A 57,405-nucleotide genomic window follows, 5' to 3' on the forward strand; every position below is an offset into this window, starting at 1 on the left:
CCTGCCAATAGCTGATGTCCGCCGCAACCGCGACCCAGGCATTGCCAATGGCGTAAAGCACCACGATCCCGCCAAAGGCGATGGAAAGTGCTGCATTGATCACGTTCAAACGGTTCCAGAACTTCTCGATCAGAAGGCCGATGACAAAGGCCGAAATGGCCCAGCCAAAAATGAACCCGCCCGTGACACCCATCATCACGCCAAAACCACCACGTCCACCGGACAGAAGCGGCAAGCCGACAGCAACCAGAAGAAGGAACAAAATGATTGAAAGCCCGCCACGACGCGCACCCAAAATGGCCCCGGCCAGCATCGGACCGAGCGACTGTGCCGTAACCGGAACACCGGTCACCGGAAGGGTAATTGGCGGAAACAGCCCAAGAACGGCGGTCAGGGCTGCAAACAGGGCGACATAGACAATATCTTTGGTCTTCATGTAACGGTTTCCCATTCCCGTTATAAGGCAGAACTGCAATCAACCCCTTGCGCAGAACTGCCTCTCGTTAACCGGTCCGCCCGACCGGCTCAACGCGCTATGGGATAACCGCAAATATGCGCCGCGCCAAGCAAAATGACAGCGGATACTGCGTAGCTCATTTAAGAGAAACGCAATATCCAATAGTTTTCAAAACCTTAGACTTCATCGTCTTCGACAAAGGTTTTAAGCCGCATCAGGGCAGATTCCCAACGTCCCGCCACCTGATCAAGGTAGGCGCGCGCTTCGGCCAGTTGTTCCGGGCAAAAAGCATATTGGCTTTCACGCCCGACCCGATGGTTTTGAACAAGCCCTGCGGCCTCAAGCACGCGCAAGTGTTTGGTCACGGCCTGACGGGTCATGTCGGCATCATTCGACAACACCGAGATCGAGCGCGGCTTGCCATCCGCCAGACGATCGAAGATCGCCAGCCGTGTCGGATCGCCCAATGCGGCAAACATGGCGGAAAAGTCACTGCCATGTTTGCCATTGTCTGGATTTTTTTCAGGTTTCTGCATGTTTCTTGATATTTTCCAACTGGAGCTCCCAGCCGTTTGTATTGGCCCGCAGCGCATCAGCAATGCGATGGGGTGGCAGATTATCAAATCCGGTTTCCCGCACCTTTACCGATGTCGTGCCGGACGCTTCTTCAAGCCAGAACTCGACAAGGGTTTCAGGTTCCCCACTGTAATCGACTTCGGGGTCAACCGCATAGGGATGCCATGTATAGGCAAAATAGGCGGGTTCCTCCATCGCCTTGATCGTCGAGTTCCACGGCACATGGGTGAACCCTTCGATGGTTATCATGCCCCTGGATACCTCGCCCACCGCAAACGGGGTTTCGATATTAATCCCAAACCACGTACCGAACTCCTGATGATCTGTCAGCGCCTTCCAGACACGGGAACGGGATGCTTTGATCTCAATCGACTTCTCAATTGTATTTGACATAATGCAACCTCCTAGTTGCATTTAACTTGCCAGAAGATTTTTCTAAATGCAACTAAAAAGTTGCATATTTAAATTTGGGCCTTAAACACAATCGCCCGGCTGTTGCCAGCCGGGCGATGCGTGCTCCCGTCATCCTTGGGTCAAGGCCACGTTAATGATGTAACTGGCCCTGCCCGTGCAGCTATCCTTATATCCCCATATCAGGATGCTGCGGATTGGCGGAGCCCCCCTGTCTCGATGATGAAGTTTTTCACGTCCTCAAGGCCATCCATCGCCTTGAGATTGGTGAACAGGAACGGACGATCACCACGCATTTTCTTGGCATCACGATCCATCACGCCCAGATCAGCCCCTACCAGCGGGGCCAGATCGGTTTTGTTGATCACAAGCAGGTCCGAACGGGTAATGCCCGGTCCGCCTTTACGCGGGATTTTATCGCCTGCCGAAACATCAATGACGTAAATCGTGATGTCGGCCAGCTCTGGCGAGAACGTAGCTGACAGGTTGTCACCACCCGATTCAATAAAGATCGCCTCAAGCCCGGCATGCTTGGCGGCCATGTCTTCGACCGCTGCCAGATTGATCGACGCATCCTCGCGAATGGCCGTATGCGGGCAGCCACCGGTTTCAACACCGGCGATGCGGTCTGCGGCCAGTGCGCCCGAACGGGTCATGAATTCGGCGTCTTCGCGGGTATAGATGTCATTTGTGATCGCAGCGATGTTGAAATCATCGCGCATCGCCTTGCACAGGCGCTCCAGAAGGGCGGTTTTACCCGACCCGACCGGGCCACCAATTCCGATACGAAGGGGAGAGCTCATGATCTAAATAGCCTCGTATATTGGGTTTCGTGTTTCATCGACGTCCAGTCGACCATCGGTGCCGCGGCACCAAGATCGGCAAGGTCTGTCTGCATGGCGTAATCGACTGCAACCGTCACCGCGCCATCAAGCGACGACAGTGATCGCACACCGTCGGTCTGACCGAGCGGCACCAGACGCACCGCACTGGACACAAGGTTTGCCGCCATCGCATGCAAATAAGCAGTCAGCGCATCACGGAGCGGCACATCAGACCGGGCCGCAGCAATGCCCACCGCCACCGGATAGGATGGCAAACGATCATCTTCGCGCATGACATTGGCCCAGCGGGTAATGACATCATCGCCCCAGACCTTTTGCATGGTCGAGACAAAGGCACGTCCCTGTGCGGTTGCCTCCAGCGCCATCTCGGACGTGCCGCGCCAGCAATCGGCCTCAACCCCGATGTCAAACAGGGCCGCTTCATCACCTGCGCGCGCCGCCCGCCATGCAGCACAAAACAGCACCGCATCAATGCGCCCAGCCCCGAATTCCAGAACCCCTTCAACCCAGTTGATCAGGCTGTCAGCCGATGTCACCCGCCCGTCTTCGACCGCATATTCAACGCCGTGTGAATAGGTATAGGCACCGACCGGGAATGACGGGCTCAGCCACGTCATCAGCCGCATCAGGCCTGCGGGATTAAGGGTCAGGTCATCCGTGGTCATGCGAATGTCCATGTTGATGGCTATGACCGTGTTCGTGGTCATGGTCATCATGGTCAAAATGATCGTGACCATGGCTGTGACCATGAGCACCACCAAGCCCGTGATAGGCCCCGTTCAGCGGATCGAATGGGGCGATTTCATTTTCCACCACACCGCCAAGGCCCGTGATCATGTCGCGCATGACATGGTCATCAATGATGCGCAAACGCCCGTCATTCAAAACCTGAACCGGGGTATGCCGGTTGCCGATATGCCAGGCCAGTTTGGCAGTCGCAATCGGTCCGGCCGCGGTGATGGTCAGAACCGGCTCCTCGGCTGCACGGACAACGATTACCCCGCCATCGACAAGGCGCAAGCGATCCCCATCCGCCAAACGCACCGCATGTGGCAGGTCAAGCAGGAACGGTTCCCCCGCATCATCATGCAGGCGAATACGGCGGCGATGCCGGTCGGAAAAGGCCAGCGTGACCGTACCGCGCACTTCGGACGTGTCGGCACGGTCAACCGGAATATGTTCAATGGCGTGACGCATGGTCTTGTCTGCCACCGATCAGAACAGGAAGTAACGTTGCGCCATCGGCACAACATCCACCGGCTGACAGGTCAGAAGTTCACCATCTGCCGTCACCTGATAGGTTTCCGGATCAACTTCCATCGCCGGAAGCGCATCGTTCAGCTTCATGTCCTTCTTGCCGATATTACGTGTGTTCGAAACAGCCAGAAGCTCTTTTGACAGGCCGAATTCGGCGGCAATACCCGCATCAATGCCCGCTTGCGATACGAACGAGAAGCTCGATTTCGCAATCGCATTGCCATAGGCACCAAACATCGGACGGTAATGGACCGGTTGCGGTGTCGGGATCGATGCATTCGGATCCCCCATGGCTGCGGCCACGATCATACCCGCCTTTACGACCAGGTCGGGCTTGGTGCCAAAGAACATCGGTTTCCAGACGACCAAATCGGCGATCTTGCCCACTTCGATGGAGCCGACATGCGCACCAATCCCCTGCGCAATCGCCGGGTTGATGGTGTATTTCGCAACGTAACGCTTGGCACGGAAGTTATCATTGCCAGAACCCGCATCCTCGGCCAGCGCACCGCGCTGCTTTTTCATCTTGTCGGCGGTCTGCCAGGTGCGGGTAATGACTTCACCAACACGCCCCATGGCCTGACTGTCTGACGAGATGATCGAAAACGCGCCAAGATCATGCAGGATATCCTCGGCCGCGATGGTTTCACGGCGGATACGGCTTTCGGCAAAGGCGACGTCTTCGGGGATTTTCGGATCAAGGTGATGGCAGACCATCAGCATGTCCAGATGCTCGTCAATCGTATTGACCGTGAACGGACGCGTCGGGTTGGTCGAGCTTGGCAAGACGTTGGCTTCGCCGCATAGCTTGATGATATCGGGCGCATGCCCACCGCCGGCACCTTCGGTGTGGAAAGTGTGAATGGTCCGGCCCTTGAACGATGCACGGGTGTGCTCGACAAAGCCGCTTTCATTCAATGTATCGGTATGGATCATGACCTGTACATCAAGGTCATCAGCTACCGACAGGCAGGTATCAATCGCAGCCGGGGTCGTCCCCCAGTCTTCATGCAGTTTCAGGCCACAGGCACCTGCCTTGACCTGTTCTTCAAGCGATCCGGGCAGGGTCGCGTTGCCCTTGCCAAAGAAGCCGATATTCATCGGAATGCCATCAGCTGCCTGCAGCATCCGGGCGATATGCCAGGGGCCTGGCGTACAGGTTGTGGCGTTCGTCCCCGCAGCCGGGCCGGTACCACCGCCCAGCATGCTGGTAACGCCGGAATAAAGCGCGTCTTCAACCTGCTGCGGGCAAATCCAGTGAATGTGGGCATCAATCCCGCCAGCGGTGATGATATTGCCCTCACCGGCGATGACTTCGGTGCCCGGCCCGATAATGATATCCACACCGGGCTGCACATCTGGGTTTCCGGCCTTGCCGATCCCGGCGATGCGGCCATCGCGAACGCCAATGTCGGCCTTGATGATACCGGTATAATCAAGGATCAGCGCATTGGTGATCACGGTATCAACCGCGCCATTGGCGCGCGTTGCCTGTGACTGACCCATGCCATCACGGATCACCTTGCCACCACCGAATTTGACTTCCTCGCCAAGGGTGGTGAAGTCTTTTTCGACCTCGATGATCAGGTCGGTATCAGCCAGTCGCACCTTGTCCCCGACGGTCGGGCCAAACATGGCCGCATAGGACGGACGATCAATTTCGTAAGCCATTTATTCCATCCCCCCGCTTAAAGCTTGCCGTTGATTTTGGCGTTAAAGCCATAGACCGTGCCTGTACCGGCATATTTCACCAGATTGACGTCGCGCGACTGGCCCGGCTCGAAACGAACAGCGGTACCGGCCGGGATATCAAGGCGAAAGCCACGTGCGGCTTCGCGGTCAAAATCAAGACCCGGATTGGTTTCATAGAAATGATAATGCGACCCCACCTGCACCGGGCGATCCCCGGTATTGGCAACGGTGATGGTTTTGGTTTCACGCCCCTCGTTCAGGATGAGGCTGCCTTCCTTGGTAATGATTTCACCTGGAATCATAACGCGCTCCTCTTTCCTTAACGGATTGGTTCGTGAACGGTCACAAGCTTCGTCCCGTCGGGGAAGGTCGCTTCGACCTGAATTTCGTGGATCATTTCGGCAATGCCATCCATCACCTGATCGCGCGTGATCACGGTTGCCCCGTCGCGCATCAGATCGGCAACAGATTTGCCATCGCGCGCCCCTTCAACGACATAGTCGGTGATGATCGCGATCGCTTCGGGATGGTTCAGCTTCACCCCCCGTGCAAGGCGATTGCGCGCCACCATGGCGGCGACCGAAACCAGCAGTTTGTCCTTTTCGCGTGGCGTCAGATTCATGCCTGCCTACTCCTTGGCTTCATCAATTAAATCTCCCACAAACGCGGTAAGCGTGCGGGAAGCCCCCTTGTTTGATGGCGGAATGTTTTCCACCACGCGCCGTAAACCCGGCGCAATTTCATCGGATCGCGTGCCATGAAACGCGCTATCACAATCCCATTCATCGCGGTCGCAGCACATAGCACATCGCGCGCTTCAAGCCCCTCGCATGCCTGCGCCAGACAATCACGCGCCGCTTCAAGATTTTGTTCCGCGCCGTGGCCAACCAGAATGGCGGTCGCATTGGCACGTGCGCCGTCAAAGGCCGCTTCGTGATCAAGCATGCGCAACACATCACCTTCGAGATGCAGCGCATCGCGCCAGATCGGACGCCCGTCAATCGAGACATCCCATGCATCACGCGCAAGCCCGGTTTTGAAAACCTCACCCCGGGCAAGGCGGCCAAACACCATCATCTCACCGGCCATGACCATGCCGGTGCCAGATGCACGCAAGGTCGTTTTGCGCTTCAGGCGGGCCTGATCAAACAGGATGCTTTCATGGGGCAGCCATTCAAGCCAACCACCATCGGCCACATCCAGATCAACCGACATCTCGCAATCCGGTCCGACCGACCGGTAGATCTTTTCTGCCGCCTGGGCAGTAAACAGGGCGGATGCCCCTTCTTCGACCTTGCCGGCAAAGGCCAGCTTGTCGCCGCCAACCATCCCGCCCGACGTTGTCACCAGAACAGCCGTCGTCAGATCCCCGGCCACCGGGCGCGGGAACAGGATTTTCATCGGGTCACGGTAATAAAGATGATCGAGGGCTGCATGCCCGCCCTGATGCGCCGCACCCTTGCCCAGACGGAACGTCACCTCGGCCCGACCATCGGTGATGATGCGGGCGGGCGTTGCTGGCGTTTCCATCTCCGCATTCGGATTTGCGGATGTTATGGGTTCAAGTTTGCGAAGCTGCACAAAGACACCTGATTAATGCGGCCCACTTACGGAGCCTTGTTACCAAGGGGCTTCACAGCAAGATGCGGGCCAACCGCCGACACCCTGGCTACACTGGGGTTCTGGCGGCTCTTGGCCCGGTTGGCGGCGCAGCATCTGCGCAATTTTTTGGCAAATGCTGATCAAACAGTCAGATAGGCGCGGACTTTTTCACGATCGAGCGTTTCCTTTGCGCCCGAAAGAACAACCTCGCCACGTTCAAGCACGACAATCTCGTCGGCCAGCTCGTGGGCGAATTCAAAGTATTGCTCGACGAGCAGGATCGCCATATCACCACGGTCGGCCAGCTGTTTGATGACACGCTGAATGTCCTTGATGATGGATGGCTGAATGCCCTCGGTCGGTTCATCAAGCACCAGCAATCGCGGACGCGTTACAAGCGCACGCCCGATGGCCAACTGCTGTTGCTGCCCACCCGAAAGGTCGCCACCGCGACGTCCCAGCATGTCACGCAGTACCGGGAACAGCTCGAAAACCTCGTCAGGGATATGGCGCAGCGCACGCGGGAGTGCGGCAAAGCCTGTTTCAAGGTTTTCCTTCACGGTCAGAAGCGGAAAAATCTCGCGCCCTTGCGGGACAATCGCGATCCCGTTGGCCGAACGCCGATAAGACGGATCGCGCGAGATATCCTTGCCTTCCCATTTGATATTGCCATCTGCAATCGGATGCTGACCAACCACGGCCCGCATCAGTGATGTTTTGCCAACCCCGTTACGGCCCAGAACCGCGGTCACCTTGCCGGTTTCAGCACTCAGCGACACCTTGCGCAACGCATGGGACGCGCCATAGAACAGATCAATATTGCTAACATCAAGCATGACAGTTTTCCCCTAGCGCCCCAGATAGACTTCAATGACCCGCGGGTCTTTCTGCACGTGATCAAGGCGCCCTTCGGCAAGAACCGATCCTTCGTGCAGAACGGTCACCTTGCAATCAAGGTCGCGGACGAATTCCATGTCATGCTCAACCACGACAACCGAATATTCCTTGGAAATCGACCGTAAAAGTTTTGCCGTTTCCTCGGTCTCGGAATCAGTCATCCCGGCAACCGGTTCATCCACCAGAAGAAGTTCGGGCTCCTGCATCAACAGCATGCCGATTTCCAGCCATTGTTTCTGGCCGTGCGAAAGATTGGCGGCCATTTCATCACGCTTGTCTTCCAGCATGATGGTGACCAGCGTCTTTTCGATCTTGATCTTTTCCGCTGCGCTCAGGCGATGGAACAAGGCCTGAAACACACCGCGCCCGCCCGAACACGCCAAAAGCAGGTTGTCGAACACCGTATGGCTCTCAAACACCGTCGGCTTCTGGAACTTGCGCCCGATGCCCAGATTGGCGATCTCGGCCTCGTCCAGCTTGGTCAGATCAATCTCGCTTTTAAAAAGTACATCACCGGTATCAGGCCGGGTTTTGCCGGTGATGATATCCATCATCGTAGTCTTGCCGGCCCCGTTCGGGCCGATGATGGCGCGCAGCTCACCCGGCTCGACATAGAATGACAGGTTATTAAGCGCGCGGAACCCGTCAAAGGTTACCGACACCCCGTCAACATACAGGATGGTTTCCGATCTGGCGGATTTGACCTGTTCCTCGTCCGAGGCATTCACTTGAATGGCTGCTTCGCTCATGCCTTGCCTCCTTCATTTGCGCGGCGTTTGCGCCAGGCCGTGATGATGGATTGCCGGTCGGGCGATCCGAATGCCGGGATGGCACCGATCACGCCTTTTGGCAGGAACAGGGTTACCGCAATGAACAACCCGCCGAGGAAGAACAACCAGAAGTCCGGCATCGCCCCGGTAAAGAAGGTCTTGGCATAGTTGACGATAAACGCGCCCAGCACCGCCCCATACAGCGTGCCACGCCCGCCAACCGCAACCCAGATGACGATTTCAATCGAAAGGGCCGGGGCAAATTCGCCCGGGTTGATGATCCCGACTTGCGGCACATAAAGCGCACCGGCAATACCAGCCATCACGGCTGAAACGGTAAAGACGAACAGCTTGTAATACTCAACCCGGTATCCCGTGAAGCGCACCCGGCTTTCGGCATCACGAATGGCAATCAACACCTTGCCCAGACGCGACTGCGTAATGCCGCGCGCCACGACATAACAAATGCCCAGGAACACACAGGATGCGACAAACAAGCCAGCCCGCGTGCCATCCGATTGCAACGAATAGCCCAGCAGATCCTTGAAATCGGTCAGGCCGTTATTGCCACCAAAGCCCATATCGTTGCGGAAGAAGGCCAGCAGCAACGCATAGGTCATGGCCTGCGTTATGATCGAAAGATACACACCCGTCACGCGTGAGCGGAAGGCAAGGAAACCAAACACAAAGGCCAGAAGCCCCGGCACAAACATCGCCATGACGATGGCGAACCAGAACATGTCAAAGCCATACCAGTACCATGGCAATTCCTGCCAATTCAGGAAGACCATGAAGTCCGGCAGGACCGGATCGCCATAAACGCCGCGATCCCCGATCTGGCGCATCAGATACATGCCCATGGCATAACCACCGAGCGCGAAGAACGCGCCGTGGCCCAGCGACAAAATCCCGCAGAAACCCCAGATCAGATCGACGCTCAAGGCAAGCAAAGCATAGCAAAGATACTTGCCCAGCAAACTGACCATCCAGGTCGGCACATGAAAGGCGGAGCTTTCCGGCAGCAACAAGTTGCTCATCGGCACCAGAATGGCAGCCGCGATCAGAATGCCCAAAAGGATCATTCCACCACGGTCGTTCAGCAACCAGCCGATGACCGGCGTCATTTGATATTTTTGGCGGTAATCGGTCATGGATCAGGCCTCCACCGCGCGACCTTTAAGGGCAAACAGTCCCTTGGGTCGTTTCTGGATAAACAGGATCAGCGCAATCAGGACAAAGATCTTGGCCAGAACCGCACCTGCGACCGGCTCAAGGAACTTGTTCACAATCCCAAGGCTGAACGCGCCCAGTACCGTGCCCCAAAGGTTCCCGACCCCGCCGAACACGACGACCATGAAACTGTCGATAATATAGGTCTGACCAAGGTTCGGGCTGACGTTTGAAATCTGGCTGAGTGCCACACCGGCGATGCCTGCAATCCCAGAGCCCAGACCAAATGTCAGCGCGTCGACATAGCCGGTGCGAATGCCAACCGACCCGGCCATGCGACGGTTTTGCGTGACAGCGCGCATCTGCAAACCAAACGCGGTATAGCGCAGCACAGCGGCAATGCCCGCAACAACGATGATGCTAAACAAAATGATCCAAAGCCGGTTATAGGTCAGCACCAGACCGGTCGAAAATTCAATCGCCCCACTCATGAAATCAGGTGCGGTAACCTGTTGGTTGGTCGCCCCGAAGATGGTCCGGATTGCTTGCTGCAAGACAAGGCTGACACCCCATGTCGCAAGCAGAGTTTCAAGCGGGCGACCATACAGGAAACGGATCACGGACCGTTCGATCACAACCCCGACCGCACCGGCGACAAGAAACGCCGCAGGTACTGAAATCGCCAGCGACCAGGCCGACCCGGATGGCAAAAATGATCCCAGCGCCTGCTGCACCATAAAGGTGGTATAGGCGCCAATCATGATCATCTCGCCATGGGCCATGTTGATGACCCCCATCACCCCAAAGGTAATGGCAAGACCAACAGCGGCGAGCAGCAGGACCGAACCCAGACTGATTCCGCGATAAACATCACCCACCGTCTGCCAGGTCGACAGGCGGCCTTCGACGGATTCAAGCGCATCATTGGCCGCGGCAATGACTTCGGGCTCAAAGCCGCCGGCCTCGGCACTGGCAACGAACTGATAAAGCACCGCACGGATTTGCGGGGTGGTTTCGCTTGAAAGAACCTCGATCGCAGCCAGGCGTTCTTCGGTGGTTTCACCTGCCGCCAGCGCCATGGTCGCACGCGCCAGTTCCATACGGGCCAGAAGCGTTTCATCTTCTTCGCGATCAATCGCGCGCAAAAGCAACGGCAGCATCGCCGGATCACGGGCATCCATGATCTGTTCCACCGCATTGGTCCGCGTCGTCAGATCCGGGCTAAACAGGTTCAGCGTCGCCAAGGCATCACGCAGCACACCGCGCAGACGGTTATTGACCTTGATCTTGGAAATTTCCTTTGATCCGCTTTCGCCGATCTCTTCACCGCTGACGATGTCGATATGGGTATAAACCTTGCCCTGTTTGCGGGTGATCACGACATGTTCGTCACTTTCGCGGACATAAAGGTCGCCTTCGAGCATCGCACGCAGGATCGGCGCAACACGGGGATCCCCGTCTGCTGCCATTTCCTCGATCACTTCGATTTTCTGGGTCGAACTTTTGGCATCAAGCCTTTCGGCAACGTTGCGAAGCTCTTCATCGCTATAGGCCATCGCCATATCGGGAACAGCCATGAAAAAGATCAAAAGACAGGCCAGAACGGCACCAAGTCGACTGCCGGATTTCCGGGCCTGTTGAAGGCAGTGCGGAGAACGGCGCAGCATCGAAAACATGTCATTGCGCATGATCACCAAACCTTTGAATACAAAACGGAAAAGGAAATAAAGAATTGTTGGGCATAGCCCCGCAGAAAGGCCGCCCCAAAGTGAACAGGCCGGTCGCACAGCTGCAACCGGCCCATCCAAAACCAATTAGTACATCGGTTTTTCACAGTTGCCGCAGACCCACGGATAGGTCCAGTCGGCGGTCAGCTTTGCGCTTTCCGGCAGGAAGTCCGACCATGCATCGCCAACGACGGTGCCTTCGGTTTCCCAAACGATGTCGAACTGGCCATTATCCTGAACCTCGCCGATCAGAACCGGCTTGGACAGGTGGTGGTTGGTGTTCATGACAGCAGTGCCACCGGTCAGGTTGGCAACTTCCTGGCCATACATTGCCTGACGAACAGCATCGACATCGGTTGTGCCAGCCTGCTCAACAGCCTGTTTCCACATGTTGAAGCCGATATAGGTTGCTTCCATCGGGTCGTTGGTTACGCGCGACTCATCACCGATGAAGGCGTGCCATTTTTCGATGAAGGCAGCATTGGCATCAGACTCGACCGACTGGAAATAGTTCCAGGCAGCAAGGTGACCAACCAGCGGCGCGGTATCGATACCGGCCAGCTCTTCTTCACCAACCGAGAAGGCAACAACCGGAATGTCTTCGGCTTTGATGCCCTGGTTTGCCAGTTCCTTGTAGAACGGAACGTTGGCGTCACCGTTAATGGTCGAAACCACGGCGGTTTTCTTGCCAGCAGATGCGAATGCTTTCACGTCAGCAACAATCGACTGCCAGTCGGAATGACCGAACGGGGTGTAGTTCTCCATGATGTCTTCATCGGAGATACCCTTGCCGTTCAGATAAGAACGCAGGATCTTGTTGGTGGTACGCGGATACACATAGTCGGTACCCAGAAGAACGATACGCTCGGCAGAGCCGCCATCTTCGCTCATCAGGTAATCAACAGCCGGAATGGCCTGCTGGTTCGGAGCTGCACCGGTATAGAACACGTTGCGCGAGCTTTCCTCGCCTTCGTACTGGACCGGATAGAACAGCATGCTGTTGAGTTCTTCGAAGACCGGCAGAACCGATTTACGCGAAACCGACGTCCAGCAACCGAACACAACATCAACCTGTTCCTGTTCGATCAGCTCACGGGCTTTTTCGGCAAACAGCGGCCAGTCAGAAGCCGGGTCAACGACCACTGCTTCAACTTCCTTGCCAAGCAGGCCACCATTCTTGTTCAGATCGTCAACCAGCATCAGGACAGTGTCCTTCAGCGTGGTTTCGGAAATCGCCATCGTCCCGGAAAGAGAGTGCAGCACGCCAACCTTGATGGTCTCTGCTGCCTGTGCGGCTGACATTGCCATCGCAGACACTGCCATGGCCCCGGCGCCGATAAGCGCCTGAAGCTTCTTATTCATTTATAGCCTCCACTGAGTTTTTATTGCACCGCCACCTCACTTGCTAAAACCGTGCCAGACTCAGAGGCCAAATCGAATAAAATCACGAATCGAGGGATTTCCACGCAATAAGCGATCATTCTACAGCTTGTTTTGGGAAAATATTTGCGCAAACCGCGTTTTGTATGACTATTTTTCAATCAATGATCACATTTTGATTATTTTTTGATCACATTGACGCCGCTGTATTCACAGCTTATCTCAGGGGCGGAAGTTTCGCCTTTACTGAGCTTATTGCACCACAATCTGCCCTGTGCTGGCGGCTTCCTGCCCCGTCGGGAAACCGGCGGGGCGCACCACTTCAGAACACCGGCTCGGACCGGATCATTCCGCTGCGATCAAACCTGATGTTGGTGAAATTGACCCGATCACCGTCCGAATTTGATCGCGCAACCAGATCAAACCAACATCCTTGTCTGTCCACACAGCCCAATTCATTGTGACCGGCGGGAACGAGACCTCAATCGGCATCGGCCCATAGGACAACCCGAACAGCGATGCATATTGTGTCGCAATTCGATTGGGTACTGTTGCAATCACCGCACTATTACGCGCCGCCGCCAGAAGCGGCATGAAGTCCGGCGCTGCCAGTACAACATCAAGCTCGATCCCCATACCCTGAAGTGCCACCCCGACACATCCTGCGACATTTTCCGTTTGCGACAAAACGGCATGACGCGAGGCCAGATACGCTTCGCGCGACAACGGGACGGTCAGATCAAGAATATCGGGATTAAAGCAACACGCGACTTCCGAATTAAAAAGCACCTCGCCGAAATTGCTTGATTTCAGCTGGCTCTTGCAGCCAATCGCAACATCGATTTCGCCACCATTGATCATGTGATCAACCGTTTCCGCGGTAATCGTTCGGCTCAGAATCTTGAGCCCCGGCGCCTCATGCTGAAGATGCCGCAAAAGGACCGGCAACAGGATCATGTCCATCTCGCCGGTGACACCCAGCCGGAAAACACGCTCGGCGGTTTTCGGATCGAAACAATCCGTGGCCTGAATGGCGTTTTGTGCCTGCGAAAGTGCCGTACGCACCGGCCCGGCCAACGCCCGCGCCTTGGCAGTTGGCTGCATCTTTTGCCCGACGCGAACAAACAGGTCATCTGCCATCAACATGCGCAACGTATTAAGATTGTGACTCATCGCAGACTGCCCGATCCGCAGTTTCTCTGCGGCCTTGGTCACGCTCATCTCCTGCATCATTGCGTCAAACGCAATCATCAGGTTGAGGTCAAAAGACCGTAAATTGAAATGATCAATATTATCCATGACTGGTATCGATTTGATTACTGACTTCGTGCACTATAGCCTTTCCCCATCAGCTGACAACCCGCCGGTTCACACCGGCATGATTTGAGGGAAAAGAAAATGTTATCACGTCGCGATTTGCTAAAAAGCACGCTTGCCGCAGGCGCCGTGGGTGCCGTTGGCAGCACGGTCTTTGTTCCGCTTGCCGCCAAGGCCAAAGCCCCCCTGGCCGGAACGCAGGCCCCTGGCTATTACCGGGTGATGGTCGGTGATGTCGAAGTCACTGCCCTTTCGGACGGTGCTGCGCAATTCCCCATCGCTGACCTTTATGTCAACACCACCCCGGAACAGGCGCGCCTGGCCCTTGCCAATGCCTTTCAGGGAACCCCGACCTATCTTTCGGTGAATGCCTATTTGCTGAATTTTGGTGATCGTCTTGTCCTGCTTGATGCAGGCACCAGCGATCTGATGGGGCCGGCACTGGGTAAACTTCCCGCCAACATCGTTGCCTCGGGTTATCATCCCGATCAGATTGATGATGTGGTGATCACGCATATTCACCCCGACCACACCGGCGGCCTGACACTGGCTGGCGCAAAGGTCTTCCCCAACGCCACGGTGCATGTCCCCGAAGCCGACAAGGCCTTCTGGCTGAGTGCCGAAAACAAGGCAAATGCCCCCGAAGACACCAAAGGCTTCTTTGATCAGGCCGTGGCTTCAATCAAGCCATACGAAGACAGCAACACGCTTCAAACCTATGCGCCGGACGAGGCAGCCATCGCAGGCAAGATCAACTCGACCTTCCGCCCCGGCCACACGCCCGGTCACAGTGCACTTTGGATCGAAAGCAACGGCGAGAAGTTTGTCTATTGGGGTGACATCACCCATGGCGATGTTGTCCAGTTTGACGATCCGAACGTCGCCATTGTGTTTGATGGCGATACCGAACTGGCGATCAAGTCGCGTGAAGCCGCCTTTGCCGAAGCAGTACAGGAAAAATACCTTGTTGCTGGCTGCCATGTCGCCTTCCCGGGCCTTGGTCACGTGCGGGAAGACGCCACCATGTATGACTGGGTGCCAATGAACTATCGCGCTGACGTCTAAGACCGGGAATGTGATCCCCCATCCCCACCGGTTTACCGACGACCCGTCAACGCAAAAGGGCGGTCGCATGATGCGGCCGCCCTTTCCTGTTGTTCCCTGCGCAACTTGCCTATTCAGGCATGCCCGCGCGGATCCACTGACCAAGCTGGGCGCGCTCTTCGTCCGTCATTTCCGTTAAATTGCCAAGCGGCATCGCCCGCCCGATGACGGCCTGCGCCAGGATGCGCTGTGCGCTGGCTTCGATCTGGGCCAAATCATCAAACATCACGCCTGCCGGGGCTTCGTCAAAACCCTCATCACTTGGATTGGCGGAATGGCACGTCGTGCATCGCGTCTGGACAATCGCCAGTGCATGATCAGCGGTAATGATGTCTTCATCGGCCAGCTTGACTGCATCGGGGTCATAGCTTGCAAACATCGCCAGCACCGCCATACCGACACCTGCGGCCGGAAGTTGCCAGACAATCGCCTTGCCGGTGCCACCGGCATTGCGCGTATTGAAGAAATGCCGCACCAGACCGCCGATGATCAGGATCAGCCCGACAATCAGCCACGACTGGTCATGTGAAAACAGCATCGAATAGTGGTTGCTGATCATCATCAGCAATACCGGAAGCGTCAGGTAGTTATTGTGCGTTGAACGCTGCTTGGCCTGAAGACCCAGTTTCGGGTCGGGCTTTTCGCCGGCCATCAGACTGGCCACGACCTTTTTCTGGTTCGGAATGATGATGCGAAACACGTTGGCGGCCATGATCGTGCCAATCATCGCACCCACATGGATAAACGCACCGCGCCCACTGAACACATGGGTAAACAGATAGCTTGCGGCCATGATCAGGATGAAAAGCGCAACCGCCAGCGTATCGGTGCGTTTGCCAATCGCACTTTTGCAGATGATGTCATAGATCACCCACCCGGCAAACAGGCTGCCAAGCCCGATCAGGATCGCGTCCATCTTGGTAAGCGCCAGCACGCTTGGGTCGATCAGATAGCTTTCGGCACTCCAGTAATACATGGTGACCAGAAGCGCAAAGCCGGTAATCCAGGTGAAATAGGCCTCGTATTTGAACCAGTGCAGTTCGGGCGGCATGGAACTGGGGGCGACCATCCATTTGTTCACATGATAAAAACCACCACCATGGACCATCCAGGCTTCGCCATAGACGCCCTCATCCATGCCCGGACGCTTGCGCAGGGACAAATCCAGCCACACGAAATAGAACGAAGACCCGATCCAGGCGATGCCCGTAATCAAATGCGCCCAGCGCAGGATCAGATTGATCCAGTCCTGAAACAGAATATCCACGGTGTTTGAAACCTCCGTCTCGCCCATGCGCGGTTTCCGGCGCGCTGGCAGCCCTGCCTTAAATGATGCCCCGGGCCGCGTGAATGGCTCTGATGGCAGCATTTTGCCCGGGTCTAATTCAGTCGATCTGTAACACAGTCCCCCGACCGCCTCTATTATTTAGGGGTTGAGCATAATCGAAATGACTTTCAAAATAATCTTTAAAATGGCAGAGTGTGGCCGCTAATCTGCACATATAATGTTTTAAAAAGACCTCAGACATCAGGAGCTTCCCGCGCCATGTCCGACTTTGAGGACATCCAGATTTTTGTCCGTGTTGCCGAACTTGGCAACCTTTCTGCTGCCGGGCGTGAATTGCGCCATTCGGCGGCAGTGGTATCCAACCGGATCGCCCGCCTTGAAGAACGTCTGGGTGTGCGTTTGCTCAATCGCACAACACGCCGGGTCAATCTGACGACGGAAGGCGATGTTTATTACCGGCACTGCCTGCGCATTCTCACAGAAATGCAGGAAGCTGAAAACGCCATCGCCAACCAGAAAAACACCACGCGCGGTCCTGTTACGCTGACCTGCCCGGTGGCGTTTGGCAACAAATACGTCGCCCCGATCATTCCGAAATTTGTTGAACAGAACCCGGATGTGCAAATCCGCCTGCATCTGTCTGATCGGTTGCTGGATCTGTTGCAAGACAAGGTCGATCTTGCAATCCGCATTGCAGAGCTCAAGGAAAGCTCGCTGATTGTCCGCAAACTGGCCACCAACAAGCGCATGCTGGTCGCAAGCCCGGATTATCTTGAAAAGAACGGCACACCCAAGGCGCCCGCAGATCTTTTGAACCACAATTGCCTTCTGCTGCGCTTTCCGGGATCACAGCAATATCAATGGACACTGCAAGGACCGAATGATGAACCACCGGTCACCCTGGCCGTCGCCGGTTCCATGGATTCAGATAACAGCGAAGTCCTGACCCGCTGGTGCCTTGATGGGCACGGCATTTCGCTGAAATCGAACTGGGAAGTCGACGAATATCTGCGCAACGGACGCCTTGTACGCGTCCTGCCGGATTATCAGCCCCCCTCACATGCGGTCTATACGCTCTATCCCGAAAACCGGTATCTGCCGACCCGTGTCCGCGCCTTTGTCGATTTTCTGGTGGCAGAATTTGGCGGTACGCCACCCTGGGAACGCTAAACAAAAAACGCCCCGAACAGATGCCGGGGCGTTTCTTGTCGTTCGCTATAACTGACTTAGCTTTTGGCAAGCTCCAGGTACCCGCTCAGAACCGCGGCGACATTGTGCCCGATCACGTCATGGGCATAACCGCCTTCCATCGTGAACACGGTTTTAAGACCCAGCCGCCCGATCATCTGACCGATGCGGTTGAAATCATCGGTCTGAAGCTTGAAGTCGCAAATCGGTTCGGCTTCATGGGCATCGACACCAAGCGCCACCACAAGCGCATCGGCCTGCCAAGTCAGGAGTTTCTGCATGGCCTTGGCAAAGCCAGCCCCCCAGGCGCCAAAATCACTCCCGCCCGGAAGCGGAACATTCAGGTTCGCCCCCTGTCCATCGTTGCGTCCGGTTTCATTGGCATAGCCCATGAAGAACGGGAACTGATGGGTCGGGTCGGCATGGATCGATATCGTCAGAACGTCCCCGCGCTCATAGAATATATCCTGTGCGCCATTGCCATGATGATAGTCGATATCAAGGATCGCGACCTTTTTCGCGCCCTTGGCAATCATGTGCTGGGCGGCGATGGCGGCATTGTTCAAGAAGCAATAACCACCGTATCGGTTGGCATGGGCATGATGCCCCGGTGGTCGCGTCAACGCAAAGGAGGACTCATTATCGCTCCAGGCGGCCTCGGCGGCCGAGATCACGGTCTGCGCGCCCCAATAGGCGGCCTTCCAGGTGCCTTGCGTAATCGGCGTGTCCGATGAAATGGCATATTGTCCAAGACGCGCGCTGATATGTTCGGGCTTGCCACCGGAAAAACCGGCAGTGGGCCAGACATAGGGAAAGGCATCGCCGCTATTTCCGGCTTTGGTCCAGCCATCCCACGCGGTTTCAAGAAAATCGAGATAATCCGGATCATGGATCGCGCGGATCGGGTCCATGCCGTGATCCTTGGGATCAAACAGCTGTGCCTTGATCGCGTGCGCGACGGCATCACGAATGATCGGAATACGCCGGGCGTTTTCAAAACACGGCACCATGCGCCCGTGATGCATTTCGCCGGCCCCGTCATGGGCATCGTGACGCGAATTGAAGAAAACCCGCATGGCACCGCTCTCCTGACTGAAAATCTGTCCTGGGCGCTATCATGACGCCCAAGACGACGTGTTGCACGCAGAAAGCGGCTATTTCTTGGCGGTATAAAGCAGCTTCTCAATCGTCTTAAGGAAACCACCCAGTTGATTGCGCAGGTTTTCCGACTGATCAGCAAGACGGCCAGCCATATCGCGCGTGGTATCAGCAGCCTCTCCGGTACGTCCGGCCATGTCCGATACCACGGTAATGTTATCGGTGACTTCCTGCGCGCCGCCTGATGCCTGTTCAACATTGCGCGTAATGTTGCTTGAAAGGTTCGCCTGGGTTTCAACATTGCCCGAAATCGTGTCCGACCGTGCCGCCAGATCATCAATCACCCCGGCAATTTCACGGATCGAGCCGACCGACTGTTCAATCGCAGTCTGGATATCCTGCACCTTTTCCTCGATGCTTTCGGTCGCCTTACTGGTCTGGTTGGCCAGCCCCTTGACCTCGTTGGCAACCACCGCAAAGCCTTTGCCTGCCTCACCGGCACGGGCGGCCTCGATGGTGGCATTCAATGCCAGAAGGTTGGTCTGGGCGGCAATGTCACGAATAAAGCTGACAACTTCGACAATCTCGCCGGCTGCGGCTTCAAGCTGTCCGATACGACCATCGGTTTCCTGCGCAAGGCCATTGGCGCGGTGTGCAATCTCCACCGACTCACGGGCCTGATCGGACACATTGCGGATCGATTCATTCAGCTCTTCCGAGGCGCTTGAAAGTTCGCTCACATTGGCTGCGGTCTGGCGCGCTGCGGCGGCAACATTGGTTGAACGCGAACTGGTCTCATGGGCGATGGAATTGGCGTCCCCCGATGCTTCGGCAAGGGCCGTTGCCGCATTGGCAATTTCATCGACCGCGGCAAAGGAACCGCTTTTGAATTCTTCAAGAACATCGGCAAAGCCCGAAAGCTTCTGTTCGATCGAGGCACTGGCAGCGTTAATGCGCTTGGCCGAAGACAGATAGTCGCCAACCAGCCCGGTCTCGACAATGCGACGATAATAACGGTTCTCCGAAACCGCCCCCATGGATGCCGCACTTTCACGCAGGAACGCATCATTGCGGTCGATCAGACGGTTGATCGCAATGAACAGTTCACGCATGTCCGAGTGACTATCGACATTGGTAATGCGGGCTTCGTAATCACCATCGGCTGCGGCCAGAACCACATCCAGTGCCTTTTTGATACCTGATTTTGAACCACCAAACAGCGACATTAGAACCTCGAACCTTCGATTTCGGGGGCGCGGGAACACCCCGATGATACTTTTAAAGACTTTGAATAAACTCGTCGTACGACAGGCCCGTGTCAGACAGTTTCTGCATCAGGACTTCGGATGCGGCGTTCATTCCGTCCTTCCGATTGGGCGTGCTTTCTTCAATCTTGCGAAGCTCCTCATACAGAGGAATGATCTTTTCGCTGATGATCTTAGGATCCGGCACGCGTCGATTGGAATGATATCCAACCACATTGTGCGCAGCGTCAAAACTTGGCGTGATGTGGGCATAAACCCAGTAATGATCGCCATTGCTTGCCATATTCACGACATAGGCGAAGATTTCCTTCCCCGCCGAAATTCGGTCCCACAACAGCTTGAAAATGCAGCGCGGCATATCCGGATGCCGGATGAGTGAATGTGGCTGACCAAGGACTTCTTTTTCCGAATAGTCGGAAAGGCGCAAAAACACCTCGTTGGCATAGGTGATCCGCCCTTTGAGATCGGTTTTGCTTACGATCAATTCTTCCGGTTTGAAATGGCGTTCCCGTCCGGATGGAAGAATACCTGAAGGCTTGTCGCTCACCCTAAGACCTCGTTTCTTTTTTTAACCATGCCCGCATTTCTGAGATTCAGGCGAAATTTATTAGTCAATTATCATGTAAAAATGCGTCTGCGAAGAAAAAATGTTATCGTTTCATACGCTTCTTTCTCAAGGACTAACATACATATCTGGAATTATTATTTGATAAAATATTGTCCGCACAAACACTATTCAACCCTTGCTTGTTGATAAATGCGGATACGGACGGGACTGATTTTCGGGCAAATATTACATCTGTTGCTGACAGATGAATTAAGCACCTTTGTAACGAATTCATGTATCATCAACCAAAGCGCGAACCGTCAGGGTAAGAAGCGATGACGCAAGATCTCCGGAATTTTCCATATCGTGTCGTCATTCACGAAAAGCATTCTGCGCAAGCGGTGCTGGACTGGCTCGACACCAATGTCATGAGCAAGAACTGGACGATGGGGATTCGCAACATCGAAATCCCGCGTGCCGGTCAACCCGACCCGATTGTCGATATGGTGATCTATTTCAATCGCCGGGGTGACATGGAACGCTTTCGCGACAAATGGGCTGGCAAAGCACGCGAACACAAGGTCAAGCTACGGAGCTGGCGGGCCGCCCTTTATGCGCTGCTTCACCCGCGCACCGAAATGGTCGCCTATGAAAAGGTCGAAGACGCCAAGCCGAAATAATCCGCCCACACAAAAGCCCGGTACTTATCTGTTGGCATATTGCCCGCTGCTGTAATGAAAAAAGCCCCGTGCAACTCAATGCACGGGGCTTCGTCATTCAGCCGATCCAAACGGATCGGAAAGCTGACTTATTTCGGCAGTTCAGCGTCGATACCCTGAACGTACCAGTCCATGCCCAGCAGCATGCCATCATCAGCAACTTCGCCTTCTGCAATGCGCAGCTCGCCAGCCTGATCATAGATCGGGCCGGTGAACGGGTGGAATTCACCCGAAGAAATCTTGGCAGCGGTTTCTTCTGCCAGTGCTTTCACGTCGTCAGGCATGTTGGTGTACGGTGCCATTTCGACCATACCCGAATCAATGCCACCCCAGGTGTCCTGCGACTCCCAGGTGCCATCAGCAACAGCCTTGGCACGGGCAACATAGTAGCTGTCCCAGTTATCAACGATCGCGGTCAGCTGTGCTTTCGGGGCGAACTTGATCATGTCAGATGCCTGACCGAAACCAAGAACACCACGGTTTTCAGCAACCTGAAGCGGTGCCGGGCTGTCGGTGTGCTGAACCATGATGTCTGCACCCTGGTCAATCAGCGCCTTGGCTGCATCGCCTTCTTTGCCCGGATCATACCAGGTGTTGGCCCAGACGACTTTGACTTCAACGTCCGGGTTAACCGACCATGCACCCATCATGAAGGAGTTGATGCCACGCACAACTTCCGGGATCGGGAAGGAACCGACATAACCGACAACGTTGGATTTGGTCATTTTACCGGCGATCACACCAGCAACATAACGGCCTTCATAGAAACGGGCCGCATAGGTCGACAGGTTGTCTGCGCGCTTGTAACCGGTTGCGTGTTCGAATTTGACATCCGGGAACTGCTTGGCAACTTTTTCGGTCGGGTTCATGTAACCGAACGAAGTGGTGAAGATCAGGTCATGGCCGGTCTGAGCCATCTGACGGATCACGCGCTCTGCGTCGGCACCTTCCGGCACGCTTTCGACATAGCTGGTGGTCGCAGCATCGCCGAGTTCGGCTTCAATCGCCTGACGGCCGATGTCATGGCGATAGGACCAACCATGGTCACCAATCGGGCCGACATAGACAAAACCGACTTTAACGTCTTCGGCCTGGGCTGCACCCATGCCGGTTGCGAGGGCACCAACAGCCGCAACGGCGGCAAGTGTGCGCTTCACGAGGCTTGCATTCATAATTTCAGTCTCCCTGTTAGACACTCAATCAGGATTTATACGTTATTCCTGATCGCAATCAATGACGCGTTCCTGCACGAACCAAATCTCAGACAAACCGGACAAGCCTCGGCCCGGCTTGTGTGAGGTTTGGCAAGTGCAGTCTTCCTCCCGTCGGGCCGGAACATCATTTGGCGTGTTCCGGTCCCGCACACAAAGCCACCAAACGCTATTGGGCGGCTCTGAACGCCTGCCCGATACAGGCTGGCGCATTCAGTCTGATTTTCGCACGGTCGCTTGAAATAATCACCAGCACGATCACAGTCGCCAGATACGGCAGCATCGACATGAACTGGCTGGGCACATGAATGCCAGCCCCCTGTGCATGAAGCTGCATTACCGAAATCAGGCCAAACATATAGGCCCCGGCAACCAGACGTCCCGGACGCCAGGTGGCAAACACCACCAGCGCCAATGCGATCCAGCCACGACCGGCGGTCATGTTTTCCGCCCACATCGGCGTATAGGACAGCGACAAATACGCACCACCAAGACCTGCCATCGCACCACCAAACATGGTGGCAAGGTAACGGATCTTGATCACGGAATAGCCAATCGCATGCGCCGAATGATGGGAATCGCCAACTGCCTTAAGAACAAGACCGGCACGCGATTTCGCTAGGAACCACCCGACACCGATTACAACAGCAATCGAAAGGTAAACCAGAAAATCCTGCCCGAACAGGATCGGACCAATAATCGGAATGGCGCTGATGCCCGGGATGGCAAGGGCGGGCAGCGGATCAATCGCAAAGCCGACAAACCCCGACCCGACAAGGGCTGAAAATCCAACCCCAAAGATCGTAAGTGCAAGCCCCGTCGCCACCTGATTGGCCATCAGGGTGAGTGTGAGAAACGCAAAGATCAGCGACATCATGGCGCCGGCCAGAACGGCGGCCAAAATCCCGACAGTGGCCGACCCGGTTGACGCGGTTACGGCAAAACCGGCAATCGCACCCACCAGCATCATGCCTTCGACACCAAGGTTGAGAACACCGGATTTCTCGGTAATCAGTTCACCTGTTGCCGCCAGCAAAAGCGGCGTTGATGCGGTAATCACCGTCAGAACAAATGGGACAATCCATTCCATTATGCGGTTCTCCCTTTTGCCGCGATAGAGCCGAAACGAATGCGGTATTTGGTCAAAACATCACAGGCCAGCAGGAAGAACAGCAAGATCCCCTGGAACAGCCCGGTCACAGCATTGGGCAGGCCCAATGTAATCTGCGCCAGTTCCCCGCCCAAATAGGTCAGCGCCATGATCAAACCGCCAAACAGGATACCCACAGGATGCAAGCGCCCCAAAAAGGCAACAATGATCGCGGTAAAGCCATAGCCCGGCGAGATGGATGGCTGAAGCTGCCCGATGGGTCCTGCCACCTCAAACAAACCGGCCAGACCGGCAAGCGCACCGCCCAAAAGCAGGGTAAACCAGACCATGCGTTTCTGACGGAACCCGACATGGCGGGCAGCCTGCGGGGCCTTGCCCACAACGCGCAGCTGGAACCCGATCACCGATTTCGACAGCAACAACCAACCGGCAATCACCACCAGAACCGCAACGGCGGTGCCAAGGTGCACACGCGATCCTTCAAAGATGATCGGAAGCAAACCGGCATCCGGGAACGGGCGTGATTCCGGGAAGTTGAACCCTTCCGGGTTCCGCCACGGTCCATGCACAAGAAAGCTTAAAAACAGCGTTGCGACATAGGTCAGCATCAGGCTGGTCAGGATTTCATTGGCATTAAAGCGCGTGCGCAACAGTGCCGGGATCGCCCCCCAGAATGCACCGCCCAGCGCACCAAGCACAAACATGGCCGGCATCAGAAGGATGCTTTCGCTGTCATGGAAATACAGCGCCAGTCCACCGCCAAAGATCGCCCCCATGGTCAGCTGGCCTTCGGCCCCGATGTTCCAGACATTGGCCCTAAAGCCCATGGCAAGACCAACCCCGATAATGACAAGCGGGGTCGCCTTCACAAACAGCTCGGAAATGCCATAGCTGTTATTGATCGGCAGAATGAAAAACGTATAAAGCGCATCAAACGGGTTTTTGCCCATAAAGGCAAAGATGATCCCGCCGACGACAAGCGTCATAAGGATTGCCAGAACCGGCGACAGATAAACCATCGCCTGGGAATGCTGGCGACGGGGTTCAAGCCTGACCAACGCGACCTCCCTCTACTTGCGTGTCGTTCGCCGGGGTCGCGTTGCCTTCAAGATCATGAAGCCCCCCCATCAACAGACCAATTTCCTCAATGCTGACATCGGCCATCGGACGCGGTTTGGACATTTTGCCCTCCGCCATCACGACAACAGAGTCACAAATGGCGAAAATCTCGTCGAGATCCTGCGATATCACCAAAACCGCCGTGCCCTTGGCTGCCAGATCCAGCAATGCCTGATGAATGGCACTGGCCGCCCCGGCATCCACACCCCAGGTCGGCTGTGAAATCACCAGAACGCCCGGGTCCTGCAAAATCTCGCGCCCGACGATGAATTTCTGAAGGTTACCACCCGAAAGCGACCCGGCCTCTGCCCCTGACCCCGTGGTGCGCACATCAAATGTCTTGATGATGTTGTCGGCAAAGGATTTGGTCGGCACTTCGCGGATCAGCCCCTTGGCCGCCAGCGCCATCCGGCGAAAGGCCGTCAAGAACCCGTTTTCCGACAGGCTCATATCGGGCACCGCCCCATGGCCGTTACGTTCTTCGGGCACAAACGTCGCACCCAGACGACGACGGCGACGCGGCCCGAAATGCGCAACTGATGTGCCATCAATCTTGATGCTGTCCGGGGCGGCTTCCTGTTCGGTTTCACCGGCAAGGGCGCGGAACAGTTCGTTCTGCCCGTTCCCGGCAACCCCGGCAACGCCCATGATCTCGCCACCGCGCACCTCAAGGTTAATGCCCTTAAGATCGGTGCCAAACTGTTCGTCACTGGCAAGTGACAGATCGGCAACAGCAAGCCGCACATCACCAAACGTGCGCGCTTCGCCCCGGTCCGGTGCGGTCAGTTTCTGGCCGATCATCATTTCAGCCATTGATTTCGCGGTCTCTTCGCGCGGATCACAGCCCGCAACAACCTTGCCACCGCGCAGCACTGTCGCCTTCTGGCACAGCGCCTTCACTTCGTGCAGCTTGTGGCTGATATACAGGATCGCGCAGCCTTCATCGGCCAGACGACGCAGTGTCTCAAACAGCTTTTCGACTTCCTGCGGGGTCAGGACCGAGGTCGGCTCGTCCAGGATCAGAAGTTTCGGGTTCTGCAACAGACAACGCACAATCTCGATGCGCTGACGTTCACCAACCGACAGCGTATAAACATGGCGATCCGGATCCAGCGGCAGGCCATAGGTCTTTTCGACCTCAAGCACCTGCTTTCGCAGCGCATCCATATCGCGCACGTCATTCATCGCCAGTGCAATGTTTTCAAGCACCGTCATGGTTTCAAACAACGAGAAATGCTGGAACACCAGACCGATCCCCATTTCGCGGGCATCGTGCGGGCTGTGGATCGTGACCGGCTTGCCTTCCCAGATCAGCTCACCTTCATCGGCCTGCAAAACACCATAGATGATTTTCACAAGCGTACTTTTGCCCGCACCGTTTTCACCCAGCAGCGCGTGGATTTCACCCGGCTCAATACGGAAACTGATATCGTCATTGGCCAGACAGCCGGGAAAGGCCTTGGTCACACCGCGCACTTCCAACTGCGCAGGGCCTGCCCCCTTCATGGCTTCTGTCCCGGTTTCACCGGTCGTTGACGTCACTGTTGCCACCCCCATTTAGCGATATGTCTTGCACCCGACACGCGGTTTTACCGCATAACGCACTGCAATCAAACGGTCTCAATAAGCAATCTTGTCGGTTTTGAGATCCCAGGCGGTAAACACTTCGCGCGCCTCGGGCAAATCGACATGAATAATCGGCAAGGAACGATCCTCGATCGGCTTTGCCACCTCATCATACAGGAACTGATCATCAAAACCGATGGCAGCGGCATCCTCGCGGCCATTGGCGTAATAGATCTTGTCAAGACGGGCCCAATAGATCGCCGACAGGCACATCGGGCAAGGTTCGCAACTGGTATAGATTTCACAACCCGACAGATCGAATGTTCCCAGCTTCTCACAGGCTGCGCGAATTGCGCTGACCTCGGCATGGGCGGTCGGGTCGTTTTTGGATGTGACGTTGTTCCACCCTTCGGCAATCACTTCGCCATTGCGAACAATGATTGCCCCGAACGGACCACCGCATCCCTCATCCATCTTTTGCCGCGACAAATCCACGGCATGGCGCATATGGCCCTTGGCATCACACACAGCCAAACTCTCCTCTACGAAACCTCCGGTCCGGTTTTCCGAACCGCCTGATCAGGCCGTCATTGTGCGGCCCTTTATCATTAATGCTGCCCTCAAAGAAGGCTTTAGGGTCAGGACCTACTAATTTGGTTCGAATGGTCACTCAGATTTGTGCGGATACGCGAAGCAAAACCGCAGGAAGATATTTATCTTTCAAGGTTCTGCGACAAAGTAGTCCGTGCAAATCTGAGTGATCCGAAGGACAGAGCTTATAGTTGCAAACTCCTGCGTCAAATCCCTTGAACGGGATGCCGACCCGTTCAGCGGTATCTTCCTTGTATTTCACAAATATAAGCTCTGCCATTCCAATCAAATTAGTAGGTCCTGACCCTAGCCGTTGCCCAACCCGTCTGATGCGGATTTTGGCATTTGCGTATTCGCCATCTGCGCTTCGCGCACTGACAACAATTGTGCGGCAACCGATGCCGCAATGACCACCGGCTGTTTGCCGGTAATGCCTTGAATTCCAATCGGAGTAGTCAAACGGCCGATCTCGACCGGGCTCAACCCCCGGTCTTCAAGCCGTCGGATAAAGCGTGCACGCTTGGTTTGGCTGCCAATCATGCCAACAAAACCAAGATCATCGCGTCCCAAAGCCGCCCGGCAGATCTCGAAATCAAGCGCATGGTTATGCGTCAGGATCAAAACATGCGCCCCGGCGGGAATATCCGCGACCTCCGCCTCGGGCTTATCACTTTGACAAACCTGAACATTTTCACCTTCAACATCCGCCAGAAAGTCTTCGCGCGAATCGATCAGGTGGATATCAAACGGAAGCGGCGCCAACGCCTGCACAACCGCCTTGCCAACATGCCCTGCACCAAAAACCCAAAGCGGTGTGCGCGCGTCATCAAGGCGCAAACAAAGCATTTCCAACCCGTTTAGCGACACAACCCCGCCACGCGCGGCGCCAAAACTGCCCGATAACATCTTGGCATGCGTACCACTGACCCGCGTGATGTCGCTGCAATCGGTCGGAACCGTCACCCACGTGCCATCGGCACGGTTCGGTGCGGTCTCGATTTCTTGCAAAACCGTGCGCAATGTTTCTTTGGCAACGCCACCCAACAGATGAAACCCAACCTCGACCGATCCACCACAACATTGCCCAAGACCGGGACCAAGCGGGAACCGGGCGATCTCGGCAACGGCCATCTTGTCGGCCCCATCATGGAAGCCTGCACGCACGCGTCGCGTCACCTGATGCTCAAGGTTGCCGCCACCAATCGTGCCCGAAATCGCATCCGGCGTAATCAGCATAAAGGCGCCGACTTCCCGCGGCGTCGATCCACGAATGGCCGCGACGCTGACCAGCACCACCGGACCGGGTTCGGACAACAGCCTGATATGATCGCGACGCGACAGGGTCATGACTTATTCCCCCGCCATCGATTGTGCTGAATGAACCTTTTCGATCATCCGCTTGGCGCAATCGGCCACGGCATGCAAAACCGCCTCGGGCGTTGCCGGGGTATCAAGGGCCGGGACAACCTTGTGATCGGTCACCGATGCCACCGCATCAGCAATTGCCCGATGCACGGAAATTGCCAGCATCAAGGGCGGCTCACCCACTGCCTTCGACCGGTGAATGGTTTTTTCAACGTTTCGTCCGGACGACCACAGTTCCATGCGGAAATCTTCCGGTCGATCCGAACATGCCGGGATTTTATAGGTCGACGGCGCATGGGTGCGCAGGCTGCCTTTATCATCCCACCAGAGTTCCTCGGACGTCAGCCAGCCCATCCCCTGAATGAAGCCACCTTCAATCTGGCCAAGGTCGATCGCCGGGTTCAACGACCGTCCGACATCATGAATGATATCAACCCGCGTCACCTTGTATTCGCCGGTCAATGTGTCGATCAAAACTTCGGAACACGCCATGCCATAGGCAAAGTAATAAAACGGCCGACCCGATGCGCTTTCGCGGTCATAATGGATTTTCGGTGTGGCGTAATAGCCCGTGGCCGACAGCGACACACGCGCCAGATATGCCTGCTTGATCAGATCAGCAAAAGCCAGCTCATCCTTGTCGCCAACAATGACCTTACCCGGCACAAAGCGCACGGTACTTTCCGCTACACCATATTTCTCAGCGGCAAAGGCAATCAGTCGGTTCTTGATCGTCATCGCCGCATCGCGTGCGGCCATGCCGTTCATGTCCGCCCCGCTTGATGCTGCGGTTGCCGATGTGTTGGGGACCTTGCCGGTATTGGTGGGCGTGATCTTGATCTGATCCAAGTCGATCTGGAATTCCTCGGCCACGACCTGGGCAACCTTGATAAACAGGCCCTGCCCCATTTCCGTTCCGCCATGGTTCAGATGAACCGAGCCATCCTGATAAACATGGATCAGCGCGCCCGCCTGATTGAGGAAGGTCGTGGTAAAGGAAATCCCGAACTTCACGGGCGTCAGGGAAAGGCCCTTTTTCAAAACCGGGCTTTCGGCATTGAACGCCGTAATCTCTTCGCGGCGCTTGCGATAGTCGCTGGCTTTCAGGATATCGTCGGTCAGTTCCGGCAGAACGTTATCTTCGACCACCATATGGTATGGCGTCGTATTGCGATCCTTGGTGTCGTAATAGTTGGCAATACGAACATCCATCGGATCACGCCCGACGGTCATGGCGATCTCATCAATGATGCGTTCAATCGCGACCATGCCCTGCGGCCCGCCAAAACCACGAAACGCCGTGTTGGACACAAGATTGGTTTTGCAGCGGTACGACCGGATTTCGACATCGCCAAGGTAATAGGCGTTGTCGGTATGGAACATCGCCCGATCAGCAATCGCCGCCGACAGATCAGCCGAAAAACCGCAATTGGCGGCATACTGGATATCCAGCCCGCAAATCCGCCCGTCATCATCAAAGCCGACATCATAATCGACAATGAAATCATGGCGTTTGCCGGTCATGACCATGTCGTCATCGCGATCAAGACGGAACTTGGCCGGACGTCCGGTTTTGGTCGCAACAATGGCGGCCAGTGCCGCCCATTGCATGGCCTGTGTTTCCTTGCCGCCAAACCCGCCGCCCATGCGGCGCACTTCGACCGTAACCGCATTGGCCGGACGGCCCAGCACATTGGCAATATTGTGCTGCACCTCGGACGGATGCTGGGTGGAGCAATGCAGCAACACATCGCCATCCTCGCCCGGAATGGCAAAACTGATCTGCCCTTCAAGGTAAAAATGATCCTGCCCGCCAATGTCCATCCGCCCGGCATGACGATGCTTGGCGCGCGCCAAAGCCGCCTTGGCATCGCCCTGCTTCATCACATGTGGCGGTGCGACAAAAAGCTGCTTTTCCAGGGCCTCAGCAACATCCAGAACCGCGGGCAGTTCTTCATATTCGATCTCGGCCAGCTGAGCTGCCGCGCGCGCCTGTGCCCGGGTTTCCGCCGCGACACAAAAGACCGGCTGGCCATAAAACTGCACGATGCCATCGGGCAAAACCGGCTCATCATCGGTGTGGGCTGGCGAAACGTCATTCTGACCTGGAATATCATCGGCGGTCAGAACACATACCACGCCCGGTGCAGTGCGGACCTTGGACAAGTCCAGCTTGCTAATCTTGCCATGCGCGATGGTCGCCGCACCCGGTGCCAGATGCAGGGTGCCAAACGGTTCATTGATATCATCAATATAGACCGCCTCGCCCGCCACATGTTTGGGGCCGCTATCATGTTTTGAGCTGGATCGAACACCGCCACTCAATCCCGCAGTCGGTGCCACAACCTCGTCCATATCGGTTTTCATAACCTGATCAGACATGGGCCGCCTCCTTGCCAACAAGGCGGGTGGCAATGTCCGGCGCACTGGTTTCGATAAACAGCTTGGTCAAAAGGTTCTGCGCCACCAGCATGCGGTATTCCTTGGATGCCCGCATGTCGGTCATCGGGGAAAACTCGCTGGCCAGGGCCAGTTGCGCGGCATTGAGATTGGCTTCATCCCAATCCTTGCCGATCAGGGCCGCTTCGCATTTCTTGGCCCGCATTGGCGTCCCGGCCATACCGCCAAAGGCCGCCCGGAATTCCGAAACCTTGCCGTTATCATCGACCTTGATCGCAAAGGCCCCCAGAACAGCCGTGATATCCTGATCAAAGCGTTTGGAGATTTTATAAGCCTTGAACACCAATCCGCTTTGCGGTTTGGGCACAATCACGCTTTCGACAAACTCGCCCGGATGACGGTCCTGCTTGCCATAGGTGATAAAGAATTCTTCCAGCGGCACTTCGCGGCGCACATCGCCCATGCGCAGCACAACCTTCGCCCCCAGCGCAATCAGGGCCGGCGGCGTATCGCCAATCGGCGATCCGTTGGCAATATTGCCCCCGACGGTTCCGGCATTACGGATTTGCCGCGACCCGATCCGTCGCACAAGCTCACCAACATCGGATGCGACCCGGCCCAACGCATCATGCGCGCGGCTATAAGTCACACCAGCCCCGATCACCAATGCATCATCGGCCTCGGTCACCGACTTCAGATCATCGACATCGCCAATATAGATGATCGGGTCCAACCGCTTGAGCATCTTGGTCACCCAAAGCCCGACATCCGTGCCCCCGGCCAGAACGGTGGCATCGGGATGGGCAACCAGAAGGGCGGCCAATTCATCAGACGTACGCGGTGCGAAATAACGCCCGGCCGGATGTTCAAGCGCAAGCGTGCCTTCACCCTCGACCATCGCAGTCAAATTGGTGGCAATATCGGCCCGGCGTTTTTGTTCGGCACTGTCATTGGCAGCAACACCACCGGCCTTGCGCGCGGCCTCGATGATCGGGCCATAGCCGGTGCAACGACACAGGTTGCCCGCCAGCGCATCATTGATCGCGCCCCGGTCATCCTCTCCGCCATCCAGCCACAGCTGATACAGGCTCATGACAAAGCCCGGCGTACAGAAACCACATTGCGACCCATGGGTCTCAACCATCGCCTGCTGTACGGGATGCAGGCTGCCGTCCGTGGTTTTGAGATGCTCGACCGTCAGAAGCTGCTTGCCATCAAGGGTCGGCACAAACTGGATGCAGGCATTAACCGTGCGATACGCCATTCCGCCCTTGCCATCCGGCTCGCCCAGCACAACCGTACAGGCGCCGCAATCGCCCTCGGCACAGCCTTCCTTGGTGCCTGATTTGCGTTCAGTCAGGCGCAAGTATTCAAGCACGGTCATCTGCGGATCAACATCGCGCAGGCTGCGTTCCTCGTCGCCCAGCAGGAAACGGATATCAGAACGGAAGGATGTGGTCGCACTTGCCATGTCTGTTCTCAGCTTCCGCGATAGGTGGAATAGCCAAACGGCGACAGCAACAGCGGCACATGATAATGCGCCTGCCCATCAGAAATGCCAAAGCGGATCACGACCTGATCCAGGAATTTGGGATCGGGAAGCTCCGTACCGCTGGCATCGAAATAATCACCTGCATGGAAAACAAGCTGATACTGACCCGGCTTGAAAGAGGCACCTTCGAGCATCGGACTATCGGTACGGCCATCAACATTGGTCACAGCTTCGGCAACCATGTCGTCATGGCCATTGCCAAAGCGGTGCAGCTCAATGCGGATTCCGGCCGCCGGGCAGCCTTTTGCCGTATCCAGTACATGGGTGGTCAGTCGTCCCATGCCGGGCCTCCTCTCTCTCGTTCTAGGGTCAGGACCGATTAATTTGGTTTGAATGGTTAAACAGATTTGTGCGGATACGCGGAGCAAAACCGCAGGAAGATACGAATCTTTCAAGGTTTCGCGACAAAGTAGCCCGTGCAAATCCGTTTAATCCGAAGGACAGACGTTATATTTGCAAACTCCAGCGTCAAACCCCTTGGCCGGGATGCCAACCCGCCCCGCGAGCTTTTCCTTGGATTTCACAAATATAACGTCTGCCATTCCAATCAAATTAATTGGTCCTGACCCTCATTTTATGAGCGGTCGCTTCTCCCGATGGTCGGCATTCTGTTTGTGCTTTTGTGCCGAACCATTTTTTAAGCGATGTAAAAAGGGTCGCATTAGGACCCACCCTCGGGAAAGAGGGGATAAAGTGAAACTATATCAATAATTCTTTGAAAAAAGAACAGTCCCATTTCAGGCACTATGAACGGAAACACAGGCAAAATGCCTTGAAAGACCGCGAAAAACGTGGCTCCAGCCTGCTCCCGTCCAGGAACATTATCAAAACAGCCTTGATAGTGCGGCACGTCTTCGGCCCCGGCATATGCAGGTTTCTTTCTTGCTGCGCTGCGGCCGATGGTTAATGCTACACCAAACAGGCCCGACAACAAAGCCGGGCATACGGGATCAACCCCACAGAATTCAGGAGAAGGTTTGCATGAACGACCAGAAATATGCGCGTGATTTGATTGGTTACGGTGAAAACCCGCCCAAGGCCAACTGGCCGAACAAGGCGCGCGTTGCTGTTCAGTTCGTGCTGAATTACGAGGAAGGCGGCGAAAACTGCATCCTGCACGGGGATCGCGCGTCCGAGGCTTTTCTGTCGGAAATCATCGGGGCGGACATGCGCGAAGGTGTCCGCCATATGAGCATGGAGTCGATTTATGAATATGGCTCGCGCGTCGGCGTCTGGCGCATTCTGAACCTGTTCCGTGAACGCCAGATCCCGATCACCATCTTTGCCGTCGCCATGGCGCTTGCCCGCCATCCCAGGGTCGGTGAAGTCGCCATGAAGGACGGACACGAAATCTGCTCGCACGGTTATCGCTGGATCGATTACCAATACATGCCCGAAGATCAGGAACGCGAACATCTTCACAAGGCGATCGAGATCATCAAGAACGTCACCGGCGAACGTCCGCTGGGTTGGTATACCGGCCGCACCAGCCCCAATACCCGGCGTCTGGTGGCTGAAGAAGGCGGCTTTCTCTATGACGCCGACGATTACAGCGACGAACTCCCGTTCTGGAGCACCCAGACCGAAACCCCGCACCTCATCGTGCCCTACACCCTTGATGCCAACGACATGCGCTTTGCCGCCATGCAGGGCTTCAATTCCGGCGAACAATATTTCCAGTATCTCAAGGACAGCTTCGACACCCTTTACGAAGAAGGAACCGAAACCCCGCGCATGATGTCGATCGGCCTGCATTGCCGTCTGGTCGGGCGTCCGGGCCGCTTCGCAGCCCTCAAGCGCTTCGTCGATTATGTCCAAGGCCACGACAATGTCTGGTTTGCCCGGCGCATTGATATCGCCCGCCACTGGCGCGAACATCACCCGCATGGCGGCTAAGGCCGATCAAAAAACACAAGGTCGATATGACAGAAACCACCAAATCCCTGTTTGAAACCCGCCCGCCCAGCACGCTAGCGCAAAGCGCGTTCGTATCCCTGTATGGCTGGGTTTACGAACATTCTCCGTGGGTTGCCCATCAGCTTTATGAACGCGGCATCACCAAAAACCTCGATAACCCTGCTTCGCTTGCCGATGCCATGGCGGCCATCGTCAATGGGGCGGTTGATGATGACAAACTGTCACTTCTGCGCGCCCATCCCGATCTGGCTGGCAAGCTTGCGCTGGCCGATCTGACCGCGTCGTCGCAAAGCGAACAAAAGGGTGCCGGGCTTGATCAATGCACACCCGACGAACTTGCACGCTTTACCGAGCTTAATGAGCTCTATAAACATAAGTTCGGTTTTCCGTTCATCTTTGCGGTCAAGGGGTTCCATCGCACCGACATTCTCGATGCGTTTGAACGGCGTGTAAAAAACGACGCGGAAACCGAATTCAACGAGGCGATCGAACAGGTCCACCGCATTGCCAAATTGCGGCTCGAAGCGCTGTAGGAACACACACAGCATCAGAACCTGTGATAACCATATAACAAACGATAAATTCAGGATAAGACCACCATGAACCATCAGGAAAACACCGAAATGCCGGAATTTGCACGGCGGTTTGTTAATCTTGCCGACGAACGTCTGGGCGCAGAGGCAATCTTTGCGACCGATGATTTCTTCGCGGACAAACAGCGTATGCTGCAAACCGCTGAGGCGGTGTTTTATCCTGACCGTTATGACGATCACGGCAAATGGATGGATGGCTGGGAAAGCCGCCGCAAACGTGTTGAAGGCCACGATTACTGTGTTGTGCGTCTGGCAACATCGGGCCGCATTTACGGTGTCGATATCGATACCAGTCATTTCACCGGCAACTTCCCGCCAGCCGGGTCCCTTGAAGGCTGCTATTGCCCGGATGGCGATCCGACCGACGATACCAAATGGCATGAAATCGTTGCCCCCATGGGCCTTCGCGCCAGCGCGCACCACTATGCCGATGTGACGTCGAATGCGATCTATACCCATGTCCGCCTGCACATCTATCCCGATGGCGGCGTTGCACGTCTGCGCGTCTATGGTCGCCCGAACCGCGACTGGACGGAAATGGCCGCCAAGGGCGAACAGGTCGATCTGGCGGCGATGATCAATGGCGGTGTCGTTGTTGGCTGGTCGGATGCCCATTACGGCAACCCGAATGCCATTCTCGCCCCCGGGCGCGGGGTTAATATGGGCGATGGCTGGGAAACCCGTCGCCGTCGCGAACCGGGCAATGAATGGCTGATTGTCGAACTTGGCACCCCCGGCGAGATCGAAAAAATCATCGTCGATACCTGCCACTTCAAGGGCAACTACCCTGACCGTGTCTCGATTCAGGGCGCCTATGTTGATGGCGAAAAGGACAAGTCGCTCACGGCACGTTCGATGTTCTGGTCGACCATCCTGCCGGAAAGCAAGATGCAGGCGGACCATATCCATGAATTTGATGCATCCGCACTTACCGTCAATGGTCCGGTCACCCATCTTCGCGTGAACTCGATCCCCGACGGCGGCATCAGCCGTTTGCGCATCCTTGGCAAACCGACGACGTAACGGGGCAGGATGATGCAACTTCCCATCGAATACCTGACGCCAGAGGCCTTCGCCCCCTTTGGCGAAGTCATCTCGACCGACACCGCGCGCGATACCTACAAGATCAATCAGGGAACCACCACAAGGTTTCATGATATCTCGCGCGTAGATGTCGGGGACGAAGGTGGCGCGCCGATCATCAGCATCTTTCGTGGCACACCGCGGCCCAAGCCGATTGAAATCAAGATGATGGAACGCCACCCGCTGGGATCGCAGGCCTTCATCCCGCTTGCGGGCCAAAAGTTCCTGATTGTCGTCGCGTCGGGCACCGAAACGCCAAAACCCGAAGACCTGCGCGCGTTTCTAAGTGATGGCACACAGGGCGTGACCTACGCCAAAAACGTCTGGCATCACCCATTGCTCGTGCTTGAAGAAGACAGCGATTTTCTGATCGTGGATCGCACAGGGCCGGGCAACAACCTCAATGAAGTCGAACTGCCATTGGTCGATGGCGAGGTCATCACCCTTGATTGGGCGTAACGAAATAAAGTGACGAAATAACAAAGGCCGGGATTTCCCCCGGCCTTTTTCTTTCCCTATTGAGAACAGCGATCACTGAGCCGGGGACGGGGCAGCATTCACGCCACCATTCAGATCCAACGCCAGCATGCGTTTCTGAATGGTCTGTGACAGGACCGGACCGGCACCAGCCTGCAATGCCCTTTGATAGGCTGCGCGCGCCATTTCGGTCTTGCCCATCGCCAGCGCGTTGTCGGCGAAATGCGCAATATGCTCGGCCGTGGGCATCGCCTTGTTCACGCGGACAAAAACGTCTTCGGCCTCCTGATAGCGCCCCTGGCGATAAAGGATCAAGCCATAGGTATCAAGCGTACCGGGATCATCCGGGGCAACCTGCAAGGCCTGCTTGGCAAGGCGCTCGGCCTCCTGCAAGTTTTCACCGCGCACTGCATAGTGATAGGCCAGCCAGTTGGCCGCCCCCATATTGCCTTGACCTGCCGCCTGATAGGCCTCCGCCGTCATGGTATCGCGATAGGACGAAATCACGCTTTCAATGGATGACTGATCAAGGCCATCGACCCAGGTCAACCCGACCCGAACCGCCTTGCACCCTTGCGCATTGGCCTGCTGGCACATGGCAACCGCTTCTTCAACCGCCCCCATCACCGTGGCGTTTGGCCCGGCGGCGTATTCCTTGCCCGCCGCATCACGCGCCATGGCCTTGAAATCAATCATCGCCCGATAACGGTCATCGACCTTCTGTTCAGTGGGTGCAGCGAACATATCCTGCGCTTCCCACTTTGATCCTGTATTCCCGCAGGCCGCAAGGCCAAGCATCAGGCCAGCAGCCACGACGAAACGCGTTGATTTGAAATGAAACGGGCGGCGGTCAAACAAGGTTGTCATTCCCATACTGGTGCACAAAGCCAGACGCCATCATAGCGCATTTGGGTAATTGCGGGGTTAACATCCTGCGACCAAAAGAAAAAGCCGCCGGGATCATTGATCCGCGGCGGCTTTAACACGCTGGCGTTAAACGCCAATATCAGGGCAACACTGCCAGCACTTAGGCGCGGCGTTCTGCGATCATCTTTTTGATTTCGGTGATCGCAAGCGCCGGGTTCAGGCCTTTCGGGCAGGTGTTGGTACAGTTCATGATCGTGTGGCAACGATACAGGCGGAACGGATCTTCGAGTGCATCGAGACGTTCACCGGTATATTCGTCACGCGAGTCTGCCAACCAGCGATATGCCTGCAGCAGAACAGCCGGGCCGAGGTAACGGTCGGAGTTCCACCAATAGGACGGGCACGCGGTCGAGCAGGAGAAGCACAGAATGCATTCCCACAGACCATCAAGCTTCGCACGTTCTTCACGCGACTGCAGACGTTCGCCATCCGGCGGGGTCGGGCTGTCTGCCTTAAGCCACGGCTCGATGGATGCGAGCTGTGCATAGGGCTGGGACAGATCCGGCACCAGATCCTTGACGACTGGCATATGCGGCAGCGGATAGATCTTGACTTCGCCCTTGATGTCATCAATCGGCTTGAGGCACGCAAGCGTGTTACGGCCATCGATGTTCATCGCGCACGAACCGCAAATGCCTTCACGGCAGGAACGACGGAACGTCAGGGTCGCGTCGATCTCGTTCTTGATCTTGATCAGCGCATCGAGAACCATCGGCCCGCATTTGTCCAGATCGATGTCATAGGTGTCGGTACGCGGGTTATCGCCACTGTCCGGGTCAAAACGATAAATCTTGAACGCACGGACATTCTTCGCGTCAGCCGGCGCAGAGAACGTCTTGCCCTCTTTGACGACCGAATTGGCGGGAAGATTGAATTCTACCATCTCTCAAATCCTCTCTTGCCGCGCCTTAATAGACGCGCTCTTTCGGCTCGATATACGACACTTCATCGGTGAGCGTGAAGTTGTTGACCGGACGATAGGTCAGATCAACGCCATAGCCCTTGTCGGTGTCGACGGTCGCAATCGTGTGCTTCATCCAGGTTTCGTCATCACGCTTCGGGAAATCTTCGTGGGCATGTGCACCACGCGATTCATGACGCGCTTCTGCCGAATTCATGGTCGCGGCGGCACAGGTCATCAGGTTCTCAAGCTCGAGAGTCTCGACCAGGTCCGAGTTCCAGATGAGGGATCGATCCGAAACACCGACGTCGGGAAGCGTCTTGGCGGTTTCAGAAAGCTTGTCCTTGCCTTCCTTGAGGATTTCCGAGGTCCGGAACACACCGCAGTTCGACTGCATGACACGCTGCATTTCCAGACGGATATCCGCGGTCGGACGCGAACCTTTTGCCCAGCGCAGGCGATCAAAGCGTTCAACCGCTTCTTCACCGTCGGTTGCCTTGAGCTCCTTGAAGGAAGCCTTGGCATCAACGACTTCTGCGGCGTGCAGACCACATGCACGGCCAAACACAACAAGGTCGAGCAGCGAGTTCGTACCCAGACGGTTTGCACCATGGACCGAAACGCAGGCTGCTTCACCAGCCGCCATCAGGCCCGGAACGATTGCGTTCGGGTCTTTGGCGGTCGGACGCAGAACCTCGCCCTTATAGTTGGTCGGGATACCGCCCATGTTGTAATGGACCGTCGGCAGGACCGGGATCGGTTCCTTGGTCGCATCAACACCGGCAAAGATTTTCGCGGTTTCGGTAATGCCCGGCAGACGTTCCCACAGCACTTCAGAACCGAGATGTTCAAGATGCAGGTGGATGTATTCGCCGTGTTCGCCAACACCACGACCATCGCGGATTTCCTGTGCCATACCACGCGACACAACGTCACGCGATGCAAGGTCCTTAACGGTCGGCGCATAACGTTCCATGAAACGTTCGCCTTCGGAGTTGGTCAGATACCCACCTTCACCACGGGCACCCTCGGTAATCAGGCAACCTGAACCGTAAATGCCGGTCGGGTGGAACTGAACGAATTCCATATCCTGCAGGCCAAGACCCGCACGGGCCACCATGCCATGACCGTCACCGGTACAGGTATGCGCCGAGGTGCAGCTAAAGAACGCACGGCCATAACCACCAGACGCCAGAATAACCATCTTGGCATTGAAACGGTGCAGTTCACCGGTATCCAGATCCCAGGCCACCAGACCTTTGCACGAACCGTCTTCGTCCATGATCAGATCAAGGGCGATATATTCGACAAAGAACTCGGCTTTATTTTTCAGGCACTGCTGATAAAGGGTATGCAGCATGGCGTGACCGGTACGGTCAGCGGCTGCACAGGCACGTTCAACCGGCGCCTTGCCGTGGTCACGGGTGTGGCCACCAAACGGACGCTGATAGATTTTGCCATCTTCGGTCCGCGAGAACGGCATACCGTAATGTTCAAGTTCATGAACCGCCGGAACGGCGTTACGGCACATATATTCGATTGCGTCCTGGTCACCCAGCCAGTCCGAACCCTTGACGGTGTCATACATATGCCACTGCCAGTGATCCTCGGACATGTTGCCAAGCGACGCACCGATACCGCCCTGGGCAGCAACGGTGTGCGAACGGGTCGGGAAGACCTTGGTAATACATGCGGTTTTCAGGCCGGCTTCAACCGTACCCAGTGTCGCGCGCAAACCCGCGCCACCCGCACCCATAACAACGACGTCGTAGTTATGGTCGATAATTTTATAAGATTCACTCATTGGCTCAGGCTCCGGCAAAAACGATACGCAGGACTGAAATGATCGCGGCGACAGACAGGAAGGCTGCCACAGCCTTGATCAGCATCAGCGAGATCATTTCTGCTTTACGGTTGTGCACATAGTCTTCGATCACGACCTGCAGGCCATGCGTGAAGTGCACGGCAACGCTGACGATCAACAGGATCATCATGGTCGAATGGAAGTACGAGCCCAGCCAGGCTTGGACGGCATCGTAATCTGCCGTATGCCCGGCAAGAATCGAAACAATGAACCAGATGCCGAGCGGAAGGTTTGCAGCAGCCGTCACGCGCTGGGTCCACCAGTGCGAAGAGCCACTTTTGGCAGAACCGAGACCGCGGACACGGCCCAGATCGGATTGCATCTTCATGACAAGTTGTCCCCTCTTGCCCGGCCTTAAGCCAGACCGATGATCCAGGTGAGAATGGTCAGCACAACTGCCGCGCCAAGGACGATCGGGTTGCCTTTGGCAGCACCCTCATTCGTCAGGCCGCGACCGGTATCCCAGACAAGGTGACGGATACCGTTGCAAGCGTGGTAATAAAACGCCGCTGTCCAACCGAACAGCAGCAGCAGACCAAACCACGAGGTGAAAAATCCGTGATAGCCTTCAAAAGCATCACGACCGGCGCCGGCACCAATCAGCCAGGACGCCAAAAATACGAAACCAATGGCAAGGCCGACACCCATCGCACGGAATGTGATGGACATCTTTGCCGTCATCGGAAGCCGGTACACCTGCAAGTGCGGAGACAGCGGCCGATTGGCTTTGCTCATAGCGGAAATGCCTCTTCTCAAAGTAGCTGGCGGGAAAGCAGGGTTTATTTACCCATGCAGCGGGTTTGAGTCAATCTGAACCCCTTTTTAAACCAAAGATTTCAGCGACAAAAACGTCTCAACTGCCTCCGTTAAACTACGTAGGTTGACCTCTCAGACACCGTAAACACCCTGCGGGATGGGTGCTGCGAAAGACACGGGTCATTCACTTACGGCGTAACGTGCTTTTAGCAATCGCACAATTAGACCTTCTTACGCAAGGAAACTGCCAGCGGATCGGGTCTTATTTATTGCAAACACATATGAATGCGTCCCTACCCGATCAAGATCGGGGCCGAGCGCGCGGCGAAATTACCTTGGCGCAGCCAAACGAAAAGTTAAGCCGCCCCGTGATTTACCGCGGTTCAGCGCGGGATCAGCACCGTGTAGTCGAAATCAAGCAGCACATCAGACTGATATTTGCCATCCGCGTCCTTCAGCGGGAAGTCACTGGCCTGACGATCGCGCACCGCAACAAGACGCAGGCGAAGTGCCCCCAGATCACGTCGACCGGGCACTTCAAACTTGCCCAGAACCTCGGACCACGCAAAAATCGTATCCCCGGCAAAGGCCGGGTTGGCGTGCGTCCCGGCATTGATCGCGGCAATCCGGAACGCATTTCCAAGCCCGTTAAATGACAGCGCCCGGCACAGCGAAATGATATGCCCGCCATAAATCAACCGCTTGCCAAATCGCCCGCCATTGGCAGCGACCTGATCGAAATGGACCTTGGCCGTGTTTTGATAAAGCCGGGTTGCGATCTGATGTTCGGCTTCTTCAAGGGTCATGCCGTCGACATGATCAATCTTCTCGCCGACATAATAGTCATCCCAGCAATGGGGTGATCCCGCCAGCTGGGTTGAATAGCCTGAAACATCCAGCCCGACCGGGATTTGAAAGGCCTCGGGCGCGACCACACCGGGCAATTCCGGCAAAACGGTTTCCGGGGCCGGTGCGCTTTCATCGCGCTTGCGCACCATGACCCAGCGATTGTAATCCAGCACCATCTCGCCGCGCTGATTGCGCCCGACGGAATTGACATACACCACACCGGTCTTGCCGTTGGAGTTTTCCTTGATCCCGGTCACGGTGGAAACCGAACTGACCGTATCACCGGGATAGACCGGCACCCCAAACACACCTCCGGCATAGCCCAGATTGGCCACCGCATTCAGCGACACATCGGGCACCGTCTTGCCAAACACCATGTGAAAGGCCAGCAAATCATCTACCGGGGCGGCCTTATATCCGATGCTTTGGGCAAACTCGTCAGACGACTGCACGGCAAAGCGCGGGCCATACAGCCCGGTATAAAGCGCAACATCACCACTGGTGATCGTGCGTGGTGTGGCGTGGCGGATTTCCTGTCCGATCTGGAAATCCTCAAAATAATTGCCCGGATTGGTCTTTGACATGCGACTGCCTCCCCTGAAAGGCCGGTTTTTCTGTGAAATGCCGATGCGCGCCGCTTTGGCTGTCTTTGACGCAGCCATTTTTACCCGACGCGAACCGTTTTGTCTGGCGACGACGAAGGCGCTTAGGCCCCGTCCATCTCTGCAATCAAATCTGCCATCGCGACCAGTTTCTTGGCCGACACCACATGCAGATTTTCAATCAGTTTGCCATCGACCACGACAACACCCTTGCCAGCGGCACTGGCTTCTTCGTGCGCAGCTATGATCTTGCGCGCCCATTCAATTTCGCCCTCTGCCGGGGCAAAGGCTTCGTTGGCCGCTGCAATGGTTTTGGGATGAATAAGCGTCTTGCCATCAAAGCCGAACTCGCGCCCCTGTTTGCAGGACGCCTCAAAACCGGCATCGTCAGACAGATCAAGATGCACACCATCAAGAATCGCAAGCCCATAAGCACGTGCCGCCAACAGGCAAAGACCAAGGCTGGTCACCATCGGCAAACGGTCCGGGGTATGCGCACAGTTCAGATCCTTGGCAAGATCGGACGTCCCCATGACAAACCCGCCCAAACGCGGATGCGCCCCGGCAATTTCCTTGGCATTGAGCATCGCGAGCGGGGTTTCCATCATGCACCAGATGGTCATGTCCGCATGTGCGCCTTCGGCCTCCATGATATTTGCGACCTGTCGCACCGTATCGGCACTTTCGACCTTGGGCAGCAGGATGGCATCAGCCGACGTCCTGGATGCCGCGACGATGTCGGCATAGCCCCACGGCGTGTTCAGGCCATTGGTGCGGATCTGGATTTCACGTTTGCCATAGCCGCCCTCGGACAGCGCACTGACAATCTGATCGCGCGCACTATCCTTGGCGTCGGGTGCTACCGCATCCTCAAGATCCAGAATAAGCCCGTCGGCCGGAAGGCTTCTGCCCTTTTCAAGGGCGCGGGCGTTCGATCCCGGCATATACAAAACAGAGCGGCGCGGACGTGGGGCAGCAGCCATCAGGAATCTCCCGTTTGATAATATTCGTACAATATCTGATGTTTATTTTTACGAAAATTACCTAAACTCGCTTTTCACTGCAAGCCACTTTTTGCGGTGCGGCATAGCAAGCCAACCGTGAGCAGGGGAATCATCCGCCAATCAGAAGAATATGGCACCACCGCAGGAAGGTAACTCTATTCCGGCGTACCAAACAATCCAGTCATCAGCATGCTGGTAACTGATGGGACCTCATTGAGCGCGCGGCCATTGGCGAGAAACACCACCACCGTGTCCTGCTCCGAGAACCAGGAAAACTCGGCCGAATAGCCAAAATAGATCCCGTCATGGCCCCAGACCGGCCCCCAGTCGCTTGAGCCAATCATAAGCCCGTAGCCATAAGACCCGTCACCGGCAAAAACGGTATCGGTTGTGGCGCGCTCCAGCGCGTTTGGCCCCAGAAGCACGCCATCAACAAAAAGCGCACGGGCGAATTTGACCATATCCGCGGCCGTGGAAATCACCCCGCCATCGGCCAGTTGATCACCCACGTCATAATCCGTGACGTCTTCAAGCTGCCCGTCGCCATTGGCATCATCAAAGCCCCGTGCAAGCAATGCGGGGCGGGGATACCGGCCAAAGGATGTATTGATCATTTCGGCGGGTTCGAAAATACGCCGGTTAAACACCGCCTGGATATGGTCGCCCTCGACCGCCTCGATCATGACGCCAAGCAGGATAAAATTGCTGTTCGAGGCAGCATAATTTGTGCCCGGCGCAAAATAGGCTTCCCGATCAGCAATCAGCGGCAGCAGCTCGACATTGCGCCAGCCATGCTGTGGGTCGCGTCCGACCAGCTCGAAAAAGAACTCGCCATCCAGATAATCGGGAATCCCCGAACTGTTGCGCAGCAAATCGCGAATGGTCGCGCGGTCGGCACTGGCAATGCGGTCGCGGAATTCTTCGGGCAGGTATTTGCCAATCGGATCGGCCAGATCAATCCGCTTTTCGGATGCCAGTTGCAGGGTAACCACCGCCGTCATCATCTTGGTCAGCGATCCGATATAAAACTGCCGATCCCGCGTCATGGCGGTTTCGGGCCGGACACTGGCATAGCCGGTCGCAGCATAGCGCACATTGTCTTCGCCATAGCCAATCGCCACCACGCCACCTGGCAAACCGGCATGCTCGACATACTGATGCAGGAATTTTTCCAGCGGGTCAGACAGCGCTTCCTTGGTGCTTTCGCTTTGCGCCAATGCGGGATGGCTCGCGGACATGACAAATGCCACCGCCAATATCGCTATCGCACATGCGGGAATACGCCAGAATGCCGGGTTCAAATCGCTTTACTCATCATGTCCAACCACGCCCACCTTCGGGCAAATTGCTTTCCGCCCGGTTAATCCGGACTTTCCAAGAGCCTTGATATCCATGCATGCAAAGCCAGCTCCAGATCATCGGTCCGGACCGTCACCGGGCTTTCACCCGCTTCGTCATAAACCGGCGCGATCTCGGTTGTGTCCGGCCCGACATTCAAGATGTAGGCATTCATCGCCATTTCCCAAGAGGCATCAACACCCTGACGCACCCGCCCAACGTGCGAAAGCACCTCTGCCGCCCATTGGTCCGCGCGCCCGATATCCATTACCAGACAGGCCGCAATACAATCATGTCCCGGGTCATCGGCCAGTTTGCCCGGCCAGTCGGGCTGCGGAAAATCACCGGCTGTCATTATAAAAGTCTTTCATCACCTGCCGCTTGCCACCCGTGATCAATACAGCGGAAAGGCCGTGTTGATATTGCCCGCATGCGCCCCGTGACTGAGGGTGGCAAAGGCGATGTAAAAACGCGCATCTTCCGATGGACCAACACAATATCCCGCACTCGACCCGCCTTCAGGCCGGTTAAACCCGCAAGATGCCCAATGCGGCGCACCCGTCGCGCAGGCCACCTGATGGTCATAGGCATGAATAATGGATTTCTCGACCTCTGCCTGACTGCACCTGTCGGGGAACATTGTCGAAAACTTCGATGGGTCGGGTCCATCGGGGTTCACCAGTGTGATCGTCGCGCCGTAAATGCCGCTGGCATTTGGCGCCTGGGTGATCTTTACATCCGCGACACTGGCCGGATTAATGCCATCCGGGCGGGAATGAAACCCCTTGGCCCGCTTGCCATCGACCTCGCCGCAAAAGACATGTTCGATATTGATCGGTGGTGTGGTGTCAGTCCAATGCGGATCGGCAGGGCAGGCAACCTGTGCTTGCGCAAACGCAATCCCCGGCAAAACCATCCCGGCAACAAAACAGAGGCAAATCCGTAAAAGCCCGGTCATCAACGACCTCCTTTGCCACGCACCACAATTCAAAGCTGCGAAAATTCAAGCCCGATACGAAGGGCCAGCACACTGGCCGGCTCAAAGCGCATCGGCACCCCGCCAAGCTTGCCACCATGCCATTGCGCCTTGGTCAGGACAAACGCCCCAAGCGGCAGCGCATGACTGCCCCGGAAATTGACAAGGGCGCGGATTTCCTTGGGCTTGCGGATCGCCTCATCGCGCCACAGGCAGTGATAGGCAAAAAGCGGCGTGCCGGACCGGCGATCAAGGAACACAAACGGCACCTCATATTGCCCCCAGCGCGCGTAATACAGACTTTCCATCCCGACACTTGACGTCAAGAACTGTGTCTGGATCGCGGTTTCGGCCAAACGCGTGATTGTCGCACTGTCGGATGCCCGCCCGCCAATCAATCCGGTACGAAGCCCCGGATGGATCAGATGGACCTTGAACGCCACCGCACGCTGGAACGGTTTGGCATCCTGATCCACACGTTCAAGACGGCGCACCAGCCAGGCACTTTCAAGATATTCCAGATACCGCCGAAGCGTGTTCTTGGCGATATCAAGCTCACGCGCCAGCGTTTCAATCGAAAATTCCGACCCCGTATTATAGGCCAGAAGCGCAAACAACCGATGCAGGTCCGAGGGGCTTGAAATACCGTGAAGCCCCGGCAAATCGGAATGCAATGATCGGTGAATGGCCCCGGCCTCGCCATTGGCATCGTGAAAGCCACCTTCATTGATATAGTCTTCAAACAGGTCGTTAAGTTCAACCAACCCGTCCGGCACATCAGCCGTATAGCGTCCGACATTGGGCGTTTCGGGCAAGACATCACTCGGCGCGATGCCCTTTTGCTCAAGATACTCGGCAAAGCTGAACGGGGGCAAAAACAGGCTTTGAATATATTCAACATTATCGCCCGCCGGGGCGAGCGCACTGACCGCCACCACGCGCAACATCGGATCGGCCGCCAGTAGTTTGATCAGGCTGGCCTCCCAATCGCGCTGATAGGATACCTCGTCGATAAACAGCCAAAGCGGGTGATCAGCCGAAATGCCGCGCATCGAACGCAACAATTTTGGCAAACGCGGCAGGTCTATTTCCAGAAACAGCGGATGTTCCAGCGACACATAGCAAACATGGCGACGCGGCGTATCGGCATTCAAAAGTTCCGACACGGCCTGACGCATCATCACGGTCTTGCCGACCCCGCGCGGACCGGTCAACACCAGCGCCTTCTGCCCGTCATTCTTTTCAATTGCCGCCCAGAACCGCTTGAAAAACGCCCGTTGTGGCAGGCCCTGCACCTGCTCATCGGTAACGCCATCCCACCACGGATTATCAAGCATCAAACGATGCAGAAAATCCTGTTCCCCGGGATGTTCGATCATGGTCGCCATATGATGTTCCCCAAAACGCTGTCTGCCCTGTCTCTGGATATATGGGCAATTTTCCCGACTTTGCCGGGAAAACCTTTAAATTAGGTATAGTGATAAATGCTATTTGGGATTTTTTCTGCAAGAACTTGCAAACAAAAGAAAAACCGGACTGCATTGGCAATCCGGCTTAACTGTTTGACGACGGTTCTTCGGGTCAAGACCCGTGCTAACGCGAGGGGGGATTGGGGTAGCTTATAAAACCGCCGTCAATCTCGGTTGCTGAACAATGCCTCTCTTCGGATCGTCATTCCCGCGAAGGCGGGAATCCATCAGCGCTTCAACAGGTTATGGATTCCCGGTCTGCGCTTTGCTCCGCCCGGGATGACAAAACTGGCCGATTACGGGATTGCCAATAATCTTACGCCTTCGGCCCATCCGACTTGGTGTCATTATCGGCCTTGCTGGCGTCGTCATCCTCTTTCATCTTTTTGAATTCGGATGCCATGCGGTAATCGCCAGATGCGACAAAGCCTTCCATCGAACCGGTGCGCCGTTCCAGATCGTCAAACTGCTCTCGCAGGTCTTCCATCCAGCTTTCCTCGTAATCGACACCAACCGTCGGGCGCTCATCAGCTGCCTCGGATTGCGCTGCATTATGGTTCTGGCGTGCGGCACGTCCGGCTGATGTGCTCTGACCCGCACCGCGTACTTTACCGCGCAGACCATCAAACCAGTCCGGATGATGGACATAGGCCCATGCCAGACCAAACAGCATCACGCCGACCGGGAAGCTGAAGATCAGAACCAGAATGAAGGCAATCAGCACCCCTTTGCGCGGGATGCCAAAGGCTTCTGAAATACCGCGCGTCGTCCGGCCGATCACGCCATGACATTGCTTTCCGTCATGGTTGGCGTGCGATGAACGGCATCCGCGCTTCTTGTGACCGCGCTGAAAACCATTTCCGGCAGCAGCTTGCTGGGCCGTCATATCCTGTTCCTCCATTCGGCAACCTCGGCATCTAACAGGCGTTCAAGTGTTTCGACACGGGTTTCGAGTCGCTTTGCCCGCTGTTTCAGATCGGCCACGATTTCCTTTTCGCGCGCGGTCTGTGCCGGGCTTTGCGGGCGTTGCTCCGCCTTCATGCGCTTCCAGACCGTGATGTAGTGAAACACGACCCAAACCGGGCCAACCACGGCGATTAAAACGATCAAGGGTACGGCAATCGCCCACATATTCGACATCTCGTTCTTTCAAACAGACCTGTGCTTCAAAACACGCAAGCCTGTTACTTACTTGTCTTTCTTCGTGTCTTTTTTCACACGCGCTTTCAGTTCCTTGAGATCATCCTCGATCCCGAGCTCCGCCTCAAGGTCTTCAAACTGCTCTTCAAGGCTCTGGCCGCGGCCAAGCTCCCAGGAGTCCGCATCGGCTTCAAGCTCGTCAATGCGGCGTTCCATCTGCTCATAGCGCAGAAGCGCGTCATCGATCTGACCCGAATGCAGCTTTTCTTTCATTTTGACACGCTTTTCAGCTGTCTGCATGCGGATTTCAACCGTACGCTGTTTTGCCTTGGCTTCGTTCAGCTTGTTCTGAAGCTTGTTCAGGTCCTCGTCATACTTGCCAAGGGTTTCCTCAATCACTTCCAGCTCCCGCTCAAGCACAAGGCTCTGGTCGGCCAGACGACGGCGCGCCATCAGTGCGCCCTTGGCCAGATCATCACGGCCCTTGGAAACAGCAAACTCTGCCTTGGTGTCCCATTCGACCTGACCGTCATGAAGTTTCTTGAGCTTGCGCTCGACTTCCTTCTTGTCGGCAATCGCCTTGACGGCAGCGGAACGCACCTCAACCAGGGTGTCTTCCATTTCCTGGATCATCAAACGCACCATTTTTTCCGGATCTTCGGCACGATCCAGAAGCGAATTGATGTTGGCATTTACGATATCGGACAAACGCGAAAACACGCCCATTGTCTGATCTCCTTAATTAATCGGGGGACGCTACAAATTCTGCACTCTGTATTTCAAATGCCGTGCCAGTTTTGAAATCCCGCAAAATCAATGACTTAATTAATCATCAGACTTTTTGTTTAACTTTTATCGCGACAATATTGTCGTTTTTCGATAACGTTTTCCGCGAAATGGATAGCTTGCAACCGATATTGGGCGAAGACCCCGTTTTTCTGGCCGCCCTTGAACATGTTTCACGTCTGGCACCGATTGAACGCCCGTGTCTGGTGATTGGCGAACGCGGCTCGGGCAAGGAACTGATTGCCGCCCGCCTGCACTATCTGTCGCGCCGCTGGGGCGGCCCACTGGTCAAGGTCAATTGCGCCGCCCTTTCTGAAACCCTGCTCGATACCGAACTGTTCGGCCACGAGGCCGGGGCGTTTACCGGGGCCACCAAACGCCATATCGGGCGGTTCGAACGAGCGCACGGCGGCACCATCATCCTGGACGAAATCGCCACAGCCAGCACGGTGGTTCAGGAAAAGCTTCTGCGGGTGGTTGAGTATGGTGAAATCGAACGCGTCGGCGGGTCCGAGGTCATCGAAGTCGACACCCGCGTCATTGGTGTGACAAATGAAAATCTGCGCGAACTGGCCAAAACCAACAGGTTCCGCGCCGATCTGCTTGATCGCCTCGCCTTTGACGTCATCGCCGTGCCACCACTCCGCCAAAGGTCTGATGATATCCTTTTACTCGCCGAACAGTTCGCACTTGAGATGACAAAACGGCTGGGCCGCAGCGTCTTTCCGGGCTTCTCGCGCAATGCCGCCGAACAGCTTCTCCGCCATCCCTGGCCCGGCAACATCCGCGAACTGCGCAACGCAGTTGAACGCAGCATCTACCTTGCTGAAGACGACGAAAACCCGCTGGCCCACATCACGCTGGATCCGTTTGAGGACATCTGGTCAGAAACCGAAAACAGTACAGCCAGCCAACCCGGCGCAACTGAAACGCCTGAACCCAACAGCGCCCCGGACGGCACCATCGACTTCAAAACACAGGTCGCCAATTTCGAAATAAAGCTTCTGCAACAAGCCCTGCGCGAAAACGCCAACAACCAGACTGAAGCCGCCAAAGCGCTTCACCTGAACTACCACCAGTTCCGCCGCTTGATTGAAAAGCACGGACTTCTGCCCGGGCGTCAGGATTAAGGCCGATGTATCAGCCAAGAACGCCGAACTATCGCAAAAGCGATCCGGTGATGCGCTGGAACCTGCCAGACCGGGTGTTCTTTGCCTGTGGTGCCTGCCACATCCTCGCCCACGCCTTTATCAAGCGATACAGCACGATTGGGAAGCTCACCGCACTTTGGCTTCACCCGAAAAACAACCATCCGGGCAATCACATTGTCGTCGCCCACGACGACTGGGTGTTTGATTATCATGGCTACAGCAAGCGTGCTGCATTCATCAGCCATTGCATCCGCCGGGCCAGACAGCGCTGGCCGGACTGGGACGTCGAAATCAAAGAAATCCCGCACGACGTTTTGATTTCCGAACCCAAGTCGCGCCAGATCGACGGGCTATGGTTGCGCGAACCAAAACAATTTCTGCATGACGCCCTGCCGCGCGCGGAACGCTTCCTTGAACTCTTCGCACCGCCACCGAGCTAACAATCTGCCGACGTGCAGCCCTGTCCGTCAATCGGCCAACGCCCGGGCAATCACCATCCGCTGGATATCGGATGTGCCTTCATAGATCTGGCACACCCGCACATCGCGATAGATGCGCTCGACCGGGAAGTCCTTGAGGTAGCCGTATCCGCCATGGATCTGGATCGCGGCCGAGCAGACTTCTTCGGCAATTTCAGAAGCAAACATCTTGGCCATGCAGGCCTCGGTCAAACACGGCTTCTGATCATCGCGCAGGGTGGCGGCACGTTGTACCAGCAAGCGGGCGGCATCGATCTTGGTCGCCATATCGGCCAGACGAAACGCCACCGCCTGATGTTCAATGATCTTTTTGCCGAATGTTTCGCGTTCGTTGGCGTAATCCTTGGCGGCCTCGAACGCCGCACGCGCCATACCGACCGACTGGGCGGCAATGCCAATGCGCCCGCCTTCAAGGTTGGCAAGGGCGATTTTATAGCCCTGCCCTTCCTCACCCAACATGTTCTCGGCGGGTACCCGGCATTCGACAAAGGTGATCTGACAGGTGTCAGACGCATTCTGCCCCAGCTTTTCCTCGACCCGCGAAACAACATAACCCGGCGTATCGGTCGGCACGATAAAGGCTGAAATGCCGCGCTTCCCGGCGTCCGGATCGGTCACGGCAAAGACGATGGCGACATCGCCCTCAGACCCGGATGTGATGAATTGCTTGGCGCCATTAAGGATCCAGTGATCGCCATCGCGGACCGCCCGGGTGCGCAGCGCACTGGCATCCGATCCGGCCTGCGGTTCGGTCAGGCAAAAGGCCCCGATCTTTTCACCGCGCGCCATCGGGATCAGAAATTCCTGCTTTTGTGCCTCTGTCCCGAATTTCAGGATCGGCATGCAGCCAACAGAGTTATGCACCGACATGATGGTCGATGTTGCCCCGTCGCCAGCCGCTATTTCTTCAAGTGCCAAGGCATAGGCGACATGATCCATGCCCGCCCCGCCATATTCATCGGGCACCAGCATGCCCAGAAAGCCAAGCTCGCCCAGGCCTGCAATCGCCTCGGCCGGGAAGGTGTGGTGGGCATCCCATTTTGCTGCATTGGGTTTGAGTTCGTTTTCGGCGAACTCGCGCGCTGTATCGCGCACCATGATCTGATGTTCTTCCAACCGCATGACGGCCACCCTCCCGCTTTACGTTTCATGGGCGATGTCCGGTCCTGTGATCAGAAGATCGTTTTCATCAGGCCGGGCTTATTCTTCGCCCTGAACAAATCTGTCCTGCGCGGCATCAAAGCGCCACAGGATCCCTTCCTTCATGCCGTACCACCAGCCATGCAGCTTGAGGTCACCGGCATCGACCAGTTCCTTGATGAACGGGAACGACATCAGGTTTTGCAACGAGTTGCGGATCGAATGGCGCGATACCTTGTCGGCATCCGGACCATGTTCCAGACAGCATTTCGCAATGCTGACCCACTCGCCGATAAAGTCGCGATCCGGCACCTTGCCCGCTTCGCCGTGCTCAACCAGGGCCTGCATGCCACCGCATGCCGAATGACCCAGAATGACGATGTCCTTGACCTTCAGATCACGCACCGCAAATTCAATCGCCGAAGACGTCCCGTGATAATTTTCATCGGGCTCATAGGGCGGAACAAGGTTTGCAACGTTACGGATGACAAACATCTCGCCCGGTTCGGCATTGGTCAGAATGGCGGGATCAACGCGGGAATCAGAACAGGCAATCAAAAGAACTTCCGGCCGCTGGCCCATATTCACCAGATCCTCGACGCGTTCCGGGCGCTGTTCATAATACATCGCCTTAAAGCTTTTGAACCCGGCAAGCATCCGATCAACGGTTGGCTTTGGCATCTCGCGAAGTCCCCTATCCTGTCAAACTCTGTCGCCAAAATAGGACCAATTCGCCCAAGTTGATAGCCCCCATTCAAACCTTTTGAATCGTTCTAAACGTGCAATCTCCCTAGCTCGCAAGACATCCAAACCCAAACGTTCAAGGATCAGGTTCTAGAAGCGGTCGGCGCGCAGCACCTGACAATCACTGATCGTGACGACGCCGATATGGCGGTCTACTACCTCAAAAGCGGCCTCAAGCATCCGGTCAAGTTTCTCTGGCCGGATAATGCAGATCACCTGAACCATGCCGCCCCCGCGCGACACGGTATCGTCGCGGCTCCAGTTACCGGACCGGCCCGATCCGCCCAGAACCGGCAGCACGGAAAAGCCCGTGACCCCGGCACCTTCAAGCGCCTGACGCAGGCGGGTTTCCATGATGGCTTCGATAATGATCGCCACACGTTTGGCATCATGCTTTTCCATGGGATTAACCTCCGTGAACGGCGCTGGCGATTGCAAGATAAAGCGGAATGCCAAGCGTCAGGTTGAAGGGGAACGTCACACCAAGCGACAGCGTAAGATAGACGGACGGGTTGGCCTCTGGCAGGGCGACACGCATGGCGGCGGGCACCGCGATATAACTTGCCGAGGCGGCCAGCACCATCAACAGCACCGCTCCACCCAGCGACAGGCCGATAAGCAACGCAAACGCCAGCCCAAGGCACGACCCGATCACCGGCATCAGCATCCCGAAAACAAGCGGCCCCGGACGCAAAACCGCACGCCCCTGTTTAAGGCCACGCCCGGCAACCAGCCCCATATCAAGCAGGAACAGGCACAGGACCCCCTGGAAGGGCGCAACAATCAGCGCCTCGATCTTGGCCATGCCTTCGGCCCCGGTGATCCAGCCAATAAGGAAGCTGCCAACCAGCAAAACGATAGAGCCATTAAGCAGGATTTCACGGATCAGCGCGCCATCCATCCGCCCTTTTCCGCCTGATGACACCAGCAACAGGGCCGAGAAGATGGCAGGTGCCTCCATCGCGGCTGCAACGGCAACCATGTACCCCTCTGCCACGATGCCGGAACTTTGCAGCACAGAGGTCGCGGCAACAAAGGTGACAATAGAGATCGAGCCATAATGGCCTGCCACGGCAGCGGCGTCTGTTCTGCTCAGTTGCGAAATCCATCGCAAAAGGCCAAAGGCAATGAAAGGCAGAACAAAGGACAGGATCACACCGGACATCAGCGTCATGCCAAGCGTCAGGTCGATGCCGTTATTTGAAACTGCAACCCCGCCCTTGAAACCAATGGCAAACAGAAGATAAAGCGATATCCCCTTGGCCACCGCCTCGGGGATCGTCAGATCCGAACGCGCAAGGGCGGCACCCGCCCCCAGAACAAAGAATAGAACGATGGGCGACAGAAGATTTTGCGCCGCCAGGCTCAACACATCTTGCATGGCTGTCCCTTGACTGTGATACCGCTGTGTCACGCAGGTAGCCTCGCCCCTGCGCCAAAACCGTCATTCCGATAGCAGGATCAAGGTTTTCTGTCACCAGAAAGCCGAAAACTTCGACCACAGGGGCGTAACTTGGTTCACATAATTCACCCGGGAATTACAGGAGTTCGATGGCAACCGCTGTTGCTTCGCCACCGCCAATGCAAAGCGAGGCCACACCCTTGGTACCGCCATGGGTTTTAAGCGCATGGATCAGGGTTACAAGCAATCGCGCACCGGTCGCACCAATCGGATGACCCAGCGCACAGGCGCCGCCATGGACATTGACCTTGCCATGATCAAGCTCCAGATCATGGATCGCGGCCATGGCGACCACGGCAAAGGCTTCGTTGATTTCCCAAAGATCGACATCGTCCTTGGCCCAGCCCGCCTTGGACAGCACCTTCTTGATTGAATCAACCGGGGCGGTCGTGAACCAGCAAGGTTCTTGGGAATGCGTTGCCTGACCAACGATCTTGGCAAGCGGCTTGAGCCCGCGCTTTTCGGCCTCGGATGCGCGCATCATGACAAGGGCTGCGGCCCCATCTGAAATCGATGCGGAATGGGCAGCTGTGACCGTGCCATCTTTGGCAAAGGCCGGACGCAGGGTCGGGATCTTTTCCGGTTTGGCTTTTGGCGGCTGTTCGTCGGCATCAATCGTCACATCGCCCTTGCGGGTGGCATAGGTGACCGGGGTGATTTCATCGCTAAAATGGCCGGATTTGGCTGCATTCTGCGCACGCGTCAGCGAGGTAATGGCATAGTCATCCTGCGCTTCACGCGTAAAGCCGTATTTTTCCGCTGTTGCCTCGGCGAAGGTCCCCATCGAACGGCCCTTGTCATAGGCATCTTCCAGACCATCAAGCGCCATGTGGTCATAGACCATGTCATGGCCGTATTTGTGGCCCGAACGCATTTTCGGAAGCAAAAACGGCGCATTGGTCATGCTTTCCATGCCACCAACAACCATGACGTCGGCGGAACCGGCCGCCAGCGTATCGTGGGCAAACATCACGGCCTTCATGCCCGATCCGCACATCTTGTTGATCGTGGTTGCACCGGCCGCACGCGGGATGCCGGCATTCCATGCAGCCTGGCGGGCCGGAGCCTGCCCCTGTCCGGCGGGCAGGACATTGCCCATGATCACTTCGTCAATATCATCGGCAGACACGCCACCACGTTCCAGGGCAGCCTTGATGGCAACACCGCCCAGTTCGGACGCCGTAACAGGGGCAAAATCACCCTGCATGCCGCCCATCGGGGTGCGCGCGCAGGAAACGATGACGATCGGATCAGAAATGCTCATGGTAAGGTCCGTTTGTTTATGGGACAGAAGTTCAATCAGGGTTTAGCGGACTCAGGCGGTTTCGCCAAACAGTTCGCGGCCAATCAGCATACGGCGGATTTCACTGGTGCCTGCACCGATTTCATAAAGCTTGGCATCGCGCAGCAGACGGCCCGTCGGATATTCATTGATATAGCCATTGCCGCCCAGCGTCTGAATGGCTTCAAGTGCCATCCAGGTTGCCTTTTCCGCAGCATAAAGGATCACACCGGCTGCGTCCTTGCGCGAGGTTTCATCACGGTCACACGCCTTGGCAACCTCATAAACATAGGCACGGCATGCATTCATCGTGGTGTACATATCGGCAATCTTGCCCTGCATCAGCTGGAACTCGCCAATCGCCTTGCCGAACTGCTTGCGTTCATGGATATAAGGCACGACCACGTCCATGCAGGCACGCATGATGCCTGTGGGGCCTGCGGCCAGAACCGCGCGTTCGTAATCAAGGCCACTCATCAAAACCCGCACACCGCCATTAAGCTGGCCGAGAATGTTTTCCTCGGGCACTTCGCAATCCTGAAATACCAGCTCGCAGGTGTTGGATCCGCGCATGCCCAGCTTGTCGAGCTTTTGCGCGGTCGAGAACCCCTTGAAGGTCTTTTCAATGATAAAGGCCGTAATGCCCTTGGGCCCGGCATCGGGATCGGTTTTGGCATAGACCACCAGCGTATCGGCATCCGGGCCGTTGGTGATCCACATCTTGTTGCCATTGAGGATGTAACGATCCCCCTTCTTTTCGGCCTTGAGCTTCATCGACACAACGTCGGATCCTGCGCCCGGCTCGCTCATGGCCAGCGCCCCGATATGCTCGCCGCTCATCAGTTTGGGCAGGTATTTGGCCTTTTGTTCGGCTGTGGCGTTGCGTTTGATCTGGTTCACGCACAGGTTGGAATGCGCGCCGTATGACAAGGCAACAGAGGCCGAGGCGCGGCTGATTTCTTCCATGGCGATAACATGTTCAAGATACCCAAGGCCCGTACCGCCATCTTCTTCGGATACGGTTATACCCAGCAGGCCAAGGTCGCCGAATTTGCGCCACAGATCATTGGGGAACTGGTTGGTTTCATCAATTTCGGCAGCGCGCGGGGCGATTTCGGCCTCCGCAAAGGAGGAGACGGTTTCGCGGATCGCTTCTGCGGTTTCACCAAGATCGAATTTCAGTCCGGGGAAGTCGAAAAATGCCATGTTACTGTTCCTGCCCTGCGAATTCTGGTTATTTAATAAAAGTGAATAATCAGCCCGATTATGCGGCGCTGTTTAATAATTCCGGCGGAAGCTTCATGACCTTGAGCGTCTGAAGCGATGTGGCGCAAAGGACCGTTTCGGTATTCCTCATACCAAAGACATCGATGCGCGTGACAATGATCGACCGACCGCGTGAAACAACCTCGCCAACCGCGCGCAACTGATCGCCCATGCCGGGTGCGACGATGTTGAGCTTGTACTCGATGGTCAGCATTCCCTGATCAGCGTCAACCAGGCTCCAACCGGCAAAACCCCCGGCAATGTCGGCAAGACCGGCGATCAGACCGCCATGGAAATAGCCGTTATGCTGCAAAAGATTGGGCCGCGCTGGCACGATCACCGCCACCCGGCCAGGCTGCACGTCATCAACCTGTGCCCCAATCGACAGATTGTAGGGTTGCTGGGCGAAACGCCGGCGCACTTCGGCGGCGTAATCGGGGTTCTGCGGTTCAAACGAAGCCATGTCGCGATCCTGAGGTAAGTGCGATGCGGCCAATCCTGAACGCACCGGAAGATAACGCGACTCTGTTGTAGTTAACGTTAACGTTAACGTCAAATCAAATCCGCATAGCTATACCAATTTAATGCCAAAAGCCGATTGAGGCACGGCAATCAGGGGCTTTGCCGTGGGCAGTAGGGTTGGTTGGAGGGTGCTGAGGCGTTGAGGTGCTGGGGTGCTGGGGTGCTGGGATGCCGGGGTGCTGGGATGCCGGGGTGCGGCGGTGTGGCAGTCCGGGGGTGCATGGTTCCCGACGTTGCCGGGCTGCGGGTTGTTGACTTCAGACTGTGGGCTGTCCGGTTGTGGGTTGCGGACTGTGGGTTGCGCGGGCTTCGGCGCGGGGCTGATGCAGAGGGGGCGAAGGTTTGCGGGCCGGGGGTGCGGCTGAGGCTCTGGACATTGGCAGTCTGGGCGCTGGCAGTCGGGCGCTGGCGGGCTGGGGTTGAGCACCGCTGAGCGGATGCGGCGTCTGGCG

59 protein-coding genes (1 of these 59 cut by a window edge) are annotated in these 57,405 nt (G+C 56.2%); 9 read left to right on the forward strand and 50 right to left on the reverse strand.

Annotated elements, in window-relative coordinates; all coding sequences use genetic code 11:
• From AUQ43_RS13640 to AUQ43_RS13715, 16 genes are all read right to left on the reverse strand, one after another.
• Nucleotides 1-436: the 5' portion of a biotin transporter BioY gene (locus tag AUQ43_RS13640; RefSeq protein WP_062956777.1), read on the reverse strand. Its footprint begins 113 nt before the window's first position; only the first 436 of its 549 coding nucleotides appear in the window; it begins with the start codon at nt 434-436; the stop codon falls past the left edge of the window.
• A gap of 197 nt (nt 437-633) precedes the next feature.
• On the reverse strand, nt 634-993 hold the full coding sequence (locus AUQ43_RS13645) for a helix-turn-helix transcriptional regulator (RefSeq protein ID WP_062956778.1): 360 nt from the start codon (nt 991-993) through the stop codon (nt 634-636).
• Complete coding sequence (locus AUQ43_RS13650; protein WP_062956779.1) at nt 980-1,426, reverse strand: SRPBCC family protein; 447 nt, start codon at nt 1,424-1,426, stop codon at nt 980-982. Before AUQ43_RS13650 ends, AUQ43_RS13645 begins: the two co-directional genes overlap by 14 nt.
• A gap of 200 nt (nt 1,427-1,626) precedes the next feature.
• Nucleotides 1,627-2,247: an urease accessory protein UreG gene (ureG, locus tag AUQ43_RS13655; RefSeq protein ID WP_044829628.1), complete on the reverse strand. Its 621-nt coding sequence runs from the start codon at nt 2,245-2,247 to the stop codon at nt 1,627-1,629.
• Nucleotides 2,244-2,954, reverse strand: coding sequence for an urease accessory protein UreF (locus tag AUQ43_RS13660; protein ID WP_062956780.1), 711 nt, complete (start codon nt 2,952-2,954; stop codon nt 2,244-2,246). Before AUQ43_RS13660 ends, ureG begins: the two co-directional genes overlap by 4 nt.
• A complete protein-coding gene (locus tag AUQ43_RS13665; protein WP_062956781.1) occupies nt 2,941-3,486 on the reverse strand; it encodes an urease accessory protein UreE in 546 nt (181 codons plus the stop codon). The genes AUQ43_RS13660 and AUQ43_RS13665 overlap by 14 nt, the downstream gene beginning before the upstream one ends.
• Before the next feature lie 18 nt (nt 3,487-3,504).
• On the reverse strand, nt 3,505-5,217 hold the full coding sequence (ureC, locus tag AUQ43_RS13670; RefSeq protein ID WP_062956782.1) for an urease subunit alpha: 1,713 nt from the start codon (nt 5,215-5,217) through the stop codon (nt 3,505-3,507).
• A gap of 17 nt (nt 5,218-5,234) precedes the next feature.
• A complete protein-coding gene (locus AUQ43_RS13675) occupies nt 5,235-5,540 on the reverse strand; it encodes an urease subunit beta (protein WP_062956783.1) in 306 nt (101 codons plus the stop codon).
• Nucleotides 5,541-5,557: 17 nt separating this feature from the next.
• Nucleotides 5,558-5,860 (reverse strand): urease subunit gamma, encoded by a 303-nt coding sequence (locus AUQ43_RS13680; RefSeq protein ID WP_062956784.1) that lies wholly within the window; start codon nt 5,858-5,860, stop codon nt 5,558-5,560.
• Nucleotides 5,861-5,886: 26 nt separating this feature from the next.
• Nucleotides 5,887-6,768, reverse strand: coding sequence for an urease accessory protein UreD (locus AUQ43_RS13685; protein ID WP_232310676.1), 882 nt, complete (start codon nt 6,766-6,768; stop codon nt 5,887-5,889).
• Between the two features lie 212 nt (nt 6,769-6,980).
• Nucleotides 6,981-7,676: an urea ABC transporter ATP-binding subunit UrtE gene (gene urtE, locus AUQ43_RS13690; RefSeq protein ID WP_062956786.1), complete on the reverse strand. Its 696-nt coding sequence runs from the start codon at nt 7,674-7,676 to the stop codon at nt 6,981-6,983.
• Nucleotides 7,677-7,688: 12 nt separating this feature from the next.
• Nucleotides 7,689-8,486: an urea ABC transporter ATP-binding protein UrtD gene (gene urtD, locus AUQ43_RS13695; RefSeq protein ID WP_062956787.1), complete on the reverse strand. Its 798-nt coding sequence runs from the start codon at nt 8,484-8,486 to the stop codon at nt 7,689-7,691.
• Nucleotides 8,483-9,658 carry an urea ABC transporter permease subunit UrtC gene (gene urtC, locus AUQ43_RS13700; RefSeq protein WP_062956788.1) on the reverse strand — a complete coding sequence of 392 codons (1,176 nt, stop codon included), beginning with the start codon at nt 9,656-9,658 and terminating at the stop codon, nt 8,483-8,485. The genes urtD and urtC overlap by 4 nt, the downstream gene beginning before the upstream one ends.
• Nucleotides 9,659-9,661: 3 nt before the next feature.
• The gene (gene urtB, locus AUQ43_RS13705) at nt 9,662-11,365 is read right to left on the reverse strand and encodes an urea ABC transporter permease subunit UrtB (RefSeq protein ID WP_084272139.1); all 1,704 of its coding nucleotides are present in this window, start codon (nt 11,363-11,365) and stop codon (nt 9,662-9,664) included.
• Nucleotides 11,366-11,491: 126 nt separating this feature from the next.
• Nucleotides 11,492-12,766, reverse strand: coding sequence for an urea ABC transporter substrate-binding protein (urtA, locus tag AUQ43_RS13710; RefSeq protein WP_062956789.1), 1,275 nt, complete (start codon nt 12,764-12,766; stop codon nt 11,492-11,494).
• A gap of 363 nt (nt 12,767-13,129) precedes the next feature.
• Entirely contained in the window at nt 13,130-14,083 is a 954-nt protein-coding gene (locus AUQ43_RS13715; RefSeq protein ID WP_062956790.1) for a LysR family transcriptional regulator, read from the reverse strand.
• 99 nt (nt 14,084-14,182) lie between these two features.
• Here AUQ43_RS13715 and AUQ43_RS13720 point away from each other — a divergent pair, with 99 nt between their 5' ends.
• A complete protein-coding gene (locus AUQ43_RS13720; protein ID WP_062956791.1) occupies nt 14,183-15,166 on the forward strand; it encodes an MBL fold metallo-hydrolase in 984 nt (327 codons plus the stop codon).
• A gap of 109 nt (nt 15,167-15,275) precedes the next feature.
• Here AUQ43_RS13720 and AUQ43_RS13725 read toward each other — a convergent pair whose 3' ends face one another.
• On the reverse strand, nt 15,276-16,499 hold the full coding sequence (locus tag AUQ43_RS13725; RefSeq protein ID WP_232310677.1) for a urate hydroxylase PuuD: 1,224 nt from the start codon (nt 16,497-16,499) through the stop codon (nt 15,276-15,278).
• Between the two features lie 252 nt (nt 16,500-16,751).
• Between AUQ43_RS13725 and AUQ43_RS13730 the strand changes: the two genes are divergently transcribed.
• Nucleotides 16,752-17,663, forward strand: coding sequence for a LysR family transcriptional regulator (locus AUQ43_RS13730; RefSeq protein WP_062956792.1), 912 nt, complete (start codon nt 16,752-16,754; stop codon nt 17,661-17,663).
• Between the two features lie 56 nt (nt 17,664-17,719).
• Here AUQ43_RS13730 and AUQ43_RS13735 read toward each other — a convergent pair whose 3' ends face one another.
• From AUQ43_RS13735 to AUQ43_RS13745, 3 genes are all read right to left on the reverse strand, one after another.
• Nucleotides 17,720-18,757: a histone deacetylase family protein gene (locus tag AUQ43_RS13735; protein ID WP_062956793.1), complete on the reverse strand. Its 1,038-nt coding sequence runs from the start codon at nt 18,755-18,757 to the stop codon at nt 17,720-17,722.
• Between the two features lie 78 nt (nt 18,758-18,835).
• A complete protein-coding gene (locus AUQ43_RS13740) occupies nt 18,836-20,005 on the reverse strand; it encodes a methyl-accepting chemotaxis protein (protein WP_062956794.1) in 1,170 nt (389 codons plus the stop codon).
• Nucleotides 20,006-20,057: 52 nt separating this feature from the next.
• Entirely contained in the window at nt 20,058-20,591 is a 534-nt protein-coding gene (locus AUQ43_RS13745) for a PAS domain-containing protein (RefSeq protein ID WP_062956795.1), read from the reverse strand.
• A 335-nt stretch (nt 20,592-20,926) separates the two neighbouring features.
• Here AUQ43_RS13745 and AUQ43_RS13750 point away from each other — a divergent pair, with 335 nt between their 5' ends.
• The gene (locus tag AUQ43_RS13750; protein WP_062956796.1) at nt 20,927-21,271 is read left to right on the forward strand and encodes a hypothetical protein; all 345 of its coding nucleotides are present in this window, start codon (nt 20,927-20,929) and stop codon (nt 21,269-21,271) included.
• 128 nt (nt 21,272-21,399) lie between these two features.
• Here the strand turns inward: AUQ43_RS13750 and AUQ43_RS13755 are convergent, their stop codons facing one another.
• The 9 genes from AUQ43_RS13755 to uraH all read right to left on the reverse strand — a co-directional run bounded on the left by AUQ43_RS13755 (nt 21,400) and on the right by uraH (nt 32,506).
• On the reverse strand, nt 21,400-22,482 hold the full coding sequence (locus tag AUQ43_RS13755; RefSeq protein WP_220149753.1) for a BMP family ABC transporter substrate-binding protein: 1,083 nt from the start codon (nt 22,480-22,482) through the stop codon (nt 21,400-21,402).
• A gap of 208 nt (nt 22,483-22,690) precedes the next feature.
• Complete coding sequence (locus AUQ43_RS13760) at nt 22,691-23,611, reverse strand: ABC transporter permease (RefSeq protein ID WP_062956797.1); 921 nt, start codon at nt 23,609-23,611, stop codon at nt 22,691-22,693.
• Nucleotides 23,611-24,690 carry an ABC transporter permease gene (locus AUQ43_RS13765; protein ID WP_114129769.1) on the reverse strand — a complete coding sequence of 360 codons (1,080 nt, stop codon included), beginning with the start codon at nt 24,688-24,690 and terminating at the stop codon, nt 23,611-23,613. The genes AUQ43_RS13760 and AUQ43_RS13765 overlap by 1 nt, the downstream gene beginning before the upstream one ends.
• A complete protein-coding gene (locus tag AUQ43_RS13770; RefSeq protein ID WP_062957320.1) occupies nt 24,677-26,257 on the reverse strand; it encodes an ABC transporter ATP-binding protein in 1,581 nt (526 codons plus the stop codon). The genes AUQ43_RS13765 and AUQ43_RS13770 overlap by 14 nt, the downstream gene beginning before the upstream one ends.
• Before the next feature lie 114 nt (nt 26,258-26,371).
• Nucleotides 26,372-26,845 (reverse strand): nucleoside deaminase, encoded by a 474-nt coding sequence (locus AUQ43_RS13775; protein WP_198157170.1) that lies wholly within the window; start codon nt 26,843-26,845, stop codon nt 26,372-26,374.
• Between the two features lie 369 nt (nt 26,846-27,214).
• Nucleotides 27,215-28,255 carry a xanthine dehydrogenase accessory protein XdhC gene (gene xdhC, locus AUQ43_RS13780; RefSeq protein WP_062956800.1) on the reverse strand — a complete coding sequence of 347 codons (1,041 nt, stop codon included), beginning with the start codon at nt 28,253-28,255 and terminating at the stop codon, nt 27,215-27,217.
• A 3-nt stretch (nt 28,256-28,258) separates the two neighbouring features.
• A complete protein-coding gene (gene xdhB, locus AUQ43_RS13785) occupies nt 28,259-30,655 on the reverse strand; it encodes a xanthine dehydrogenase molybdopterin binding subunit (RefSeq protein WP_062956801.1) in 2,397 nt (798 codons plus the stop codon).
• Nucleotides 30,648-32,144: a xanthine dehydrogenase small subunit gene (gene xdhA / locus AUQ43_RS13790; protein WP_062956802.1), complete on the reverse strand. Its 1,497-nt coding sequence runs from the start codon at nt 32,142-32,144 to the stop codon at nt 30,648-30,650. Before xdhA ends, xdhB begins: the two co-directional genes overlap by 8 nt.
• A gap of 8 nt (nt 32,145-32,152) precedes the next feature.
• Complete coding sequence (uraH, locus tag AUQ43_RS13795) at nt 32,153-32,506, reverse strand: hydroxyisourate hydrolase (protein WP_062956803.1); 354 nt, start codon at nt 32,504-32,506, stop codon at nt 32,153-32,155.
• 700 nt (nt 32,507-33,206) lie between these two features.
• Here uraH and puuE point away from each other — a divergent pair.
• From puuE to AUQ43_RS13820, 4 genes are all read left to right on the forward strand, one after another.
• Nucleotides 33,207-34,121, forward strand: coding sequence for an allantoinase PuuE (gene puuE, locus AUQ43_RS13805; RefSeq protein ID WP_062956805.1), 915 nt, complete (start codon nt 33,207-33,209; stop codon nt 34,119-34,121).
• A gap of 26 nt (nt 34,122-34,147) precedes the next feature.
• A complete protein-coding gene (uraD, locus tag AUQ43_RS13810; RefSeq protein ID WP_062956806.1) occupies nt 34,148-34,675 on the forward strand; it encodes a 2-oxo-4-hydroxy-4-carboxy-5-ureidoimidazoline decarboxylase in 528 nt (175 codons plus the stop codon).
• A gap of 66 nt (nt 34,676-34,741) precedes the next feature.
• Nucleotides 34,742-35,758 (forward strand): allantoicase, encoded by a 1,017-nt coding sequence (alc, locus tag AUQ43_RS13815; protein WP_062956807.1) that lies wholly within the window; start codon nt 34,742-34,744, stop codon nt 35,756-35,758.
• Nucleotides 35,759-35,767: 9 nt separating this feature from the next.
• Nucleotides 35,768-36,277 (forward strand): ureidoglycolate lyase, encoded by a 510-nt coding sequence (locus AUQ43_RS13820; protein ID WP_062956808.1) that lies wholly within the window; start codon nt 35,768-35,770, stop codon nt 36,275-36,277.
• Between the two features lie 72 nt (nt 36,278-36,349).
• Here the strand turns inward: AUQ43_RS13820 and AUQ43_RS13825 are convergent, their stop codons facing one another.
• The 14 genes from AUQ43_RS13825 to pspA all read right to left on the reverse strand — a co-directional run bounded on the left by AUQ43_RS13825 (nt 36,350) and on the right by pspA (nt 48,847).
• The gene (locus AUQ43_RS13825; protein WP_232310678.1) at nt 36,350-37,162 is read right to left on the reverse strand and encodes a hypothetical protein; all 813 of its coding nucleotides are present in this window, start codon (nt 37,160-37,162) and stop codon (nt 36,350-36,352) included.
• 160 nt (nt 37,163-37,322) lie between these two features.
• On the reverse strand, nt 37,323-38,105 hold the full coding sequence (locus tag AUQ43_RS13830) for a succinate dehydrogenase iron-sulfur subunit (RefSeq protein ID WP_062956809.1): 783 nt from the start codon (nt 38,103-38,105) through the stop codon (nt 37,323-37,325).
• A gap of 25 nt (nt 38,106-38,130) precedes the next feature.
• A complete protein-coding gene (gene sdhA, locus AUQ43_RS13835) occupies nt 38,131-39,927 on the reverse strand; it encodes a succinate dehydrogenase flavoprotein subunit (protein WP_062956810.1) in 1,797 nt (598 codons plus the stop codon).
• A 4-nt stretch (nt 39,928-39,931) separates the two neighbouring features.
• Nucleotides 39,932-40,315, reverse strand: a complete 384-nt coding sequence (sdhD, locus tag AUQ43_RS13840; RefSeq protein ID WP_062956811.1) for a succinate dehydrogenase, hydrophobic membrane anchor protein — start codon at nt 40,313-40,315, stop codon at nt 39,932-39,934.
• 26 nt (nt 40,316-40,341) lie between these two features.
• Nucleotides 40,342-40,722, reverse strand: a complete 381-nt coding sequence (gene sdhC, locus AUQ43_RS13845; RefSeq protein ID WP_062956812.1) for a succinate dehydrogenase, cytochrome b556 subunit — start codon at nt 40,720-40,722, stop codon at nt 40,342-40,344.
• Between the two features lie 404 nt (nt 40,723-41,126).
• Nucleotides 41,127-42,176 (reverse strand): MaoC family dehydratase, encoded by a 1,050-nt coding sequence (locus AUQ43_RS13850; protein WP_062956813.1) that lies wholly within the window; start codon nt 42,174-42,176, stop codon nt 41,127-41,129.
• A 122-nt stretch (nt 42,177-42,298) separates the two neighbouring features.
• Nucleotides 42,299-43,177, reverse strand: a complete 879-nt coding sequence (locus AUQ43_RS13855; protein ID WP_062956814.1) for a CoA ester lyase — start codon at nt 43,175-43,177, stop codon at nt 42,299-42,301.
• A 176-nt stretch (nt 43,178-43,353) separates the two neighbouring features.
• Complete coding sequence (locus AUQ43_RS13860) at nt 43,354-44,436, reverse strand: serine hydrolase (protein ID WP_232310679.1); 1,083 nt, start codon at nt 44,434-44,436, stop codon at nt 43,354-43,356.
• 122 nt (nt 44,437-44,558) lie between these two features.
• Nucleotides 44,559-44,891, reverse strand: a complete 333-nt coding sequence (locus AUQ43_RS13865) for a hypothetical protein (protein ID WP_062956815.1) — start codon at nt 44,889-44,891, stop codon at nt 44,559-44,561.
• 39 nt (nt 44,892-44,930) lie between these two features.
• Nucleotides 44,931-45,494, reverse strand: a complete 564-nt coding sequence (locus tag AUQ43_RS13870; protein WP_084272108.1) for an EndoU domain-containing protein — start codon at nt 45,492-45,494, stop codon at nt 44,931-44,933.
• A gap of 29 nt (nt 45,495-45,523) precedes the next feature.
• Nucleotides 45,524-46,900 (reverse strand): ATP-binding protein, encoded by a 1,377-nt coding sequence (locus AUQ43_RS13875; protein ID WP_062956817.1) that lies wholly within the window; start codon nt 46,898-46,900, stop codon nt 45,524-45,526.
• 397 nt (nt 46,901-47,297) lie between these two features.
• Nucleotides 47,298-47,867 (reverse strand): hypothetical protein, encoded by a 570-nt coding sequence (locus tag AUQ43_RS13880; protein ID WP_232310680.1) that lies wholly within the window; start codon nt 47,865-47,867, stop codon nt 47,298-47,300.
• Nucleotides 47,864-48,121, reverse strand: a complete 258-nt coding sequence (gene pspB, locus AUQ43_RS13885) for an envelope stress response membrane protein PspB (protein ID WP_232310681.1) — start codon at nt 48,119-48,121, stop codon at nt 47,864-47,866. Before pspB ends, AUQ43_RS13880 begins: the two co-directional genes overlap by 4 nt.
• A gap of 48 nt (nt 48,122-48,169) precedes the next feature.
• Nucleotides 48,170-48,847, reverse strand: a complete 678-nt coding sequence (gene pspA, locus AUQ43_RS13890; protein WP_062956818.1) for a phage shock protein PspA — start codon at nt 48,845-48,847, stop codon at nt 48,170-48,172.
• Between the two features lie 170 nt (nt 48,848-49,017).
• Here pspA and pspF point away from each other — a divergent pair, with 170 nt between their 5' ends.
• Nucleotides 49,018-50,037, forward strand: a complete 1,020-nt coding sequence (gene pspF, locus AUQ43_RS13895) for a phage shock protein operon transcriptional activator (protein WP_062956819.1) — start codon at nt 49,018-49,020, stop codon at nt 50,035-50,037.
• A 5-nt stretch (nt 50,038-50,042) separates the two neighbouring features.
• Nucleotides 50,043-50,498: a hypothetical protein gene (locus AUQ43_RS13900; RefSeq protein WP_062956820.1), complete on the forward strand. Its 456-nt coding sequence runs from the start codon at nt 50,043-50,045 to the stop codon at nt 50,496-50,498.
• 27 nt (nt 50,499-50,525) lie between these two features.
• On the opposite strand, the gene AUQ43_RS13905 is transcribed toward AUQ43_RS13900, so the two are convergent.
• From AUQ43_RS13905 to AUQ43_RS13935, 7 genes are all read right to left on the reverse strand, one after another.
• Nucleotides 50,526-51,659 (reverse strand): acyl-CoA dehydrogenase, encoded by a 1,134-nt coding sequence (locus AUQ43_RS13905; protein ID WP_062956821.1) that lies wholly within the window; start codon nt 51,657-51,659, stop codon nt 50,526-50,528.
• 78 nt (nt 51,660-51,737) lie between these two features.
• Complete coding sequence (locus AUQ43_RS13910) at nt 51,738-52,358, reverse strand: carbonic anhydrase (protein WP_062956822.1); 621 nt, start codon at nt 52,356-52,358, stop codon at nt 51,738-51,740.
• A 153-nt stretch (nt 52,359-52,511) separates the two neighbouring features.
• On the reverse strand, nt 52,512-52,823 hold the full coding sequence (locus AUQ43_RS13915; RefSeq protein WP_062956823.1) for a hypothetical protein: 312 nt from the start codon (nt 52,821-52,823) through the stop codon (nt 52,512-52,514).
• Nucleotides 52,824-52,827: 4 nt separating this feature from the next.
• A complete protein-coding gene (locus tag AUQ43_RS13920) occupies nt 52,828-53,802 on the reverse strand; it encodes a sodium-dependent bicarbonate transport family permease (protein ID WP_062956824.1) in 975 nt (324 codons plus the stop codon).
• A 157-nt stretch (nt 53,803-53,959) separates the two neighbouring features.
• Nucleotides 53,960-55,147 (reverse strand): acetyl-CoA C-acyltransferase, encoded by a 1,188-nt coding sequence (locus tag AUQ43_RS13925; RefSeq protein WP_062956825.1) that lies wholly within the window; start codon nt 55,145-55,147, stop codon nt 53,960-53,962.
• Between the two features lie 51 nt (nt 55,148-55,198).
• Complete coding sequence (locus AUQ43_RS13930; protein WP_062956826.1) at nt 55,199-56,371, reverse strand: isovaleryl-CoA dehydrogenase; 1,173 nt, start codon at nt 56,369-56,371, stop codon at nt 55,199-55,201.
• A 58-nt stretch (nt 56,372-56,429) separates the two neighbouring features.
• A complete protein-coding gene (locus tag AUQ43_RS13935) occupies nt 56,430-56,894 on the reverse strand; it encodes a PaaI family thioesterase (RefSeq protein ID WP_062956827.1) in 465 nt (154 codons plus the stop codon).
• Between the last annotated feature and the right edge of the window lie 511 nt (nt 56,895-57,405).

This window comes from Thalassospira sp. MCCC 1A01148 (genome assembly GCF_001613795.1).
In the GTDB taxonomy this organism is placed as follows: Bacteria; Pseudomonadota; Alphaproteobacteria; order Rhodospirillales; family Thalassospiraceae; genus Thalassospira.

Bases quoted from the DNA above. Each gene is read 5' to 3' on its own strand.
- AUQ43_RS13645 (WP_062956778.1), bottom strand. From the start codon at position 993: ATGCAGAAACCTGAAAAAAATCCAGACAATGGCAAACATGGCAGTGAC.
- AUQ43_RS13650 (WP_062956779.1), bottom strand. From the start codon at position 1,426: ATGTCAAATACAATTGAGAAGTCGATTGAGATCAAAGCATCCCGTTCC.
- ureG (WP_044829628.1), bottom strand. From the start codon at position 2,247: ATGAGCTCTCCCCTTCGTATCGGAATTGGTGGCCCGGTCGGGTCGGGT.
- AUQ43_RS13660 (WP_062956780.1), bottom strand. From the start codon at position 2,954: ATGACCACGGATGACCTGACCCTTAATCCCGCAGGCCTGATGCGGCTG.
- AUQ43_RS13665 (WP_062956781.1), bottom strand. From the start codon at position 3,486: ATGCGTCACGCCATTGAACATATTCCGGTTGACCGTGCCGACACGTCC.
- ureC (WP_062956782.1), bottom strand. From the start codon at position 5,217: ATGGCTTACGAAATTGATCGTCCGTCCTATGCGGCCATGTTTGGCCCG.
- AUQ43_RS13675 (WP_062956783.1), bottom strand. From the start codon at position 5,540: ATGATTCCAGGTGAAATCATTACCAAGGAAGGCAGCCTCATCCTGAAC.
- AUQ43_RS13680 (WP_062956784.1), bottom strand. From the start codon at position 5,860: ATGAATCTGACGCCACGCGAAAAGGACAAACTGCTGGTTTCGGTCGCC.
- AUQ43_RS13685 (WP_232310676.1), bottom strand. From the start codon at position 6,768: ATGGAAACGCCAGCAACGCCCGCCCGCATCATCACCGATGGTCGGGCC.
- urtE (WP_062956786.1), bottom strand. From the start codon at position 7,676: ATGCTTGATGTTAGCAATATTGATCTGTTCTATGGCGCGTCCCATGCG.
- urtD (WP_062956787.1), bottom strand. From the start codon at position 8,486: ATGAGCGAAGCAGCCATTCAAGTGAATGCCTCGGACGAGGAACAGGTC.
- urtC (WP_062956788.1), bottom strand. From the start codon at position 9,658: ATGACCGATTACCGCCAAAAATATCAAATGACGCCGGTCATCGGCTGG.
- urtB (WP_084272139.1), bottom strand. From the start codon at position 11,365: ATGCGCAATGACATGTTTTCGATGCTGCGCCGTTCTCCGCACTGCCTT.
- urtA (WP_062956789.1), bottom strand. From the start codon at position 12,766: ATGAATAAGAAGCTTCAGGCGCTTATCGGCGCCGGGGCCATGGCAGTG.
- AUQ43_RS13715 (WP_062956790.1), bottom strand. From the start codon at position 14,083: ATGGATAATATTGATCATTTCAATTTACGGTCTTTTGACCTCAACCTG.
- AUQ43_RS13720 (WP_062956791.1), top strand. From the start codon at position 14,183: ATGTTATCACGTCGCGATTTGCTAAAAAGCACGCTTGCCGCAGGCGCC.
- AUQ43_RS13725 (WP_232310677.1), bottom strand. From the start codon at position 16,499: ATGGGCGAGACGGAGGTTTCAAACACCGTGGATATTCTGTTTCAGGAC.
- AUQ43_RS13730 (WP_062956792.1), top strand. From the start codon at position 16,752: ATGTCCGACTTTGAGGACATCCAGATTTTTGTCCGTGTTGCCGAACTT.
- AUQ43_RS13735 (WP_062956793.1), bottom strand. From the start codon at position 18,757: ATGCGGGTTTTCTTCAATTCGCGTCACGATGCCCATGACGGGGCCGGC.
- AUQ43_RS13740 (WP_062956794.1), bottom strand. From the start codon at position 20,005: ATGTCGCTGTTTGGTGGTTCAAAATCAGGTATCAAAAAGGCACTGGAT.
- AUQ43_RS13750 (WP_062956796.1), top strand. From the start codon at position 20,927: ATGACGCAAGATCTCCGGAATTTTCCATATCGTGTCGTCATTCACGAA.
- AUQ43_RS13755 (WP_220149753.1), bottom strand. From the start codon at position 22,482: ATGAATGCAAGCCTCGTGAAGCGCACACTTGCCGCCGTTGCGGCTGTT.
- AUQ43_RS13760 (WP_062956797.1), bottom strand. From the start codon at position 23,611: ATGGAATGGATTGTCCCATTTGTTCTGACGGTGATTACCGCATCAACG.
- AUQ43_RS13770 (WP_062957320.1), bottom strand. From the start codon at position 26,257: ATGAAGGGGGCAGGCCCTGCGCAGTTGGAAGTGCGCGGTGTGACCAAG.
- xdhC (WP_062956800.1), bottom strand. From the start codon at position 28,255: ATGACCCTGTCGCGTCGCGATCATATCAGGCTGTTGTCCGAACCCGGT.
- xdhB (WP_062956801.1), bottom strand. From the start codon at position 30,655: ATGTCTGATCAGGTTATGAAAACCGATATGGACGAGGTTGTGGCACCG.
- xdhA (WP_062956802.1), bottom strand. From the start codon at position 32,144: ATGGCAAGTGCGACCACATCCTTCCGTTCTGATATCCGTTTCCTGCTG.
- uraH (WP_062956803.1), bottom strand. From the start codon at position 32,506: ATGGGACGACTGACCACCCATGTACTGGATACGGCAAAAGGCTGCCCG.
- puuE (WP_062956805.1), top strand. From the start codon at position 33,207: ATGAACGACCAGAAATATGCGCGTGATTTGATTGGTTACGGTGAAAAC.
- uraD (WP_062956806.1), top strand. From the start codon at position 34,148: ATGACAGAAACCACCAAATCCCTGTTTGAAACCCGCCCGCCCAGCACG.
- alc (WP_062956807.1), top strand. From the start codon at position 34,742: ATGAACCATCAGGAAAACACCGAAATGCCGGAATTTGCACGGCGGTTT.
- AUQ43_RS13820 (WP_062956808.1), top strand. From the start codon at position 35,768: ATGATGCAACTTCCCATCGAATACCTGACGCCAGAGGCCTTCGCCCCC.
- AUQ43_RS13825 (WP_232310678.1), bottom strand. From the start codon at position 37,162: ATGACAACCTTGTTTGACCGCCGCCCGTTTCATTTCAAATCAACGCGT.
- AUQ43_RS13830 (WP_062956809.1), bottom strand. From the start codon at position 38,105: ATGGTAGAATTCAATCTTCCCGCCAATTCGGTCGTCAAAGAGGGCAAG.
- sdhA (WP_062956810.1), bottom strand. From the start codon at position 39,927: ATGAGTGAATCTTATAAAATTATCGACCATAACTACGACGTCGTTGTT.
- sdhD (WP_062956811.1), bottom strand. From the start codon at position 40,315: ATGAAGATGCAATCCGATCTGGGCCGTGTCCGCGGTCTCGGTTCTGCC.
- sdhC (WP_062956812.1), bottom strand. From the start codon at position 40,722: ATGAGCAAAGCCAATCGGCCGCTGTCTCCGCACTTGCAGGTGTACCGG.
- AUQ43_RS13850 (WP_062956813.1), bottom strand. From the start codon at position 42,176: ATGTCAAAGACCAATCCGGGCAATTATTTTGAGGATTTCCAGATCGGA.
- AUQ43_RS13855 (WP_062956814.1), bottom strand. From the start codon at position 43,177: ATGGCTGCTGCCCCACGTCCGCGCCGCTCTGTTTTGTATATGCCGGGA.
- AUQ43_RS13860 (WP_232310679.1), bottom strand. From the start codon at position 44,436: ATGTCCGCGAGCCATCCCGCATTGGCGCAAAGCGAAAGCACCAAGGAA.
- AUQ43_RS13865 (WP_062956815.1), bottom strand. From the start codon at position 44,891: ATGACAGCCGGTGATTTTCCGCAGCCCGACTGGCCGGGCAAACTGGCC.
- AUQ43_RS13870 (WP_084272108.1), bottom strand. From the start codon at position 45,494: ATGACCGGGCTTTTACGGATTTGCCTCTGTTTTGTTGCCGGGATGGTT.
- AUQ43_RS13875 (WP_062956817.1), bottom strand. From the start codon at position 46,900: ATGGCGACCATGATCGAACATCCCGGGGAACAGGATTTTCTGCATCGT.
- AUQ43_RS13880 (WP_232310680.1), bottom strand. From the start codon at position 47,867: ATGACGGCCCAGCAAGCTGCTGCCGGAAATGGTTTTCAGCGCGGTCAC.
- pspB (WP_232310681.1), bottom strand. From the start codon at position 48,121: ATGTCGAATATGTGGGCGATTGCCGTACCCTTGATCGTTTTAATCGCC.
- pspA (WP_062956818.1), bottom strand. From the start codon at position 48,847: ATGGGCGTGTTTTCGCGTTTGTCCGATATCGTAAATGCCAACATCAAT.
- pspF (WP_062956819.1), top strand. From the start codon at position 49,018: ATGGATAGCTTGCAACCGATATTGGGCGAAGACCCCGTTTTTCTGGCC.
- AUQ43_RS13900 (WP_062956820.1), top strand. From the start codon at position 50,043: ATGTATCAGCCAAGAACGCCGAACTATCGCAAAAGCGATCCGGTGATG.
- AUQ43_RS13905 (WP_062956821.1), bottom strand. From the start codon at position 51,659: ATGCGGTTGGAAGAACATCAGATCATGGTGCGCGATACAGCGCGCGAG.
- AUQ43_RS13910 (WP_062956822.1), bottom strand. From the start codon at position 52,358: ATGCCAAAGCCAACCGTTGATCGGATGCTTGCCGGGTTCAAAAGCTTT.
- AUQ43_RS13915 (WP_062956823.1), bottom strand. From the start codon at position 52,823: ATGGAAAAGCATGATGCCAAACGTGTGGCGATCATTATCGAAGCCATC.
- AUQ43_RS13920 (WP_062956824.1), bottom strand. From the start codon at position 53,802: ATGCAAGATGTGTTGAGCCTGGCGGCGCAAAATCTTCTGTCGCCCATC.
- AUQ43_RS13925 (WP_062956825.1), bottom strand. From the start codon at position 55,147: ATGAGCATTTCTGATCCGATCGTCATCGTTTCCTGCGCGCGCACCCCG.
- AUQ43_RS13930 (WP_062956826.1), bottom strand. From the start codon at position 56,371: ATGGCATTTTTCGACTTCCCCGGACTGAAATTCGATCTTGGTGAAACC.
- AUQ43_RS13935 (WP_062956827.1), bottom strand. From the start codon at position 56,894: ATGGCTTCGTTTGAACCGCAGAACCCCGATTACGCCGCCGAAGTGCGC.